Raw genomic sequence first — 56,628 nt, forward strand, 5'->3', positions numbered from 1 at the left:
AGGGCTCACGAAGCCGGATATATGTGTGTGGCTACTTTGTCAGAAAGAGACCTGCCGGTGCTTGCATCGGAGAGGTGTCCATATAAGCTATTTAGTCAAGGCTTGGCGAAACATCAAAAAGATATGGCTGTCCTGTATTCTGACACTCGAATTATGAGGGGATCCTCCAGCGCCTCGTTAAGAGGCAAATAATATGTTGGCTAAAATAAGCGACGCAGGAGCAAAAGCCAACTGTTATTTGTCCTACTTTAACGACTTGTTATGTGTAGATTTATTAAGGATTCTCAGCGTATGAAAACTTACAAACCAATTGAAGTTTATCGTTAGGTGACTCAAACTGTTTCGCCTCTGGAGTTACTATCATTTCACCAGTATACTTTGCAATGATGAAGCTCTCGCTCAAATGCTCTTTTTGTCCAAAAACCCAAGATTCGAGGGTTAAATATGTTGTGCTATTTAATTTAAACGAATTTAAATGAAAGGCTGCTTGAATACCGTAATGTCTGTAAGTGGAATTATGGCACCAACCAATTCCTTCTTTTGACCAAATATCCTGCTTGGTAATATTCAAGGAGCCGTCACTATTTATTTCGTTATCTTCTATAACCCTATAGTATGATTTATCTCCGCTACAGCCTATAAGTCCCTCGAGGACAACTTCAGGAGTACCGTTATTATCAATGTCAAATTTTGAATATTTTAAAAAATTATTTGTAAGGTTATAAGGACCTTTTACTTTGTTCCACTTCGTGAAGTCATAATCCCCCCCAGAAGCTTTAATCGCAGAGTGAAAGTTAGCCTCTTTATCACTAAGAAGGTTTTTATATACACTTGCACAAACTTTTTCATCGTTGTCTTCATTTAGTACAACATGTTGGGCATATGTGAATGTTGAAACTACCAATGTTATTGGTAGTAATATATTGCAATAAGACTTCATAATTTCTCTATAAAATTAGACCTAATTTAGAGCACTAGACTGCTGATACACATAACAGCTGTATAGTGCGCATGCGCGTTTTAGTCCTCGGAGGAGTGTAAACGCGCATCGCTATCTGTTTGCATTAGCTGGATATAATACCATTTAGTCCAAATATCCCTTGCAGCTAAACGCGCATGCGCGGTTTCCAAACCTATTATCTACCAGCTGTATTTTTTAACTTTATGAATTTAAAGCTATTTTCTAAAATGTTACAGAAATAACGCGCAAACTTATCTTCAAATTCGCAGGCTGTATCTGTGCTATATGCCCCCGGCAAAACCCATAGCTACCGCACGGCTCCAAACTCTGCTCTCCCTGCATTCCGCTGAAAACAGGAAAAATGCCACTGCCGCCGACTGTGTGCCGCTGAGCTTAAGGAAGTGCTAAAGCTAAGCGGTTGAATTAGTTATACAATACCCAGTACTGAATGTTAAAACAATTAGCCAAAGGTCAAGTTTTTGACAAAGGCCACAAAACCCTGATTTGGCTGATTTTTGCAACAGAATTGACTGACTTTGAAATCTAAAGCGATTTTCCCTGTTATTAAACCTGATTCAGTCGCACTGGCTGGTGTCGAGCAGACTGGTATGTGGCCTGGTACTTTAGCCTTTAAGCCCGATACGGGCGAAATAGATGGCGGTTTTGCCCTCATGGCTTGAGTAGTACACCAGCTTGAGTTCATCGCCGTCCAGCTCGATACCGGCGTAGCTGGTATCTCCGCCGGATGGCAAGGTTAAGAGCTCGGTGACCTGGGCTGTGGCGCTATCGATTTCCACCAGCGAGGTGCGCACCTTATTATCATAGAGGCGCACCACGGCCAGCAGGCGGTCGTTATAGAAAAAGGCGACCGGACCACCGATACGGCAACTGAGCTGCTGCCATTGCCAGGTTTTGAAAGGTGCCAAGGCGCTGCCGAGCAGCCCGGTTTCTTGTGCGTCCCACACAGGATCGCGCCTTAGTAGGCAAAGCGCTTCTGTGTTTGAAGAGGATTGAGCTGAGCGAGTATGCTCGCCGCCCCAAAACAGCAGTGATGATTCGTTGACATAGCCGTCATTTTGCAAAGGAGCGATCCAGGGCGTAAATTGCAGTTTACCAGTTTGTGATGCTTGCAGGCGCTCACTACGATAGAGCCTGACATCACCATCGGCGCCGGGGCGATAGCCCACGCCATAGAGGCCATCTTCGGCCTCGGTCACCCGCCAGAGCCAGTATCCGCTATCGGCGACTTTTTCGGGGGCCGACCAGTTGATGCCATCCAGCGAGTGCCACATCAAGGACTGTAGCGGCGCCTTGCCATGTTTGGAGGCTGCGCCAAAAAGCCATAAACGGCCAGCATGGGCGAGCAGTTTGCCGTCGCGCAGATCGCCAAGCTCGCTTTGAATAAGCGCCTCGGCCTGCCAACTTTGACCGTCGTCGGTGGATTTAAGCACTCTCAGCGCACCGTCATCAGACACATGAGCTTGGCCCTCCCGAAAGACGCAGTAGAGCGCCCCCTGCCAGCGGCATAGATCGCAAAAGGCATTGTGTTCGCCTTGGTCCCAAATTTTTGTGTGTGAGATCAGCTGCATGCCTTGGCTCCCTGAGTTGCTGTTCCTTTATCTTATACCATGACTGAACTGCGCCAAGGTAAGTGGACTTTTTACGGTAAAAAGTGATGGCAAAAAACTTTGGTAAAAAGCTATGGCAAAAACGACGACAAAAACTATGCAAAAGCAGCGAGAAACAGTGCAAAAAGCTTAGAAAAACAGCAACAAAAAAGGCCGCCGCGGCGACCTTTCATTGCATTGGAATCACATCTTTAGATGGGATTAGATAGGCTATCGACAAGCTATAACACACTGCCGATAAGGCCTTGGCAGCATCAGCTGCGCTGCCGGGTTGGCTTGGGCTTGCCCGCCGCCGTCTTGTATTTACGCACGGCGCGGCGCACTTTGGCACTGCGCACCTTGTTGCGGGCCACGCTGTGTTTGTCGGCACCCAGCATGGAGCGGGTTTCCGGATCCATGCCCGCCAATTGGCGCAGGTAGTTGACCTGCTCCAGCGGCAGTTCGACCCAGCCGCCACGAGGCAGGCTCTTGGGCAGTTCTATCATGCCGTAACGCACCCGAATAAGGCGGCTCACCTGCACTTCCTGGGATTCCCACAGACGACGCACTTCACGGTTACGCCCTTCACGCAGGGTAACGTGCCACCATTGGTTGATGCCTTCGCCACCGGCGGCCTTGATGTGATCAAACTGGGCCGGGCCATCTTCCAGCATAACGCCGCTGCGCAAACGCTGCAGCGCCGCTTCCGGCACTTCACCGAAGGTACGCACGGCGTACTCACGCTCCACTTCATTGGAGGGATGCATCAGGCGGTTGGCCAGTTCACCGTCTGAGGTGAACAGCAACAAACCCGAGGTGTTGATATCCAAACGTCCCACTGCAACCCAGCGGCTGTCGCGGGTGCGGGGCAGACGATCGAATACTGTGGGCCGGCCTTCGGGATCTTTGCGCGAGCAGATCTCCCCTTCCGGCTTGTGGTAGGCCAGTACCCGGCAGATCACATCATCGGCAGATTTCAGCGATACCGCACGGCCATCGATACGTACCTTGGCGTCGGCTTCGATGCGATCACCCAGTTTGGCGATTTCTCCGTCAATACTCACGCGACCTGCAGCAATCCATGCCTCCATCTCACGACGGGAGCCATGGCCTGCACGGGCCAAGACTTTCTGCAATTTTTCGCTCATTCAAGTTGACTCTTCTAAGGGTTCCGGCGGTGTTTTCATCCCCGAAAATACCGCCTCTAATGATTCGGCGTCAGACAGAGGCGGCAGATCCGCTATGCTGTCCAGACCGAAGTAAGCCAGAAACTCTGTAGTGGTGGCGTATAACGAAGGCCTTCCCGGCACCTCTTTGTGCCCCACAACGCGGATCCAGCGTCTGTCTGTTAAATTCTTGATAATCTGGCTGCCGACAGCCACCCCTCTGACCAGCTCAATTTCGCCGCGGGTCACAGGCTGACGGTAGGCGATAACCGCCAGGGTTTCCAATGTTGCCCTGGAATACTTGGGCGCCTGCTCCTGCCACAGAGGTTGCAGCAAGGGGCTGAGGCTGTCGCGGGTCTGAAACCGATAACCGCCGGCAACCTTGACCAGTTGTACTCCGCGCTCCTGGTAATCCAGGGTCAATTCATCCACCGCGGCGCGAATACGCTCGCGGGAGACACTGAAATCGGCCAGCACGGTTTCTCTCAGCGCCTTCAAGGTCATGGGCTTGGCCAGCACAAACAGACTGGCCTCGATCAGTTGTTTCAGCTGAAGGTCGTTAATCTTCGCCAAGTCGGCTCCCGTCAGTACGCCTTGAGATAAATTCGCGATAAAGGTTCGGCCTGGATCAGTTCCACCAGCAGTTCCTTTACCAATTCCATCAATGCCAGAAAGCTGACCACCACTCCGGCGCGCCCCTCTTCCACCTTGAACAGGGCTTCAAAAGGGGTGTAATGCTCACTGGAGAGCATGGCCAGAATTTGGCTCATCCGCTCCCGGGTAGAAAGCTGCTCGCGCTGCACCTGGTGAGAAGTGCCGGCTTCCACCCGCTTGAGTACCTCGCCAAAGGCCCGGGCCAGTTCGGCCAAAGACACATCCGGCGGCACCAGCAAGGGCTTGATATCCGGCGCCTTGCCCGCCTTAGCCTGGAATACGTCCCGCTCGAGCCGGGGCAGTTCATCCAACCTCACCGCCGCCTCTTTGATGGCTTCATAAGCCTTGAGTTGGCGGATCAGCACGGCTCTGGGGTCTTCCTCTTCCTCGGCTTCCAGCTCCGGCCTTGGCAACAGCAAGCGCGACTTGATTTCCGCCAATGTTGCCGCCATCACCAGATAGTCGGCCGCCAGCTCTACCCTGGCGCCCTGCAGCAGCTCGATATACTCAAGATACTGGGCGGTGATCCTGTGGATGGGCAGATCTACCACATCCATTTTTTGCTTGCGGATCAGGTAAAGTAGCAAGTCGAGCGGCCCTTCAAACGCCTCAAGAAACACCTCAAGCGCCTCGGGAGGAATAAAGAGATCGGCAGGCAGCTCTCTGAGCGCCTCACCCCGCACTACGGCAAGCGGCAGACTCTGTTGAACGCCTTCACTCAAGCCGTTTTCTCTCCTCTGGCAGCATCCTTAAGGCGGCATAGGCCGACCAAACGCGCGATTATACCTTTATTGAGCGGTTAAAGAAATGGGCTGATATCGCCACTGCCTTCACGGACTATGACCATTTCGCCTTCAGACATGTCTATCACTGTGGTGGGCTTTTCGCCCAGGTAACCGCCGTGGAGAATGGCATCTACCTGATGTTCGAGAATATCGCGGATATGCTCGGGATCCGACTCGGTAAAGTCGTTGCCGGGCAGAATAAGACTGGTGGACATCAAGGGTTCACCCAGAGCTTCCAGCAGCGCCAGGGCGATAACATTGTTCGGCACCCGAATGCCTATGGTGCGTTTCTTTTCGTTCTGCAGCCTTCTTGGCACCTCTTTGGTGGCCTTGAAGATGAAGGTGTAACAACCCGGTGTGTTGTTCTTCAGAATGCGAAACGCCTGGTTATCGACTCTGGCATAGGTCGACAGCTCAGATAAGTCGCGACACATCAGCGAAAAGTTATGATCATTGTCTATCTGGCGAATTCTGGCGATACGGCTCATGGCGTCTTTATCACCAATCATACAACCCAGCGCATAGCCGGAATCTGTGGGGTAAACTATGACCCCGCCGCTTTTCAGAATGCTCACCGCCTGGCTTATCAGACGGGTTTGAGGATTCACCTCATGTACGTAGAAAAATTGACTCATTTAGTTATTGTCCATTGCTTGCATTGCCAGACCCAGTTCAATCCCTGGGGCCGATACAGATTCTTGCCCAGTTCCAGCCAGCGGCCGGGAAAGTGGAAATCGGATCCCACCGAGGCGTAGAGGCCGTTGAGAGTGGCCAGCGCCCCTAAATTATTTCTGTCGTCTGTGGTTTGCTGCCCGAGCACCACCTCCATGGCATCGCCACCGGCGGCCTTGAATTCGCGCACCAGGCGTTTGAGCCACTTGGCCGACAGTTGATAGCCACTGGGGTGGGCCAACACGGCCACGCCACCTGCGTTGTGGATCACCTCAATGGCCGTCGCCATCTCGCCCCAGTTGTTGGGCACATAGCCCGTTTTGCCGCGGCCGAGAAACTTCTTGAACACGCTGGCGCTATCCGGCGCGTGCCCCTGCTCGGCCAGGAAACGGGCGTAATGGCCACGGCTCAGCGCCGCATCACCGGCGAGCGCCCTGGCGCCTTCGTAAGCCCCTGGAATACCGGCCTTTTCAAGCCTTGCGCCTATCTCGCGAGCCCGCTCTTCCCTGAGCTCACGTTGACGCTCGAGAAAGACAAGCAGGTTTTCGTCGTGGCGGTCAATATCCAGCGCCACAATATGAATATCATAGGCGTGCCAACGAGTAGAGATCTCAACCCCGTCCACCAAAGTCAAAGGCGCGCTCTGCCCGGCATTGAAAGCATGGGCCTCATCCAGCCCGGCGACTGTGTCATGATCGGTAATCGCCAGCAGCTCAACCCCCTTTTCCAGGGCGCGCTCGAGCAACTGAGACGGTGTCAGTTGGCCATCTGAGGCTGTGGTATGGCTGTGAAGATCGGCCAAAGTATTTTCAGTTATCATAACGCTATTGTACTTGGTTTTGTTGGCAAAATGCGATTTATCTCCGCTGAGCGACGGCAAATTGGCAGAAATTTATCTAAATTAAAAATATTCAATTGACATTGGCGGGCAGCTGGGTTTTTCTATAGGTCAAACGTCGAGAGGACAAATTTTCAATGACACACTTCAACGCTTCACTCAACATCATCTGGTGGTGGCACTTCCCTTAAAGCGGGTAGTGTGAAGCGCTGTGCACGATTGAAAATAACGCAGCCAAATTCAACAAAAAGCCCGCAAGAGATTGCGGGCTTTTTGTGCTTAACGGTCAGGAAAACCCCGCAGCCAGGCTAAACAGCGGAACAACAGGAAGGACAGATGAACAGAATCGAGCCAATCGCCAGAGTACACCGCCAGACGCGGTCACTGCCCTATTACGACGATCCCCTGAAACTGTATCAGCAACTGACGCGGGACAAGCCTCACAGCATGTTGCTGGAGTCGGCCGAAATCGACAGCAAGGATCACTTGAAAAGCATTATCCTCAGCCACGCGGCGTTGGCCATTCGCTGTGACGGGTCGACCTTGAGCTTTGAGGCTTTGACAGACAACGGCGCCGGACTGCTGCCCGCGATTCACGACTTCTTTAACTCGCGTGGAGAGGTCAGCCTGGAGCAGCAGAGCCTCAAGGTCGTGCTGCGCCCCATCATTGCCGAACTGGATGAAGATGCCAGACTCAAGGCAGGCTCGCCGCTCGATGGCCTGAGATTGCTGCAGCAGGGTCTGGTTGATGAAAACGAGAGCCAGTTTGAAACCGGATTTCTGGGCGGCGTTTTAGGGTACGACCTTATCGCCAGCACAGAGCCGCTGCCAAGCGTAAGCCAGGGCGCCAACCACTGCCCCGACTATCTGTTTTATCTGGCTGAAACCCTGATAACAGTAGATCACCAAAAGGGCTGCGCCGAAGCCGTGGTGATGGAGTTTAATGGCAACAACGAGGTGCAGGCCGAGCTTGGTGCCAGACTGGATGCCATAGAAACCAACTGCCAGCTGCTGGAAGATGTTGCCCCTTTAAGCGGCGTACATGCCGAGGCCAGCGTCAATATCAGCGACGCCGATTTTTGCCGCCAGGTGAGCCGCCTCAAGGAGCATATCTGCGCCGGTGATATCTTTCAGGTTGTGCCATCACGCTGTTTCAGCCTGCCCTGCCCCAATACTCTGGGCGCCTATCGGGCACTGAGACTGACCAACCCCAGCCCCTATATGTTTTACCTGCGCAGCGCCGACTTCACCCTGTTTGGCGCCTCTCCGGAAAGCGCCCTCAAGTATGAAGCCGAGGGCAATCAGGTTGAGGTTTACCCCATCGCCGGTACTCGCAAACGCGGCAAGACCCCAGATGGCGAGATAGATTTCGATCTCGACAGCCGCATAGAACTGGAGCTGAGACTGGACAAGAAAGAGTTGTCGGAGCACATCATGTTGGTGGACTTGGCCCGCAACGATATCGCCCGCATCAGCCAGAGTGGCAGTCGTAAAGTGGCCGAGCTGCTGAAGGTAGACAGATACTCCCATGTGATGCATCTGGTCAGCCGGGTAACCGGACAGCTTAGGGAAGATCTCGACGCCCTGCACGCCTATCAGGCCTGCATGAACATGGGCACCCTGGTGGGCGCCCCCAAGGTGCGCGCCGCCCAACTCATTCGTGAAACCGAGCAGCAGCGCCGCGGCAGCTATGGCGGCGCCGTAGGTTATCTCAACGCCCTCGGTGATATGGACACCTGCATAGTGATCCGCTCCGCCTTCGTCAGCGAAGGCATGGCGCACATCCAGGCCGGGGCCGGAGTGGTCTATGATTCAGATCCCCAGGCCGAGGCCGACGAAACCGCGCAAAAGGCGCAGGCAGTGATCAGTGCAATCAAGATGGGAGGTGGCCTGTGAAACTCTATCTATTGGATAACTTCGACTCCTTCACTTACAACCTGGTGGATCAGTTCCGCAGCCTGGGCTTTGAAGTGCTGGTGTACCGCAATAATGTCAGTGCCCAGTTGCTCGCCGAGCGGATGCTGGCGGAGCCGGGTCAGGCGGCACTTATTTTGTCTCCCGGCCCGGGCGCCCCCAGAGAAGCCGGTTGCATGATGGAGCTTATTGCGCTGCTGGCCGGCAAACTGCCGATTCTCGGTATCTGCCTTGGTCACCAGGCCCTGGTTGAACATTACGGCGGCAAGGTTGAACGCGCCCCCCAAGTGGTACACGGTAAGGCCAGCCCGGTCGAGCACAACTGCGACGGCCTGTTTGCCAACCTGCCATCCCCCTTGCCTGTGGCCCGCTATCATTCGCTGGTGGCAACCAAGGTGCCCGACTGCCTGGAGGTGATTGCCACCACAGAAGGCATGCCTATGGCCATCAGCCATCGCTGTGATGCCGCAGTCGGCTTCCAGTTCCACCCCGAATCGATTCTCACCACCCTTGGCAGCACCTTGCTGGTGCAAACACTGCAATATCTTACCATGAACCGCGAGGAAACCTGCCATGACTGAACTGCAACCTCTGTTCGACCGCCTGTACCGGGGCGAGTCTTTGAGCCGTAGCCAGGCCGCCAGCCTGTTTGCCGAGCTTATCGACGGCAAGCTCAGTGAAAGCCAGATGGCGGCCATGCTGATCGCGCTCAAGCTCAAGGGCGAAACCATAGACGAGATCAGCGGCGCCGCCGATGCCCTGCTGGCCGCCGCCAAGCCGTTTCCGCACCAATGCCAAAGAGTGGTGGATATCGTCGGCACCGGCGGTGACGGCCACAACACCATCAATATCTCCACCACGGCCGCCTTTGTTGCCGCCGCAGCCGGAGTCAATGTTGCCAAACACGGTAACCGCGGAGTATCCAGTAAGTCGGGCTCTTCCGATCTGCTGGCACAGTTCGGCATAGACTTGACCATGTCACCCGAGTGCGCCGCCAAACACCTTGCAGTCAACGGCCTGTGTTTTCTGTTTGCGCCCCATTATCACGGTGGAGTGCGGCACGCTGTGCCTGTGCGCCAGGCGCTCAAGACCCGCACCCTGTTCAATGTACTCGGCCCGCTGATTAATCCGGCTCGCCCCGACTATATGCTGCTCGGGGTCTACAGCCCGAGCTTGGTTCGCCCCATCGCCGAGGTGTTGCGGGCCCTTGGCGTCAAAGGCGCCATGGTCGTTCACGGCAGCGGCTTGGATGAAGTGGCGCTGCACGGCGAAACCCAGGTGGCCGAACTCAAGGGTGAAAAGATAGTGGAATATCGCCTCAGCCCGGCAGACTTTGGCGTGCCGCAGGCGACGCTGGCCGAGCTGGAAGGCGGCACCCCGGCAGAAAACGCCCTGATTACCCAAGCACTGTTCGCCGGTAAAGGCAGCGCCGCCCAGCGTCACGCCGTGGCTATCAATGCCGCCTGCGTGCTCTATCTCGCCGGCAAGGCTGACAATCTCAAGCAGGCCACCCAACTGGCACTGGCCACCCTGGATAATGGCCGCGCCTGCGCCAAACTCAACGCCCTGGCGGACAAGGCCCACCAAACCCAGACTGAAAACAATGACGCCAACTCACCACAACCCAGCAAGGCAGGAGCTATATCATGAGTAACGTGCTTGAGCGTATCGTCGCCACCAAGCAGCAGCATATTGAAGCCCTCAAGCTGCGTTTTCCCGAAGAGAGCCTGACGCCCAAGACGTCGGATCGCAGCCTGTATCAGGCACTCAGTGCAAAAGGCGCCGGCTTTATTCTGGAATGCAAGAAGGCCAGCCCCTCCAAAGGGCTTATCCGCAAAGACTTCGATCCGGTTGCCATTGCCGATGTTTACAGCCGCTACGCCTCCGCGGTGTCGGTACTGACAGACGAGGCCTTCTTTCAGGGTGACTTTCGCTATTTGCCCAAGGTGCGGGCCAGAATCAAACAGCCGGTATTGTGCAAAGACTTTTTTGTTTCGTCTTATCAGGTTAAGTTGGCGGCCCATCAGGGCGCCGATGCCATCTTGCTGATGCTGTCGGTACTCAGTGATGAGCAGTATAGATTGCTGGCGAGCGAAGCCGAGCAATATGCCCTCGACACCCTCACCGAAGTCTCCAACGAGGAAGAACTCAAGCGGGCGCTGGCTCTGGGCGCGCCGATTATTGGCATCAACAACCGCAACCTCAGGGATCTGAGTACAGATCTGGCGATGACAGAATACTTAGCCCCCAAGATCCCCGAGGGGACACTGATCATCAGCGAATCCGGGATCTACAGCCGTGAGGATGTACGCCGCCTCAGCCCGCTGGTCGACGGCTTTTTGGTGGGCAGCTCGCTGATGGCCGAGGCCGATTTGGATCTGGCCTGTCGCCGCCTTATCTATGGCAACAACAAGGTGTGTGGCCTGACTCGGGAGCAGGATCTGCTGGATGTGGCAAAATCCGGTGCCGTCTACGGCGGCCTCATCTTCGCCGCCAAGTCCCCCCGTTGTGTCAGCCGCGCCCACGCCGCCGAGCTGTGCCGTTACAACGCCGAGCAGCCGCGTAAACTGGCGATGGTGGGGGTATTTGTCAATGAATCACCGGTGCAGATGGCCGAGCTGGCCAATGAACTGAAACTGAGCGCGCTGCAGCTTCATGGCAGTGAATCAAGCGAAGATATTGCCAAGCTCAAGCAGCTGCTTGAGCAAAATGGGCACCAGGCCGAGATCTGGAAGGCAGTCCCGGTCAATGTCGACGGCGGCGAGCTGCCAGCCTTGCCGGAAGGCGCCGACCGCTATCTCTATGACAGTAAAAGCGGCGACAGCTTTGGTGGCACCGGCAAACATTTCGATTGGCAGCAAGGGCTTGCCCAGCGTGAACGCGCCATGCTTGCCGGTGGCCTGAGTCCGGACAACGCCGCTTTGGCTGCCACCCAAGGCTTTTTCGGGCTGGACTTTAACTCAGGGGTGGAAAGCGCCCCCGGCATCAAAGACAGAGCAGCACTGCAGGCGGTGTTTAAGCAGCTCAAAGCCTGACAAGAACAACAGCATTCGCCTGTCAGACAGGCGCAACAAGTATCCTAAGGAAAGCAGTATGAGCGAGTTAAAACTCAACCCTTATTTCGGGGAATACGGCGGCATGTATGTGCCGCAGATTTTGATGCCGGCGCTGAAGCAGTTGGAAAGTGCCTTTGTCGAGGCCCAGAATGATCCCGCCTTTCAGGCCGAGTTCACCGAGCTTTTGAAAAACTATGCCGGGCGTCCTACCGCCTTGACCCTGACCCGTAACCTGTCGCCCAATGACAAGGTAAAAATCTACCTCAAGCGGGAAGATCTGCTGCATGGCGGCGCCCACAAGACCAACCAGGTGCTGGGGCAGGCGCTACTGGCCAAGCGCATGGGTAAGAAAGAGATCATCGCCGAAACCGGCGCCGGTCAACACGGGGTGGCCACCGCCCTGGCCTGCGCCCTGCTGGGCCTTAAGTGTAAAATTTACATGGGCGCCAAAGATGTGGAGCGCCAAAGCCCTAATGTGTTCCGCATGCGTTTGATGGGCGCCGAGGTCATTCCTGTCACCTCAGGCTCTGCCACTCTCAAAGATGCCTGCAACGAGGCGATGCGCGACTGGTCCGGCAGCTATGACAAGGCGCACTACCTGTTGGGTACCGCCGCCGGACCTCACCCCTTCCCCACCATAGTCAGGGAGTTCCAGCGCATGATAGGCGCCGAAACCAAGGCGCAGCTCCTTGAGCGTGAAGGCCGACTGCCGGACGCCGTCATTGCCTGTGTTGGCGGCGGCTCCAACGCCATAGGTATGTTTGCCGACTTCATAGATGAAGCCTCGGTGCGCCTCATAGGCGTTGAGCCGGCCGGAAAAGGCATAGATACGCCGATGCACGGCGCGCCGCTGCGGCACGGCAAGACAGGCATCTTTTTTGGCATGAAGGCGCCCTTGATGCAGGACAGCAACGGCCAGATAGAAGAATCTTACTCCATCTCTGCCGGTTTGGATTTCCCCTCTGTGGGCCCGCAACACGCCCATCTCAATGCCACCGGACGCGCCACCTATGAGTCGGCCACCGATGAGGAGGCGCTGGCGGCCTTCCAGTTACTGGCCCGCTGCGAAGGGATTATTCCGGCGCTAGAGTCGGCCCACGCGCTGGCCTATGCCATCAGGCTGGCCAAAGAGTGCCGCGAAGAAACCATACTGGTGGTTAACCTCTCCGGCCGCGGCGATAAAGACATATTTACCGTTTCCGATATCCTGGCAGAGCGCCAGGCTGCATCTGCATCCAAATCTGAGCCGTCACATAAGCCACAGGAGTCACAGGCATGAGTACACGTTATCAAACCACTTTTGCCCGGCTGCAGGCCGAAGGCCGCGGCGCCTTTGTTCCCTTTGTGACACTGGGCGATCCCGGCCCTGAGCTGTCGCTGCAGATTATCGACACCCTGATTGCCCATGGTGCCGACGCCCTTGAGCTGGGCTTCCCCTTTTCCGATCCGTTGGCCGATGGCCCGGTGATCCAGGGCGCCAACTTACGGGCGCTGGCTGCCGGCACTACTCCAGCCAAGTGTTTCGAGCTTATCGCCGAGGTACGTAGCCGTTATCCCGAGTTGCCCATCGGCCTGCTGTTGTACGCCAATCTGGTATACGCCAACGGCATCGACAACTTCTATCGCCGCGCCGCCGAGGCCGGGGTGGATTCAGTGCTGATAGCCGACGTGCCGGTTGAGGAAGCCGCACCTTTTATAGAAGCCGCCAAGGCCCATGCCATAGCGCCTATCTTTATTGCGCCACCCAATGCCGATGATGATACCCTCAAGACGGTGAGTGAAGCCGCTGAAGGCTACACCTATCTGCTGTCCCGCGCCGGGGTAACAGGCGCCGACAATAAGGCAGGTATGCCGGTGGATGAGGTACTGGCCAAGCTCAAAGCCTTCGATGCGCCGCCTCCACTGTTGGGGTTCGGTATCGCCGAGCCGGCTCAGGTCAGTGCCGCAATTGCCGCCGGCGCCGCCGGTGCCATCTCGGGCTCTGCCGTGGTCAGGATCATTGAGCAACACCAAAATGCACCCGATATGCTATTGAGCACTCTGGCCGACTTTACCCGTGCAATGAAGGACGCCAGCTAAGAGAGGACTTATTCGCCCCTCCCTCTTTAACCCTCCAGCCAGGGTATTCCCTGGCTTTTTTATGCTTGTCTTACAATGACTTTGCGCTTGTTGCTTGTGTTGGCACAGGGTAACAAGATACCCTTGAATCATTCTCTATGCGGTTGCAAAGAGAAGCATGTAAAACCGAGATCCTTGTATCAAGCTAATCATCTCGGTTTCCGGGACGAAAGGGACTTTCGGCCGTGCGGTAGCTATTGTCTTAATGCACTATTTTCATGCACTGTTTTAAAGCTGTATTTAAGGCAATGGCTTGGGATAGAGCCACGCAGCACTCAGATACGCTTCAGGAGCCCAGTCTCAAACCGCGACTGACAACCAACTACACCAAGCGGAACTCAAGTATGAGAAGACTATTTTGCCTCCCGATTATTCTATTCTCGACTGCCGCTATGGCCTAAACACTGGAAACGGATGGTTATAAAATAGAGATAGAAATCAACTGTGAAAGTGAAATGTTATGTGACGATGTTTCCTATATAGGCCAGTCCAAAAAGTCGCGGAATCAAATAAGATTAACCGGCAGAACAGTACACACTGTGTGCAATGATGGTGTTCCCCCCTGCACCTTCCTGGGCTATGAGTTTCAAAACGGCTCAATCAATTACTTTGTTTCCGTCTTTGGCGAGCTTAGCGTCACCAATCAACATGGCGAGTTGATCCTGGAATAATCCGGGCAATGGCTCGATTAGCATGCTCATCAGCAAATCCAAATTCACTATCAGACTTAATTGTATAAAGGACAGGGAAAGAATAATGATAAAAAGGATGTTAGCTGTTTTTGGGATAAGCTTTTTTATTGTCGGTTGTGCCAATATTCCACTTGGCACCATGCTCAGTCTAAGCTCCTTCGATGAGCAGGATTTTGTTCAATTAAACCCGCAAGTCATCAGATCGCAGATCCTTATCGATGCGCCGGGCAAACTCGACCTTGATACCACTGAACTGACCCTGGAGCTGGATAGCAGTAAGGGAATATCCAGTTATCGCTTCCCGCTTAGACTGGAATCGACTGAGATTATCCCCCAAAACGAGGGACTGTTCAGCACCAGTCCCATGAAACACCATTACCAATTGGCACTCTCTGAAACGGCAATAAGCAGTTTCAGGCAAGTGCAGGCGTTGATAAATGCCGAGACACCCACAGAGTACAGCTTTTCCATCGACGCGGGCCTTGCTGATACAAGCGAACCGTTAAGGGAAGTCACCTTGTCGGTTTTGATCAAACTGACCGAAGAGCAGGGATATCTGACCTTGATAGATAACGCGACACTCAACCTTGAGCATTAGCCTTGAGCTTGGGCCTTGAGCATAAAACGACAGCAGCCTTAACCCCTGATTTGATTAAGACTGGATCCAAAACAACCAACAACAACTCAAGGAAATCGGTATGCAGATTGACCTTTTACAGCAAGTTGATGATGACCTGCAAAATGAGCTTATCGACAAGCTCAGAACCTATAATCACAGCTATATAAACGAAACTAGCCAACCTCTGGCCGCCATCGCCCGCGATTCCGAGGGACAACTCATTGGTGGCGTGAGTGGCCGTAGCATCTATCGCCAGTTGCTGATTGAGGTTGTTTGGGTCGCGAAGGAGCATAGAGGTTCAGGTCTTGGCAGCCGCTTAATGGCTCTGTACGAGCAAGAGGCAATCAAACGGGGGTGCCTGGCTGCGCTGCTCGACACTTTGTCGTTTCAGGCGCCGGCATTTTATGCCAAACAAGGGTTTGAAGTTGTCGGCTCGGTCAGCGGAATTCCCGGCAGTCCGGACAGGTATTTTATGTGTAAACGCTTCAATGGCTGAAGGCCAGGCTGCAATATGCCTTTTCTCCTGAGAGCGTATTTGCGCCTTGTTCAATATTAGAGACTTGTTCCATGCACGGACTCATGAGTAACACCAAGTGGCGCAAGGTATTGACTGTTCTGGCCAAGTACCCCGTCTATCTACAGCTCAAACGCCTGCAGGATGAAGACTTTCCACTGGATGTCGAACGCGCCGATCTGATTCTATCTGAGCTGGGTGCGACACACTTTACTTATGTCAGATGTTCAGTCAGCTACAACGAGATAGACAAGTTGAAAGTAAAACGTCCAGCCAGAATATCGGCTTGGGGAGCAAACGAGATGACAGATTTATTTTCAGAGCTGAGCACGGAACTGAAAACCCTAGGTCAGCTCCCTTGCCAATTTGGGACCGATACGCTTGTCCTGTTCGGTTATCAACAAAACGTCGACTGAAGCCGGTATTATTATACTCCCCCAAAATGACAGAGAACGCCATGACACTGACACAACTCAAGAAACTGTTACAGCAATGCCCCAACGCCACTGCCGACTATCCTTTTGGTCCTGAGGCCAGAGTCTATAAGGTGATGGGTAAGATGTTTGCTCTGCTGGCCGAGCAGGAAACGCCCCCTAGGGTGACACTCAAGGCCAAACCTGCCGACGTGCTGGCACTGATCGATAGCTTTGAGGCGATAGTGCCCGGCTATTACATGAATAAGCAGCATTGGTTCACGCTAACCTTGAATGGTGAGGTCAGCGAGGATATGCTCCGTGACCTGATTGAGGCATCCTACGCCCTGGTTGTCAGTAAACTGACCAAGGCGCAACAAGCTCAGTTGCAACAGCAAAACACCTAAAAATGACTTTTCAGATTGAGGGAACAATCGAGATGCGTGCCAGCCTGCGACAAAAAGTTATCCATGTCTGCCAGCAAAAAATCGCTCAGAAGGGCGAAAATGTTGGCGTCTCCTTCTATGCCTTCTTTGCCAACAAGAATGATGATCCCGAGTTGCTCATGGAGGCCGCTACCTGGTGGATCCAGACCCACAAACTGGATCACTTTGAGAAGGCCCGCAAAATTCTGCAAATGGTGCAAGCCGGGCAATAACCTCAGGGGCTGAGTAGCGCTAACCAGAGCCTAATTAAGCCCATGGATATAAACCATGCAACTGCAGGAAGCGCCGGGGAACGATGAGCGCATCCTGCTCGGCCTGGCTTTCAAAGAGCACCACAACCCGACCCAGGATTGGAAAACCACAAGATATGAACATTGAAACCCCATCCAGTGCCGACTTTGCTGAGCTGCTGCAAGTCTGGGAAGATTCAGTGCGCGCCACCCACGACTTTATCAGCGAAGCTGATATCGCCTTTTTCAAGCCGCTGATCCTCGATAAGGCCTTCCCGGCGGTGACGCTCAGATGTATACGAGATGAGGCCAAAGCCATTGTCGGCTTTCTGGGCGTAGCAGACAACAAGATAGAGATGCTGTTTGTTCACAGCCGGGCTCGCGGCCAAGGCGTAGGCAGTGCCCTGCTCAAGCATGCCATCGAAGACCTCGGCGCCAACTTGGTCGATGTCAATGAGCAAAACCCACAGGCGGTCGGATTCTACCGCCATCAAGGCTTTAAACAAATCTCCCGCTCGGCACTCGATGCCATGGGTAAGCCCTTCCCTATTTTGCATCTGGCGCTTGATACTTCAGCAAAAAGGATAACTGATTGATGTCCAAGGAAGATGAGTTAAACAAAAAATATCGCGCTCTGCCCCGCGGCGCTCGTTGGCACTTAAAGCTGGATGCCGATGGACGAGCCTACTTTATTGGCAGACAGCAAACCCTGGCTACAATCTGGGGCTTTATCATGCTGGTTCCCCTGTCGGCCTCAAGTTTAATGGCTGTGGTGCTGACAGGTAAATCACAGGTATTTCATGCCGTCTCGGCCTTGCTGTTGTTAACCCTGGCAATTGGCTGTTTGGGGGTGAGAAGGCGTTGGCTGTTTGACCCTAAAAGCGCTGAGATTAAAGAATACACTGGCTGGTGGCGTATAAAAGCCAAGCCCCGTAAAACCCTGCCCTACAGTCAACTCTCTATTCATATTACCCCACTGGCGCAAACGCCCAATGGGGTACAGCTGGTGCTGCTCGGACAGCGCCACACCCTGACAGATATGGCTGAAGCGCTGGCATTGATAGGCTTTTTGCGCGGCTGCGCCAGCCCGCTTGCAGTCTATGAACTTGAAGTTTATGAAAAAGTCACTGCCTGGCCCGAGTTGAAAGCCGTGCCCTTTGACGCAGCTCCAAGCGACTTGGCGCCGCCGGAGGCCGAGAGCCAGGCCGCAAAATCCCCCCATACCGAAACCAAGCCTCTGAAAGCCGCGACTCAAACTGGCCAATCCATCAGTCAGTACCGACCCATTTGGGAGCAACACCTGATGTGGAAACTGGCACTGCCGCTGCCGCTTTTTGCCCTGCTCGGACTGCTACTGACACGCTTAGGGAGCTGAGCCATGGCGCACTGGAACAAGTACTCCTCACAAAGGGCCGAGTTGGTGTTTGGCCGCTGGACCTGGTTAATCGGCCTGCCGCTGGCGGCGCTGACTCTGGCACAGGTGTATTTCGGGCTTAACCCTGAATTGCTGCTCGGTTGGGCCATGGGGGCAACACTCGGCTGGCACGCGTTGTTCTGTCGCCATAAAATCTTGATAGACAAAGATACCTGTGTGCTGGTGCACAGTATTCGCAGTATCTACCCCATAGGGCAACTCAAGGTGCCACTGGCCGAAATCAGCGGATTTTGCCTCTGCCCCCATTTCGGCGAACCCAGATACTGGGACTTGATCTTGATGCTCAAGGATGGTCAGAGAGTGACCCTGCTGAAACGTAAGGGCAAGGCCGCAATGCAGGAGCTGGGTAAAGAGCTGGCCGATGTCAGCGGCCTGGCCTATGACGAAGAGTTCAGAGACTGAATCCCGGCTTGCATTAGCATTGAATAACATTCCTGAAGAATCCAATTGTCAAACTGATACCAGACAAGGAGGCTGTATGTCTGTTTATACTTCACCAAACGCCCAAACTCCGAGCGCCAGCTATAGTGCGGCGGACAAGAAACCCACTATCGCCATAGTGGCTTTCGATGAATTTACCGATATCGATCTGTTTTTGATGTGGGACATAGTGGGCCGCATCCAGAATGATTGGCAGGTCAAGCTGCTCGGCAGCAACAAAAGTCACAAATCGGCATTGGGTCTTGAGATTGAGATGCAGGGCCATATTCGCGAAGCCAACCAGGCTGATGCCGTGCTGTTTATCAGCGGCAAACAGGGGATCCCGCTGGCGCTGCAAGACCCGGACTTTATCAATACTTTTGAGTTGGATCCCAACAAGCAACTGCTCGGCTCTATCTGCGCCGGTTCCTTTATCCTGCAAAGATTGGGGTTACTGGATTGCCGCGCGGCCACCACGCATCCGGATGCCAAAACGGCATTGCAAAAGACAGGTGCCGAAGTACTGGATGAACCTTTGGTGATAAGAGGCAACATAGCTACCGCCGGTGGCTGCCTGTCGGCCATGTATCTGTGTGCCTGGCTGGCCGAACGCCTGCTCGGCGAAGAGAAGCGCCGGGAAATGCTAAGGGAGCTGTTGCCCGCCGGACAACAGCCACAGTTTGAGGCCATTATTGATGCCAGCCTGCAAAGTGCTGCCGAGGCTGCAATCCAAACCGCATGCCAATAACTATTGAGAATAATCGCCTATAGAGGTTCTGTGGCAATAACAGCTTGAGAAATCCGTAGCGCTCCAGTAATTTGGGCCAAGTTTCATTGCTTGGTGCCGTTACCGAGCTTAAGGAGTCGAGATGCAATCTGCACTGGTAAGCAGCGAGTGGTTGGCCGCTCATCTTTCTGATCCCAAGTTGGTCATTTTGGATGCCAGCATGGACAAGGTGATAGGCCGCGAGCCGATAGTCTACGATGAGCCCTGCTTTATTGCCGGTGCCCGGCGGCTGGATCTGGAGCGGGAGTGCACAGATCTGCAGTCCAGTGAGTTACACGCCCTGCCGAGTCAGGCCCAGTTTACCGAGCTGGTGCAGCGGCTAGGCATCGACCAGGACTGCACTGTCGTCATCTATGACAATCAGGGCATCTACTCATCGCCCCGGGGCTGGTGGTGTTTCAAGGTCATGGGCTTTGAGCAGGTGTTTGTTCTCGACGGCGGTCTGCCAAAATGGCTCAAAGAGCAGCGCCCCTGCGCCGACAAACCGGCGACCGAGTTTCAGCGCGGTAACGCCTGTGGGCAATATCAAGCGGAAAAGGTCTGTAACGCCCTCCAGGTATTGGATACCCTGGCAGGCAAGCAGGCCATGATACTGGATGCCAGAGCCAGCTCACGCTTTCTCGGCCAGAGTCCCGAACCCAGAGAAGGGGTGCGCAGCGGCCATATTCCCGGCGCCGTGAATCTGCCGTTTGCCGAAGTGCTGGATGGCGACAGCCTGAAACCTCAGCCAGCACTGGAGCAGATTTTTCTGCATCTGGGTGCCATGGACGCCAGACGCAGCGGCAAACCTTTGATCTTCAGTTGCGGCTCAGGGATCACCGCCTGTATTTTGATCCTGGCGGCCTATCAGGTACGCCTCGATGCCCTGATACTCTACGATGGCTCCTGGGCCGACTGGGGCAGCAAGGCCCATCTGCCGCTGGCAACAAATTAGGGAAGGTGCGAACAAGTACTCGTGGCCTTCTCTTTTGTAGAAAGCGGCTTGCACAGCAATTGGCGTTCAAGGCATCTGACTGAAGGCATGCCGGGGCCTGTCGAAGTCGGATAACGCAGAAAGCCGGTTGCTGTGAAGCCCCGAAGGGCGTGGCTTACAGGCCTGCCTGCTGTGTTGTGCTTCTTGCAAAGGACTAGGCCATTTGCTACGAACCACGCCTTGCATCCAGGTCCGTAAGCCAACGCAGAGCACACATGGGACTTGCTTGCACCTTCCTTAAGCCTCGCTTGCCTTTGAACAAAAGCATTCTAAGCAAAACGGCTAAGACCCAAGCCGTCGTTATAAACCAAAGCTGTTATAAACCATCTCTCGCTTTCAGCCTAACTGAATACGAGCAGCAAACGGTTCTCTAGCTTCACCTTAACCCTCGAGCTCAGTCTCAAGCCTGCTTCCCCAAGCAGGCTTTTTAACATCATAGCCGCCCATCAGCTTGCCCCTGCAAAAGAGAGCCAAGGCTGCTTATGCTTGCCCAAAGAACTGCCTTAAACCCTTTTCTGACAACGCCACACTTTCTTAAGGCGCCGCAATCTTTCAACCAACATGCTTTTCTTTCACCGCCATAAAGTATACGATTCATATATGTTTTATATATAAAGTGTATTTTTAGCATATGGGAATTATCAAGATATCCGATGAACTCCATGAGGAGCTGCGTAAGGCCAGCGGCCTGATGGCGCGCTCCATCAACGCCCAGGCGGAATTTTGGATCAAGATGGGCATGCTGGCCGAGCTTAACCCCGACCGGAGTTTCAATGAGCTGATGGCCGAGCTGTATCAGCGGGAAGCCATCAAGGTACCTGGAGCGCAAAATGCTTGATCAAAAAAGAAAAATTCATTTAAAAACTGCGGCTGAAGCCGAGCTGATGCGCCGCTCAGGCGCCCTGCTTGCCAAGGTATTTGCCATGTTGGACGGCTTTGTTGTTCCCGGCATTTCGACCATGGCCATCAACGACAGAGTAGAAGACTTTATCGTCAACGAGCTTAAGGCGCGTCCGGCCAGCAAGGGCCAATACGGCTATGCCTATGTGCTCAACAGTTCGGTCAATGAAGTCGTGTGTCACGGGGTTCCGTCGGAGCAGCAGTTGCTGAAGGCCAACGATATTGTCAATCTGGATATTACCCTCGAAAAAGATGGTTTTATTGCCGACTCCAGCAAGATGTACCTGATGCCACAGGCATCGCCTTTGGCCAAACGCCTGGTACAAGCCACTTATGAAGCCATGTGGCGAGGAATCAAGATGGTCAGACCCGGTGCCCGCCTCGGGGATATTGGCCATGCGATTCAACAGTATGCCGAATCCCAGGGCTACAGTGTGGTCAGGGAATACTGTGGTCATGGCATAGGGCGCGAGATGCACGAAGAGCCCCAGGTGCTGCACTATGGCCGCGCTGCCAGCGGCCTGGAACTGCGAGCCGGTATGTGTTTTACCATAGAGCCGATGATCAACCAGGGCGGCGCCAAAATAAAGACCAAGAAAGATGGCTGGACAGTAATGACCCGGGATAAAAAACTCTCGGCCCAGTGGGAGCACACCATACTGGTGACAGATACCGGCTATGAAGTGCTGACCCTCAGAGATGAAGAGCGCTGAACCACAGCGCTCATCCCAAACGCTTGCGGAACCTCAATGAAGCGAGCAACACGCCTCCCAGGGTGAACGCCCCCAGCCAAAAGGCATCTTTAGCCAACATCAGGATATCGGCCTCACGCAGGACTATGGCGCGCACCATACGCATAAAGTGGGTCGCCGGCAGCGCTTCGGCTATCCACTGCGCCGCAATTGGCATAGCTTCGTAAGGAAACATAAAGCCTGACAACAGAATAGAGGGCAACAGGATAAATACCGTCAGTTGCATCGCCTGCAATTGGGTCTTGGCAATAGTGCTGATCACCAGGCCCAGGCTGAGGCTGGCAAAGATAAACAGCAAAGAGGCCAGCAACAAGCTGTCAAGACCGCCGCGCACAGGCACACCGAACAGGAAGTGGCCCACGCTGAGGATAATACTCACCTGAATAAGCCCCACCAGCACATAGGGGATGATTTTCCCCACCATCAGCTCCATGGGTTTGACCGGGGTGGTGATCAGAAACTCCATATTGCCCTGCTCTCTTTCCCTGACAATGGCGGCAGAGGTGAACATGATCATTGTCATGGTCAAAATCACCGCCAGCAAGCCGGGCACTATGTTAACCACAGTGCGCTGCTCCGGGTTGAAATACTGCACCACCTCAAAGCTTGGCACCCGGCTTTGGCTGCTGAAACCGGCCACTTCATCCAGCGGCATGCTTCTCAGGCTACGAATCGCGGCGGCGATAACCGTATCCGAGCCATCCACCAGCCACTGGGCCACGGGCCGGGTAAGCTGGCTGTCGCTTTGACGATGGTCGAAGGCTGGATGATTCACCAGACGGGCATTGAGATCTGCCGGCAAATAGAGCACGGCGCGCACTTCTCCCGAGGTGATGGCCGCCTCGGCCTGTTCGATAGAGGCGTATTTTGCCTTGAAGTCCACCACTTGGGTGGCCTTTACCGCCTGCACCAAGGCCCGGCTGTAGCTGCTGGCGGACATATCCACCAAGCCGGCGGGCAGATGCCTGGCATCGGTATTGATGGCGTAGCCAAACAGCAGCAGCTGCACCAGAGGGATCATCACTATCATGCCGAAGGTCATCCTATCCCGCGACAGCTGCCTGAGCTCCTTGAGCATGATTGCCAATATCCTAGCCCACATGTCGACCTCCGGTGCAGGATACAAACACATCTTCGAGACTGGGGCGCGCCATGGCGAGCTTGCGCCCATCACAATAGGGGCTGAGAAAGGCGATGGGATCTGTGGCATCACGCCGCACCAACACCCTGAGCCGGGTGCCTACCTGAGCGGCAGAAACAACCTCAGGTAAGGCCACCAGCTGCTGTTTGAGCGCCCTTAGCTGCTCACCGCTCACTTCCACCACGCTGGCGCCCATCTGCTGCATCAATTCGGCCGGGGAGCCATCGGCCCGCTTGGCGCCACGCTCCAGGATTGCCAATGCATGGCAGCGCTCCGCCTCGTCCATGTAGTGGGTTGAAACCAAAATAGTGGTCCCGGCGGCGCAGAGATCGAACAGCCGCTCCCAAAACTCGCGGCGGTTTTCCGGATCGACCGCCGAGGTGGGTTCATCGAGAAACAACAGCTCGGGGGAGTGCAGTGTGGCGCAGGCCAGTGCCAGACGCTGCTTCTGACCACCACTCATGGAGCCGGCCAACTGAGACTCCCTGCCCTCCAGGCTATACAGATGCAGTAGCTCTTCAATGCGCGCCTTGCCGCGGCGGCCGAACAGGCCATAAATACTGGCGACAAATCTGAGGTTCTCCAGCACAGACAGATTATCGTAGAGGGAAAACTTCTGGGTCATATAACCTATACGTTGCTTGAGCGCCTCTTCGTTACCGGCAAGCGGCTCTCCCAATACGGTCACCTCACCGGCATCCGGCAACAACAGGCCGGTAAGCAGCCGGATCGCAGTGGACTTGCCGCAACCGTTGGGACCGAGAAAGCCGTAAATACTCCCACGGGGAATAGCAAGACTTAGATTATCCACCGCGGTCAACTCACCAAAGCGCCGGGTCAGCCCATGAGCTTCAATGGCCAGGGGAGCTTCAATGGACAAGGTGGCTTGAGTGGCCGAAGAAGCACCGGCATCAGCTGACTGAGTCATGGCAGTCGTACCTCCAGCGCCAGCCCTGAGGGCAGAGACTCGGCGCCCTCGACATCGATATCCGTCAGATACATCAACCTGGCACGATCGCGCTCATTAAGGGCATAAAACGGGGTAAATGCCGGTTGGGAACGGATATTTCTGACAGTGCCTTTGAGCGGCTGTTCCACCCCATCGACCCAGACCTCCAGCTTGTCGCCGCGGGAAAGCTTACTGATGGCCGTTTGCGGCAAATAGACTCTGGCATAGGGTTTATCCAGTGCCAAAAGCGCGACAAGTTGAGTGCCCTGAGCCACTCGATCGCCCCTCTTCCAGGGCAATATGTCCACCTCTGATGCCAGCGGCGCCCTGAGACTGAGGTCGTCCAAGGCTTTCTCCTCGGCCTTGAGCGCCGCCGCTGCGGCTGCCACTCTGGCTTCGGCCTGGGCCAGTTGTTCGCTGCGGGTACCGTTTTCCAGTTGCAGCCATTGTTCATTGGCCTGCTCGACCAAGGCCTTGGTGTGATCCCGCTCGGCGATGGCCGCATCCAGCTCCGCCTGCCCCACCACTTTGGCGGCAAACAGCTCGCGGGTACGCTGATATCTGAGTCTGGCTTCGGTCGCGGCTGCCGTTGCCGCCTCTATGGCGGCTCTGGCCGCCCGCCGCTCTTCTACCCTGGCACCTTGTTGCAGCTCATCAAGCCTGGCGCCGGCCTCAGCCAGTTCGGCGCGGCGCTGTGCCACTCTGGCTGCCGCGCTGCGGCTGTCCAATTGCAGCAACAACTGCCCTGCCTCGACCTTGTCACCCTCGGCCACATGGATATCGGCTATCTGCTCGGCAACGGGGGCTGAAAGCTGGATACGATCCCGCTCCAGAGTGCCCATGGCGCGGCTTTCGCCGTTGTCGCCACAAGCTTGCAACAGCAATAGTGTCGCTGTCAGTATCAGGGATATCTTGTTCATTGGGGTTCCTCACTGCCCGGGTTGGCGGCAATATCCTGGCGCAATAAGCCTTGATGCAGGACTTTGGCATTGTGCTCTGCCAGCTGTTTGAGCCAGGTTTCGTTCAATTCGACGCCGAAGTCCCGCATCAGATGGGCCGGGGCGATCAGCGGAAACACCATCAGGCTGACAAAACTCAGCCGCGCCAAGGTAGGGTCCAGGTTGGGATTAAGGCCTTGATCTTGCCCGAGCTGGCGGATCCACAGCCTCGAGCGGCTGAGCATGTCACTGAATACGCTGGCAAGGGCATCGAAGGCTTCACTGCCTTCTCTGTGATTCAACACCTGGATGATAAGCCCGGGCAAGGCCGGGTTGGCAGCCATGGCGCGGTAATAGACCTGCATCAGCTCAAATGGCCCGCCAAAACCTGGCTCGGGTCTTTTCTTGCTCGAATCAAGACTCATCTTGCTGGGCTCAAGGCTGTTATTACCAAGCTCAAGGCGGCTATTGCTGGGCTCAGGGTTGTTTGCAGAGCCCTCACTGGCAGATTGATGACTTTGCGCGGCATTGTAATGTTTGAAAGCTTCCAGCACTGGAGCGATTGTGTCTCTGACCATGGCCTCAAACAGGCCTGCCTTGGAGCCGAAGTAATAACGGATCATCGCCGCATCCACTCCCGCCTTGCGCGCCAACTCTCGGGTGGAAACCCGCTCATACCCCTTCAGGGTAAAGCAACTGCGCGCGGCTTCTATCAAAGCATCCCTGGCCCCTGAATGGCCTTTAGGACGACCGGCTGTGGCTTTCATCCCCTGCTCCTCAAAAATTCCTCTTGTGATGAATATACTCAGTTTAGTGCTTATATGGCAGTGAGTTAATTCTCCATTCGTGCCTATGTTGGGGAATTTAGTCGGCCCAGTTAAGAGGCATTGAGCAAGCTTGATCCACCGTATTCGACTCCCGTCCTTTACCTCACCTCCGGCGGAGCCAATGGGAATTCCATCACTCTTGAGCAAATCGCTCTCAACTCAGCCACTCTCAAATCAGTCGCTCCCAATGCTGTAAATGCTGTCTTTGTCCGACCAATTTGTGGTTATCGGTACAGGCTTCTAATCAGACCAGTTACATCTTTACACAAATCAATTGAGAATCATTTGCATTTGTATTTGAGTGCATGCTAATTTGTCGCCGCTGTCGTCGAGAAATGGATGACAGCAAAAAAGGAATGGCCCAGGGAAAGGCCGAAGTAGTTCCTTATCCCTGGGTGACTTGTCATTGATGACTGACCTCATGTCAGTCGCAAAGGAGGCAAAAGTGACCCACCCCAGCATGGAGCCTGAACAGGCGAGCAATGACCCGAGCTATGATGCCGCCGGCCACCTGCCGTTCGCTCCCCACACTGAACTCTTTGGTATCGCACCCGAACACCACTACTCCCGCTTGATGCAACTGGGCATGGATACCCTGAAACACCGCCTTGAACGGCTGGATGGCCCCAGCAGTGGCATTCGCCCCGAAGAGCTGCAAAACGCATTTTCCGATATCAATCTCGACCGCCCCCTCGGGGACATGAAGCAAGTTCTGGCCGAGCTGGACACGCTCTATCTCAGCCACGCCATCTACTTCCAACACCCTGATTATCTGGCCCACCTCAACTGCCCTGTAATGCTCACATCCTTGTTGGCCGAGCAGTTGAGTTCAGCCATCAATACCGCGGTGGAAACCTGGGATCAGAGCGCCGGCGGGACTCTGATTGAACAGAAGGTTATCGACTGGGCCTGCGAGCGCGTGGGATATCAGGGATTTGCCGACGGTGTCTTCACTACCGGCGGCACCCAGTCCAACCTGATGGCGCTGCTGCTTGCCAGAGAGTTGGCCGGCAGCCTTGAGCCGGGTCACAGAGGCAATGTTCTGGCCGGCCTGGCTGCCAATGCCCGCCGCTACCGCATTCTCTGCTCTGAATTCAGCCATTTCAGCATTCAAAAGGCGGCCGCACTTTTAGGGTTGGGACACGAGGCGGTGGTGAGTGTCGGTTGTGATGCCAATCGGCGCATGGATCCCAAGGCTCTGGCGGGCAAACTCAGGCAGCTCAAAGCGGCAGGACTGATCCCCATCGCCGTGGTCGCTACCGCTGGGACCACTGACTTTGGCGCCATAGATCCCATAGCGCCCATCGCCGCCCTTTGCCGCGAGTTCGGCTGTTATCTGCATGTGGATGCGGCCTACGGCGGCGCCTTGTTGCTGTCACGCACTCAGCGCCAACGCCTCGAAGGCATAGAGTTGGCCGACTCTGTCAGCCTGGATTTCCATAAGTCCTTCTTCCAGCCCGTGTGCTGCTCGGCGCTGTTGGTCAAGGACAAAGGCGTGCTCGGTTACCTCACCTACCATGCCGATTACCTCAACCCTGAGTCCCAGGCCCAGGCCGGAGTGCCGGATCTGGTCAATAAGAGCCTGCAGACCACCCGCAGGTTTGATGCACTTAAGCTATGGCTGAGCCTGAGAGCCGCCGGGCCGGATGCCATAGGCGAAATGTTCGACACCCTGATTGCCACCACAGCCGAGCTTTATGAAAGCTTTAGCCGTTTCCCCGAGCTGCAGACGGCGCAGCGCCCGTCGCTGACTACCCTGGTGTTTCGCTTCAACGACCCGGCGCTCGGCAGCGCCGAATTGGATGAATGCAATCGCCATATCCGTGCCCGCCTGGCCCGCGAAGGCCGCGCCATGATTGCAGCAACCAAAGTGGCCGGCAGCCAATATCTCAAGTTTACCCTGCTCAACCCTCACACCCGTCTCGAGGATATCGAAGCCGTATTGACCGACATCTGCAAAATCGGTCGCGAGCAGGCCCGTCACTACAAGACCAGCGCGCTTTGCAGCGCCTGAGGAGGAACTGATGCAAACCAAAGTCTACGATATCCTGGGCATAGGGATAGGCCCCTTTAACCTGAGCCTGGCGGCCCTGGCCGAGCCGCTTGACGGTCTTGAGTGTCTGTTTGTCGATGCCGGCGCCGGTTTCGACTGGCATCCCGGCATGTTGCTGGAATCGTCCAGATTGCAGACCCCTGTCATGTCGGATCTGGTGACCATGGCCGATCCCACCAGCCGCTACAGCTATTTGAACTTCGCCAAACAAACCGGCCGACTCTACAGTTTCTATATTCGCGAAAGCTTCTTCCTGCCGCGGCAGGAATATAATCTCTACTGCCAATGGGTCTGCGCCGAGCTGAGTAACCTTAAATTCAATTTCAAGGTCACCCGGGTCAGTTTCGATGCCGAAACCAATACCTATCTGGTCAGGGGGCAGGACAGAGTCAGTGGCCAAGAGCAGAGCCTGCGCGCCCGTCACCTGGTGCTGGGGACCGGTACCCAGCCCTGGATGCCCCACTTCTGCCCCGGCGCCGACAAGCGAGTACTGCACTCGGCCAACTATTTGCACCGTAAACAGGCGCTGCAGAGCCAAAATGACATCACCATAGTCGGCAGTGGCCAGAGCGCGGCAGAGATCTTCGAAGATCTGCTGCTGGATATCGACAAATACGGTTATCGCCTGCGCTGGCTCACCCGCTCGCCAAGATTCTTCCCGCTTGAGTACACCAAGCTGACACTGGAAATGACCTCGCCGGAATATATCGACTATTTCCACGCCCTGCCCGAGGCGCAGCGCCGCGAACTTATCGGCTCACAGAAGAGCCTCTATAAGGGGATCAACGCCGATCTGATCAACAGCATCTATGATCTGCTTTACCAAAAACGCCTGCACTGTGATTTTGATGTACAGCTGCTGACCAACACGGCACTGCAAAGCGTTCACAGCGACGGACAGCAACTGCTGCTGGGTTGCAGACATACAGAACTTGAGCAGGAGTTTGAGCTGACCAGTTCGGCACTGGTGATGGCCACCGGCTACTGCTACCGACTGCCGGACTTCCTCGAGCCGCTCCACTCGCAGCTGCTGTTCGATCAAAAGGGCGAGCCAGATGTCCAGCGTCATTATCACATAGACAAAGCCGGACGAATTTTCGTTCAGAACCTGGGGCTGCACACCCACGGGCTGTGTTCGCCGGATCTGGGAATGGGCTGCTATCGCAACGCCACCATATTGCGGCAGATCCTGGGCAAAGCACCTTACGAGATAGAGCAGCAAATTGCCTTCCAAAGCTTTGGTATTCCCAAGCAAGACGCCAGTGCGCCCAAACGCCGGCAAAGCAGCAATCAAGCGTTGCAGCGGGAGGCCAGCTGATGGCCTCTCAAACAGCAGTTAATCCGGCTGCCGACACGGCCGGCTTCAGCGCCAGATACGGCTTTGCGCCGGGCAAGCGCCTTAAGGTCAACGACTTTGATTTTTGTGCCTATCGGGAAAGCGAACACTTTGACACCCTGAGCGACTGGCTCGGCCGCGACTATGCCGCCTTCTGGGGCATGCAATCCTTAACGCCCACCGAGCGCCGCGTTGAGCTCGCCCCCACTGCAGATAAGTTTGGCCTGATGGCCTATCGCGGCGCTGAGCCTGTGCTCTATACCGAGCTGTACGATCCCCGCTTTGATGAAGTGGGCCAACACTTTGATTGCCAACACGGCGATTGCGGCATGCATTTGCTGCTGGCTCCTCCCACTAAGCCGCAGCGCGGTTTCAGCCGCCAGGCCATCACGGCTGTGGTGTCTCTGATACTGCAGCATCTGGGCTTTGCCCGCCTGGTGGTAGAGCCGGATATCAACAACCAAAAGATTCACCCGCTGAACCGTGCGGTAGGCATCTGCTACAGCCACGCCATTCAACTCGAAAACAAACAAGCCATGCTGGGTTTTTGCACCCTGCCTGGGTTCAGTGCCGCACTGGCAACAGGAGCCACACAATGACAGCATCCATTATCGAACAGACCCGTCTCAGCCATCTGACGCCTGCTATCTGGAATCAGGCGAGCCGCCATCTGCTGGCGAAAATTCTCAGTGAATTCAGTCATGAAAAGCTAATAGCGCCAGAGCTGTTGTTGCCAGCAGAGGCAGAGCAAGAGGCCTGTTGGCAGCTCAAGCTGGATAGCCGGGATGGTCAGCTCTGCTACCGCTTCAGCGGTCACCATTATCAGCTGGATCACCTGCAGATAGCGCCGGATTCCATCGAGTGTTTCAAAGATGGCGAGCAGCAACAGCCGGACGCCATGCTGCTTATCATCGCCCTCAAGGAGAGACTCGGCATAAGCGATGCATTGCTGCCCACTTATCTTGAAGAGATCACCAGCACCCTCTACAGCAAGGCCTTCAAACTTCTGTGGCAGGCAAAGCCGGTGCAGGAGCTGGTGGATTGCGACTATCAGCAGATAGAAGCGGCCATGACCGAAGGCCATCCTGTGTTTGTCGCCAACAACGGCCGCATAGGTTTTGATGTCGATGACTGGCGGGCCTTTACGCCGGAGAGCGGCCAACCGTTGCAACTCGAGTGGCTGGCGGTCAGCAGTGAACATACCAGCCTGGCGCTGATAGCAGGGCTCGACTATCGCCAACTGCTGCAAGATGAGTTGGGCGATGCTTTGTTGCTCAGATTTGAGCAGAAGATCCGGCAACAGGGCAAAAACCCGGACGATTATTTTCTGATGCCCGTTCATCCATGGCAGTGGCGCGAAAAGATCAGCCGCATATTTGCCGCCGATCTGGCCCGCGATCGCCTCATTCACCTGGGACAAGGCCGTGATGAATATCAGGTGCAGCAATCCATCCGCACCTTCTTCAACCTGAGCCAACCCAAGCGCTGTTACGTGAAGACGGCGCTGTCGATTCTCAATATGGGCTTTATGCGGGGTTTATCGCCCTACTACATGAGCCGAACCCCGGAGATCAACGCCTTTGTCGCCGAGCTTATCGACAGCGACCCTTTCTTTGCCAATCAAAGATTTGTGCTGCTTAGGGAAATCGCCGCCATAGGCTATCACCACAGATACTATGAGCAGGCGCTGGAGAAAGACACCCCCTACAAGAAGATGCTCTCGGCACTGTGGCGTGAAAGCCCTTATGCTCTCAGCTTCCAGGGCGAGCCTTTAGTAAAACCCGGACAGCAACTGATGACCCTGGCGGCCCTGCTGCACCAGGACAATCAGCAGCAGAGCCTGCTGGCGGCGCTTATCGAGGCTTCCCCCCTGAGCGCCCACGACTGGATGAGCCGGCTGCTGGATCTCTACCTTACCCCCTTGCTGCACGCCTTCTTTGCCTACGATCTGGTGTTTATGCCCCATGGCGAGAACCTTATTCTGGTGCTGGATGACAAGGTGCCTGTCACCATATTGATGAAGGACATAGGCGAAGAAGTCGCAATTCTCAACGGCAGTGCGCCGCTGCCGGGACGAGTGGCGCAACTGGCGGTCTCACTCGAAGAGGAGATGAAGCTCAACTACATACTGCTGGATATTTTCGACTGTATCTTCCGCTTTATGGCGCCGCTGCTCGATAGCCACACCAGCCTAAGTGAACAGGGTTTCTGGAGCCTGGTGGCCGGAAAGGTACGTGATTATCAGGCCTCCCACCCCCAGTTTGCCGATAAGTATCACCGCTACGATCTGTTCCAGCCGACCTTTGTCCGCACCTGCCTGAACCGGATCCAGCTCAATAACAACCAGCAGATGATAGATCTCGAAGACAGGGAGAAGAACCTGCGCTTTGCCGGAGATATCGACAATCCACTGCACCCCTTTGCCGTCAGCCACAGTTTTGGCATGACATCAACCCAGGCCGAGCGTCTTGCTGACCCGGTCTTGTAAACCTTCCAGGAAGTAACAGGAAAATGGATATTAATATGCAAACCCTTAATGGCTTTAAGCCGACCCCCATCGCCCTTCTCTGCTCTGTGCTATTGAGCGCCCCGGCGTTCGCCGCCGACAAGAGCGAGACACAGGAGAAAGAGATGGAGGTACTGACAATCGTCGGTGCCAAAGACAAAACCGCAAGCTACAAGGCAAGTGACATGAGCACGGCCACAGGCATGAAGCTGTCGTTTCTCGAGACGCCGCAGTCTGTCACAGCCGTTACCGCCAAGGCCATTGAAGATCAGCAGCTCAACTCTGTCATAGATGTTATGACCAGTGTCGCCGGGATCAACGCCCGCCCCTCGGACAACGACAGATACTCCATCAGCGCCCGCGGGATCTCGGTCAGCAGCATTCTCTATGATGGCGTGGCAACCACCTATGACACCCGCTTCAACTATGGCGACAACCTGATGGACAGCGCCCTTTACGAGCGCATTGAAGTAGTGCGCGGCGCCACCGGCTTGATGCTGGGTGCCGGTAGCCCTTCCGCCGCCATCAATTTGGTGCGAAAACGGCCCACTGCCGAGTTTCAGGGCAGCGTTAGCCTGAGCAGCGGCTCCTGGGACATGCTGCGCGGCGTGGTCGACCTCTCCGGCGGCCTCAATCAGGATGCCAGCATCCGTGGCCGGGTGGTACTGGCCTATCAGGACAGGGAAAACTGGCAACACAGATATGAACAGCAGCGGCAAACCCTGTATGGCATCCTGGAAGCGGATCTGGGAGCCAATACTCTGCTGACCCTGGGCAGTGACTTCCAGCATACCAGGCCGGAAGGCACCATGTCCGGCGGCTTGCCGCTGTTTGACAGTGACGGCAACCGCACCAATTACGACCGCCATGTATCCACCGCCCCCAGTTGGGCCTCCGCCAAAACAGATGCGCTCAACGGCTTTGTGACTCTGGAGCATCATTTCAGTTCAGACTGGACCCTTAAAGGCAGCTATATCTATGGTGACAACAGCCTGGAGTTTGATGTGCTCTGGCCCATGAAAAATCCGGATCCCGTCACCAATGAGGGCATGGTCCCCGGCTCTTTGGCCTTTATCGACGGCAGCCGCACTCAGCACACCTTTGATCTCAAGCTGAGCGGCAACTTCAACGCCTTTGGCCGCAACCACCAACTGGTGGCCGGTGCCAATCAACAAAAACAGGATTTTGCCAATCCCTACTATGGCGCACTCGGCGCCAGGCCACCTTTGGGAGACTTCCGCCAACCCGGCTTTGATTACCCAAAACCGCAATGGAGCGATAAGGTGCTTTACGGCTCCTGGGGTGAAACCAAACAACAGTCTGTCTATGTCGCTTCCCAGCTTGAGCTGACCGATGCCCTGTCCATGGTACTCGGTGGCCGCCTGGATAACTGGGAGACAGATCAGGATAACTTTGGTGCCAAACATGACTATGAGGTCGATGGTGAGTTCACCGGTTACCTGGGACTGACCTATGCCCTGAGCGACGAATATGCCCTGTATGCCAACTACACGGACATTTTTACTCCGCAAAATAAGGTTCAGGCCGATGGCCGTTACCTGGACCCCATCAAGGGCAGCAACTATGAGGCCGGGATCAAGGCCAGCCTGTTCGATGAGGCGCTGGACTTGTCACTGGCCGCCTTTGAGATACGTCAGGACAATGTTGGTGAGCGAACCGGCGAAAGCCTACCCAACAGCACTATCCCCATCTACCGCAGTGTCGACGGCACCAAGACTCGCGGCTTTGAGTTTGAGGTCAACGGTTCCATCAATGACAACTGGGATCTTTACCTGGGCTACACCCAGTTTGATACCGAAAATCCCCAAGGGCAAAAAATCAACACCACCAACCCGGAGCGGCAGCTCAAACTCTTTACCACTTATGAATTTGATGGCTGGCTTCACGGATTGCAGCTGGGCGCCGGGGTCAACTGGCAGAGCCGCATCTATAGCCAAGTCTCAAAACCGGACGGGAAAAAGGTTGAAGTGGAGCAAGGCAGCTACACCCTGGTGAAGTTGATGGCGAGATACAAGTTCAATGAACAGTTGAGCCTGAGGGCCAATCTGGATAACGCCCTCGACAAGAGCTATTACAGCCAGCTCGGCTTCTATGACCAATTCCAGTATGGCGCGCCGCGTAACTTCAGTGTCACCCTGGACTACCGTTTCTGAGCCGCGTTATGCCGTGAAATTATCCATCATAAGGAGCGCCCCGCACAGCGGGGCGAATAACAAATATGTTGTGTGAAGCAAGGCGCCTATTGGCGCTTATCGTGTTTTTGAGCCTGGGGCTGACGGGCTGTTATGACCCTCAGCAAACCAAAGCCCAAACACCGCTGCAAAACGGTTATCCGGTTTGCATTACCACGGCCCACGGGACCAGCTGCATCGAGTCGCCGCCCAAGCGAGTGGTGACCCTGGGAGCCGGGGCCGAAGACTGGACCCTATCCTTAGGGGTTGTACCCATCGCCATTGAACCCCATTACTGGGGCGGCGATGCAGAGGGTTATCTGCCCTGGTTTCGCCAGGCATTGGAAGCGCAAGAGCTGCCGCTGCCCGCCATCATCAGCAGTTACCCCGAGCTGGATGTGGAGCGATTATTGGCGTTGAAACCGGATCTTATTCTGGCGCCCCAGTCCGGTATCACCCGCGAAAGCTTTTTGCAGCTGAGCGCTCTGGCCCCCGTCATCGCCTATCCGGACAAACCCTGGCTGACACCGGTTAAGCAGCAGGTGGAACTGATAGCCAAGGCACTCGGCAAAGAACTGCAGGCCGAAGCGCTTTTGAGACAGCAACAGGCCTATATCGCCCAAGTCGCCGCCGAAAACCCTGAGTTCAATGGCGTGCGCCTGGCCTATATCAATGCCGCCAGTCGAGTTGGCAATCTCTCGGTTTATGTCACAGGCGATCCCAGAGTGGATCTGCTGTTGGCGCTGGGTTTTGTATTGCCGCCACAACTTTTTGGGCTCAATGCCAGCCGAGGCCACTTCGCCGCCCACATAGGACTGGAGCACGCCGACATGCTGGACGATGCCGAGCTGCTGCTCAGTTGGTACAGCTCGGACAAGGCCAGAGCCGAGGTGGAAGCCATGGCGGTTATCCGTCGTCTGCCCGCCATGCGCCGCGGTCGGTATCTGGCAATAACCGACCCGGCGCTGGTGATGGCCAGCTCCTACGGCTCGCTGCTGAGCGTTAAATGGGCTATCCCCAAGCTGGTGCCGCAACTGCAACAAACCCTGGCAAAGCAAAAAGAAAACCCTCGCCAAAACAGGCCGTCTGACACACAGCCAGACGCGGATACAGGCGCGCCATCGAATAAAAACGGGAGGCCGGGATGACACACCCAAAAATCTTTCTGCAACCTGCAGCGACCCAGTCCCCGAGCCGTCTTGGACGTAACGCTTTAACCCTGCTTGGGCTGCTGACGATACTGGCGCTGCTGGTATTGGCCAACCTGCTGTTTGGCGCCCGCACTCTACCGCTGGCTATGCTGGGCAAGCTCTGGCAACCGGCCGCAGACGATCATCTGTCGCTGGTGTTACAGGCAAGGCTGCCAAGATTGCTGTGCGGCATGTTGGCCGGCATGGCATTGGCAATGGCCGGTTGCGTGATCCAGGCGCTGTGCCGCAACCCCTTGGCGGATCCCGGCCTGCTCGGCGTTAATGCCGGCGCCAGCGCTTCTCTGGTCACTCTGGGGCTGTGGAGCGCAACAGCGGGTTTGAGTCTCTTCTGGCAGGCCTTGCCCGGGGCGCTGCTGGCCAGTACCTTGGTGTATATGATGTCCAGGGCGCAGCAATCCCAGGGGCAATCCGCTGCGGTCAGGCTGATCCTGGCCGGCGCCGCCATCAGCGCCGTGCTCGGGGCCTATGTCCAGGCCAGAGTGTTGCTGAACCCGCAGCTATTCGATGGTTTCAGGTATTGGATGGCGGGCTCCCTGTCCGGGCTGGGCTGGCCGGAGTTTCATGCGCTCTGGCCCTATCTGCTGCCCGCCGCGGTACTCTTGTGGCTGCTGGCGCCGGCGCTGAATCTGATGCTGCTGGATAATCATACCGCCAAGGCGCTCGGTGCCTCACAAGGCTGGCAGGGGCTGCTCGCCTGGCTGGGTGCCACCTTGCTGTGCGCCGCAGCCACCGCCATTGTCGGCCCGCTGGCCTTTGTCGGCCTGGCCAGTGCCCATCTGGCCAGACGTTATCTGACGCTCAATTTCCGCCTGCTATTACCGGGAGCCGCTTTGATAGGCGGCGCCATGGTGTTACTGGCAGATCTGTTGGCGCGGGTATTGATGCCGCCGGCCGAGCTGCTGACCGGTATCATGGTCGCCCTGCTGGGAGCGCCGTTTCTGTACCTGATGGCCCGAGGTCAAAACCTGAAGGAGGCGTCATGAAACACACCCGTTTTCCCATCTGGCAATGGGGCCCGATAACCTTAAGAGCCCCCTCATCCGGCGCCATTAAAGGTGCCTTGCTGGCCGTAGTCCTGCTTGGCGCTGCACTGCTACTTAGCCTGATGCTGGGACATCAGGGCCTGGCTCCTGTGAGCCTTGCCAAGGCCTTGTTTGCCGAAGCCTCCGACTATGAAAACTGGCTTTTGTGGCAATCACGCCTGCCAAGGGCCCTGTGTGCCCTCGGCGCCGGCATGGCGCTGGGGCTCTCCGGCGCCGTGTTTCAAAGCCTGAGCCGTAACCCGCTGGGAAGCCCGGATATTCTCGGGGTCAATGCCGGAGCCAGTGCCGGCGCCGTCCTCTGGTTATTATGGCTGCCGGAACTGCCATTGCTGCCCGGCGCCCTCTTGGGCACTGGGGTTGTGTTCCTGCTGTTTTTCGCAGGGCTCGGACGCCAATGGCAGTTTTCCCGCAATCTGGTGTTGATGGGCATCGCCATCAACGCCTTTGCCATCGCCCTGGTGCAGTTTGTACTGACACTGGTGCAAAGAGAGCAGGCGCAGCAGATGCTGGGGTATCTGTCCGGCAGTCTGGCACACCGCACCTGGGGTGATGTGCTGCTGATAACCTCAGTGTTACTGCTGGCGCTGCCCGCTATGTTGCTGCTCTCCCGCCGTCTGTCACTGCTGGCGTTGGGCCAGGAACTGGCTCAGGCGCTTGGCAACCCGGTGCGCCAAAGCCAAACACTGGCGCTGCTGTTTGCCACCTTGCTGGCGCTGGGCGCCGTACTCTGCGCCGGCCCGGTAGCCTTCGTCGCCTTGGTGGCGCCGCATCTGGCCCGCTTTGGCAATCGTCAATTGGCACTGCTGCGCTCGGCGCTGATAGGCGCACTGTTGCTGCTCGGGGCCGACACTCTTACCTTATTGCTGCCGGGCAACCAAAGGCTGCCGGTGGGCGTATTGACCGCCCTCATCGGCGGCGCCTATCTGGCGCTGCTGTTGAGCCGCGAAATCCGGGGACAACCGCAACTGGCCAAGGGACTGAAAGGAGAAAGATCATGACCCAATACCCTGACTATGACATAGCCCTCAGTGGGCATGAGCTTTATCTCGAGTACGGCCAGCGGCCCATCATAAGCGCCATGAACCTGGCCATCCCCAAGGGTAAGCTGACGGTGATCCTTGGCCCCAATGGTTGTGGCAAGTCGACCCTGCTCAAGTGTTTGAGCCAGGTACTGCCGCCCACACGCGGCCAGGTCATGTTGGGTCACACCCCCTTGGCGCAGTTGAGCAACAAGGCCAGAGCCAGGGAGCTGGCACTACTGGTGCAAAAGCCTGAATTACCGGAAGGAATAGATGTGCAGGAGCTGGTCAGTCGCGGCCGCTACCCTCATCAGAGCCTGTGGCACCAATGGTCAGAGCAAGATGAACTGGCTGTTTCCCAAGCCCTGGCTGCCACAGGGTTAACCACACTGGCACAAAGGCCGGTGGCCGAGCTCTCAGGCGGCCAGCAACAGCGAGTCTGGCTGGCGATGGTATTGGCGCAGCAAACCGACTTGCTGCTGCTCGATGAACCCACCTCGTTTCTCGATATCCGCGCCCAGCTGGCAGTACTCGACTTTTGCCGGGCGTTGGTGGATCAGGGCCGCACCTTGGTATTGGTGCTGCACGACATCAACCAGGCTCTGCGCTACGGCGATCACTTGCTGTTGATGCGTGATGGCAAGTTGATTGCCGGCGGCGCGCCTGAGTCACTGTTGACCGAGGCCCTGCTGGAACAGGTGTTCGATATCAATGCCAGCATAATCACAGATCCCGAGGCCAACTGCCCGATGATTATCCCCAGACCCAGACCCAGAGTAAAGCCCAGAGCCGCCGGGCACCATGGCGGGGAAGATTCGAGCAACAATGCCACCGGAGGACTGCCGTCATGGGAATGAGTATTGCCAGCGAGCTCAACCAACTATTGGCACAAAAAGCCGCCTTCTATGGCGAGCACTTCAAAGCCATAGAGAGTCTGGAGCAGTTACCCCAAGAAGCCATCAGCTTGAACTCAGTCTTGAGCCAGGCACATTACCCGGCGCTGCTGCAACAATTTGCCCTGAGTTATCAAGCCAAGGTGTCCACAACTTGTGCCACAAAGCCCGAGATAGACGCCCGGGCACTGCACTCCATGTGGAGCCAGTGGTTTTTCGGCCTGCAACTGCCCCCCCTGCTGCTGTGGTTGTTTGCCAGTCAGCCCGGCAGCGCACTTAACCGCGCCATTGCGGCTGCAGCTTGCAGTGGCAACTGGTACCTTGAACCTTTTGATAACGGCCGGGCGGAAACCTTCTATCTGCTGCTTGATGCAGATGTCAGCCATCCGGCTCCCGCCGGGCAACTTGCCAGTTGGGAAAGCTTACTCGAGCAGTTGCTCATTCCCATTGTCGAGCGCCTGGCAGAACTGGGGCCAGTGCCATCAAAGCTGCATTTCAGCCATCAAGCCTATATTGTGCATTGGTATCTGGGTGAGTTGTCACTGCCCGTCAGTTGGCGACAACAATTGATAAGAGAGATGTTCGAGCAAGCTGAGTTGCAGCCACGTACCTATGTTGCGCCGATTGCTCATCCGTTTTGGCGAAAGCTAAGGCTCAAGCAGCAGCAAAGCCCGCGTATCGCCTGTTGCCTGCGGCACAAGCTTCCCTGCACCCAAATGTGCGCCGATTGCCCGCTGGATAAAGATGGTCGCAAAGGCAAAGGGCAAAAGGCCTGCGGTTAGGTTACGGCTCAATGCCTTTTGGTGGTTATCACCTGAGCCTTTCGATGGAGAAATAAAATGCTGGCCAAAAGAAAAGCAGCGACAAGTCGCTGCTTTTCTTATTGCAATCCTGGCTATTTAAAGGATTCAGGCCGGGAGTAGGCCCAGACGCTTAGAGGCTCAGGCTGACACCGACAAAGAAGGCACGGCCTTGCAGTATCATATCACTGTTGGTGTCTTCCTCGGCCGGTTGCTCGTCGGTAAAGTTGGTTACCCCGGCGCGTAGTTTCAGGTGATCGTTCACCCGATAACTGCTGCCGATATCGAAGCGGCTGTAGCCATCCTGACGCACGGCACTGCTATCCAAATATGAACCGAAATAGTTACCGGCAACATACAGCTGCCAATCGTCGGTGAGATACCAATCCAGTTGCACATTGGCACTCTGGCGAGGACGACCAGTGAGTTCATCACCGTCACCTGTCTCGGTATCGAGATAACTGTAGTTTGCCTTGAGACCGAGATCCGCCGTGATATCCACGCTGGCGGTCAGCTCTACCCCTTGCAAAGTCACCTTGGATTCGTTGTAGTAAGTACGGGTTGGGCTGGAGCCATCCCAAGCCGAAACAGTGATCAGATCTTCCACCTTGTTATGGAACAAGGTTGCAGACAGCTCATAGGAAGGCTGGCTCCACAAGGCTGCCAGCTCATAGTTGACACTGGTTTCGGGCTCAAGATCTGCATTGCCCACTACAGTACAAGCGCCGCGGCAACTGACTGAAGAGAAAGTCGGAGATGATTCAAACAGTGCCGGAGCCCTGAATGCCGTGCCGACACCACCTTTGAGCACCAGTGCATCCGAAGCACGGTAAACCAGATACGCCCTGGGGCTGAAATGGCTGCCGTACTTTTCGTTGTCTTCGTAGCGGCCGCCGAGGGTCAGGGTGAAATCATCCAGGAAATCGAACTGATCCTGAATAAACAGCGAGTATTGTTCAACACTGTCACCACCGGTAAGCGGATATTGCACAGGATCGTCGACTTCAGTTTCAAAGTACTCGGCGCCGACTGTCCAGTCCTGCTGCCACAGGTTAAAGAAGGCCGAGCCTCTGAAGGTAGTGTTTTTCTCTTCGATGTCGCGTCCCAAAGGGGGCTGCAGCGAATAGCGGCTGTTGTAGTCGTAGATATCCGACTTTTCCAGGTTGGCCAAAAGCTCGGTGCCACCCCAGCTCCACTCGCCTCTGTGAGTCAGAGCAAAGGTGTTGCGCTCTATCTTCTGCTCGCGTTTTGAATTGGCAGCAAAAGTGGTCAAGGGCACCTTGTCATTATCGTATTGATAATCCAAGTCCAGCGATTGATTGTCTGCCAACTGCCAGGTGAGCGAGCCATAGAGCTTGCGGGTCTTGCGCTCTTCTATGGTGTCCTGATTCGGGGTCAGTTCGGGCATCAGCCAGGCGTCCTGCTCGGCCACCTCTGCGGTGAACATCAGCCCCAGATTATCTGTGAGTTTGCCCGAGCCAAACAGGTTGGTACGACTGCGATCGCCGCCCTCGCCATCCTGCATCCAACTGTACTCGCTGTCGAGCACCAGTTGCCAGTCATCATCTGGCGCCTTGGTAATCACGTTGATGACCCCGCCGACCGCATCTGAACCATAGAGAGCCGACATGGGGCCGCGAACAATCTCCACCCGGGAGATAGAGTCGATGGGGATAGCAGTCAAGTCAAAGTTACCGCCGCGCCACAGACCATTGGAAGAAGAAACCCGCTTGCCGTTGATCAACATCAGTACATAGTCTTCATCCATACCACGGATATAGATGCTGTTTCGACCCGAGTCGTTGGTCACCACATTCACACCAACGCTGTTTCTCAGCACATCCCCCAGATCTTTGACCGGCATCAGCTTAATCGCTTCGGCATCGATCACCGAGATTGAGGCAGGTGCAGTGCTGAGTTGCTGATCCTTGGCACTGGCAGTAACGACCATATGCTCCATTTCACCTTCATCTGCCTGGGTATAACCACTGACAGCCATGGCGACCAGGCTCAAGGTAAGCAGTTTGCGGCACTTATCCAGTTTCATTCTATTCCCCCGATTATCGCGGCGACGATTGCGCCTTGTAAGTTATTGCTTTTGGGTAAATCCAGGTAAAGCCCCTGGTTCCATGGCGCGAAAAAGTAGCATAGTCTTTACAACATAGGAATGATATTGGTTATCATTTACAATGTAATGATGCGAATGTGAGCCAGGCCACTCAAAAGCCCATCAGGGCTGAATTTCAAGCTGAAAATGTCACCTTTACCGAGTAAAAATTTCCATGAAAAAATCACTGTTTATCTCTCTGACGCTATTGTTCGGTCTGCTGGTAGGCTGCAGCGCCCAAAGCCTGGATAAAGAAGGCGCCGGGAAACAACAGCGACTGACGCTGAACTCCAACATATTGGGAGAATCGCGGGAAGTATTACTGCGCCTTCCCAAACACTGGGACGCCAGGCACGGCGAGAGCTTTGCCCGTTATGTGATCCTGGATGCCGAGCAGCAGTTTGAGCATCTTGCACCCATGCTGGACTATCTGGCTTCGGGGGTTAATCCTGCGATACCTGAAGGCGTCATAGTCGGCATCATCAACCGTAACCGTATTCGGGACTTCACTCCGGTGAAACTGGAAACACTACCCGGTGGTAGACCCGCAGGGCCGCTTTATCAGCAATCGGGGAATGCCGGCGCTTTTCTCGACTTTCTCGACCAGGAACTTAACCCCTGGCTGAATACCAGGCTTGGGCAGCCCGGCCCTACTGTGCTTATCGGTCACTCTTTTGGAGGCTTGTTGGCACTGGAGGCGCTGCGCCGGCAACAGCCTATGTTCAATGCTTACCTGGTGCTGGATGCCAGTCTCTGGTACGACAGCCCGACTTATGCCGATGAGCTCGAGCAGGCACTCACTCAGGGCAAGCTAACAGGCAAGCCCCTGTACATGGCGATAAGTAACCAGGCCACCACCCCCGGACTTGGCCGCAATGACTACCACAAACAGCGAAATCTGGCGCTGGCCAAACATCTGTCGGCGCTGCCGTCTCAGCAACTTATATTTCAAAGCGAGTTCTTCAGTGACGAAGATCATCACTCCCTGCCTCACATAGGTGTCTATCAAGGTATTCGCTGGCTGATGCACTCGCAACAGTTGGATATATTCGCCGAGGATTTCAGCGTGACTGAAGTGGTCAGTCGCTTCACGCGCTTGAGCGAGAGCCAGGGTATTGAAATCAAGCCTCAGCATCATGCACTCAAAGGCTTGCAGCGCCAGGCACAAAGACAAAAGCTTGCTCAACAGCAGCGGATATTGACCCAGCTTATCGAGCATTATTACCCCGGCTCCGCCCTCGAATGACTCATCCGTAATTCAATGGCAACAAAAAAAGCGGCAACCCTGAGGTTGCCGCTTTTTCAAGATTTGAGCTGCCTGGCTGAGGCTTAATCCAAAAACGCTTCTTCGTCTTTCTCTACCGGAAGTGATTCAATCACTTCATCCTGCAGTTGGTAGTAAGCATCTTGGTACTCATGAATTTCCATAACAACTCCAGTCTATTCTGTAGGGTACAGGGCGTATCTTTTTCTTGGATTCCTGTTAAGTTCAGGTCCCGACGACACTTTATGCCCGATTCCGGCTTTTCGGAGCCCTGGGTGTTTCCCCTAAGGCGGCGCCAGTATAACAGGGCCCGAGAAAGAATTACAGAAAACTTTCACTTTCGTTACCCCAAACTGGTAAAACCACCTTCAAAAGCTCAAATATCCACCGGTTATGTAGGAAGTGCTGAAAGACTTTCAGTTTGATATGCCCCTGGGTTCTGAGGCGAAATTTTTTAAACACATTGGGTCTAGCGACGGGCGCTGCAACTGCTATTGCTTAAAGGAGGCCTCCCCGGCCCGTAAATCAGCAAGAGGACGACGCCATGAATCATATTGTCGACTTTGAAGCACGAACCCTCGCCACCCTGCTGGCCAGTGGCGATATATTGGGAATGCGCATGTTTATGGAAAGGATGCAGATGCCCTTGGATATCCAGGACAGGCTATTGCACCAGGCATCCGGCTTGAGCAGTTTTGATGTCGAAGGCATAGCCGCCCTGTTGGAAGAAGGCGGCCAATCCCTGATCTCTGAACGCCTCAGTTATTGAGTATCCGAGTCCGGTTCTCCCTCATAGCGATACAGCAACACCTTCAATGCCCTGTCAGGATCCCGGTCTGCAAAGGCCGGTGGGTTATCTAGCTGCTTAACAAACTCAAGTTCTGGTGCGGCGTCACTGACCTGGCTCTGCAAAAACGCTCTGTCCAGCTCAGGCGCATTGAGACAGAGCAACAGCTCGGCGCCCGGGTTCAAGAGTTGCGGCAGATGACGCAGCAATCGCAGATAGTCTTTGGTTGCCACAAAGCTGCCCTTTTGGTTGCTGGGCGGATCGACAATCAGCAAGTCATAGGGCCCGAGTTTTTTAAGTTTGCCCCAGGACTTGAAGATATCATGCCCCAGAAAGCGGGCGCCGGCAGTAAGCCCATTGAGCAAATGGTTTTGCTTGCCGATGCCGAGCGCCCCCTTACTCATATCCATATTGACCACCTCATCGGCGCCGCCCTTGAGGGCCGCCACCGAAAACGCACAGGTATAGGCAAACAGATTCAGCACCTTCCGCTGAGCACTGTTGGCCATCACCCACTCGCGGCCGTTTCGCATGTCCAGGAACAAACCATGATTCTGGCCCCGTAACAGATGCAATTGATAACGGCAGCCAAGCTCGCTGGCCAGATGTGGCTCGGGTATCTCGCCGGCAATGAGCTCGGTGCGGGTCTGCCCGGCGGCGCGGTATTGATAGACAAGATTCAGGGCCAGCCCCAAGGCTTGCCAGCGTAATTGCAGACGCTCGGTAACCAGCGCCAGCTCTTCCGGCGTCAGTGGTTTAAAGGCGGTCAGCAACACCACAGGTGCAAACCAATCCAAGCATAAGTGCTCGCTGCCTGGATAACGGCCACCGCGACCATGAAACAAACGGCCACACTCATCTCCTGGTATCAGGTCTGTGATGGCTTCCAAAAATAACTGCATGAAATCCTCAACCTCTTATTTCTGCCTTTATTCGGCATCGGATGCCGCTTCTTTATCGGCATTTTCCCGCACGGCAATACTGGCATCGTCTGAGAGCAAGATTGCCAGCCAACTGCCACTCTGGCTCGATTCCAGAGCTATCTTGACTATCATGGTGAGCGGCACGGACAGCAACATGCCGACCGAGCCCAAGAGCCAGCCCCAGAAGATCAACGACAGGAATACCACCAGGGTGGACAGCCCGAGGCCGCGCCCCATGAATCTGGGTTCTACCAAATTGCCCATCACCATGTTGGTTGCCAGATACAGGGCGGCAACGGCGCCGGCACCCGCTGTGCCCAGCTGCACAAAGGCCAGCAGTACGGCCGGGATGGCGGCGATGATAGAACCGATATTGGGAATATAATTAAACAAAAAAGCCACTACGCCCCAGAGCAGCGCATAATCCACCCCCATCAGCGCCAGACCGACACCGACAATAACACCGGTTGCCAGGCTGACCAGGGTCTTGATCACCATGTATTGGTTCACTGATTGCAAGAAGCGCTCAATCTGGGATAAACGCATCTCGGGGTCATCCAGCGCCAGATGCACCTTGCGCGGCAAAGATTGTGCCTCAAACAGCATAAAGACTATGGTCAGCACTATCAGAAATAGGTTGGCCATCACATTTCCGACACCGGAGAGCGTATTGGTGGTCAAAGACAAGGCCATGCCGGGATCCAGATAGGCCAGCACCTTGTCTTTGGAGATGTGGATATTCAGCTCCTTGAGCTTGTCCAATATCCAGGCAAATTGTTCCACCAGCTGCGCGCGATATTGCGGCAGTTGCTGGGAAAACTCGTTGATGGAACTGCCCACCACAGAGGCCAGCCAGAGCCCAAGCAACAAAATAATCGCCACCAGCACAAATACAGCCAGGGCGCGGGGCACGCGATAACGGCTCAAGGCATTGATGGCCGGACTGCAGATAACCGCAATAAAGGCCGATAACACAAAGGGCACCACTATGGCACTGGCGGCTTTAATTCCCGCCAGCACTATGACCAAGCAGGCCATGACAGCAAATCCTTTCAGCGCCATGGACGGACGATAGGCTGATGACATAATTGAAATTCCTTGTTGATTTCTGTCACAATCAGCCGTTGCATCAACAACAAAAAGTAGTGACATGATGAAACCCGAATTAGCTATTATACGCATTAAAAACCTACGCTTGCGCACTTTTATCGGTATCAAGGAAGAGGAAATCAACAATCGCCAGGATGTGATCATCAATGTCTGCATCCATTACTGTGCCGACAAGGCGCGTAGAAGTGATGACATGGAGCACGCGCTCAATTATCGCACCATCACCAAGGCGATCATTAACCTGGTGGAAGACAACCGCTTCTCCCTGCTTGAGCACCTCACAGGGAAAGTACTGGAACTGGCCAGCGAGCATGAATGGGTAGAGTACGCCAGCGTGGAAATCGACAAGCCCCATGCCTTGAGATATGCCGACTCGGTTTCACTGCAACTGAGCTACCGTAAGCCGGTGTAAGTCAGTCTATACTCTGGAGAAACCTTCAGTGATTCAGGGAGAAAGCATGAATATTTTGCTCACAGGTGCAACCGGGTTTGTCGGTTCAGAACTGGCGCAGCGGCTGGCAAAACGCCATAGGCTGACTATTTTGAGCCGCAACCCCGCGGCGGCCGAGCAAAAGCTGGCGCTGGCACAAACCCGTTACATAGATTCGCTGCAAACACCCGGACTGCTTGAGGAGATAGATGCCATCATCAACCTCGCCGGTGAACCCATAGTTGCCAAACGCTGGAGCGATGAGCAGAAACAGCGGATCTGCCACAGCCGCTGGGATATCACAGAGCAGTTGGCCACGCTTGTCCGCAACAGCCAAAAGAAACCCCAAGTCTTTCTCAGCGCCTCGGCGGTGGGTTTTTACGGGCGTCAGGGGCCGGAACCCATAGACGAAAACGCCACGCCCCATGATGAGTTCAGCCACAGGGTCTGTGCCCAATGGGAGCAAAAAGCCCTGGCGGTTGCCGATCTCACTCGGGTTTGTATCTTTCGTATCGGCATAGTGCTTGGCAAAGATGGCGGCGCCTTGGCCAAAATGCTGCCAGCCTTCAAACTGGGCCTTGGCGGCCCGATTGGCCATGGTCGTCAGGGAATGAGCTGGATAATGCGCGAAGACTTGCTGCGCCTTATTGAATTTCTGCTGGAAACTGAAGCCTGCCGCGGCATATACAATGCCACTGCGCCTCAGCCTGTCAGCAACCGCGACTTCAGCAAGGCCCTCGGCAAAGCGCTGCACCGCCCCGCTTGTCTGCCGGCACCGGCATTGGCCCTGCAACTGGCCATGGGTGAGATGTCGACCCTGCTAACCGAGGGTCAGTTTGTATTCCCGGTTCATGCCCAGGCCGACGGCTTTGAATTCAACTATCCGGAAATCAACCACGCCATGAGGACCTTATTCGATAAAGACTAAAAGGTGTGAATAAGTCCCCGTGGTACTCTGGCTGCAATCAATGGCGCTGACCAGGTTTATTGCCGGCATAAGCCTGCCATCCGGGGACCAGCGTCCTGTATCGACTTTCGGCGTGACATTGGCGTCATTTCAATCTCCTCTGACGCTCAAATTTGTTATCGAAGCATCCCAACTTAATGGCAATTCGGTTTATACTCTTGATCCTGCTAATCGTTCTTTCGGGAGAAAACCAATGAAAATCAGTGCACGTAATTGTCTTGGCGGCACCATCAAAGCCATCGAAGAAGGCTCTGTAAACAACGAAGTCACCATTGAACTGGCTCCGGGTGTCGAATTGACTTCCGTGGTCACCAAGGCCTCCTGTGAGCGTTTGGGGCTAAAAGTGGGTGACAGTGCATACGCACTGATCAAAGCCAGCAGCGTGATGCTGGGTGTGGACGAGTAATAGATGAGCAGCGCCTTGCGGCGCTGCTTTTTTAGTTATGCATAAGGACATCAGTTGGGCCGAAGTGCTGGGCCCGGAAAAACAACAAGCCTACTTTCGGGATACTCTGGCCTATATCGACGCCGAGCGCGCCCGGGGAAAGGCTATCTATCCTCCCAAAAACGATACCTTCAACGCCTTGCGTTATACACCACTATCGGCAGTCAAAGTGGTGATCCTGGGGCAAGACCCTTATCATGGTCCAGGGCAGGCCCACGGCCTGTGCTTCTCAGTGCCCAAAGGGGTGATGCCACCGCCATCATTGCAGAACATGTTTCAGGAGCTGGCCAATACAGTCCCAGGCTTCAGCTATCCAAGCCATGGCAATCTTTGCAGCTGGGCCAGTCAGGGTGTGTTGCTGCTCAATACTGTGCTCAGTGTCGAACGTGGTCAGGCACATTCCCACGCCCATCTCGGCTGGGAGCAGTTTACCGACAGAGTGATAGAGGCCATAGATAAATACACGGAAGGCGTGGTGTTTCTGCTTTGGGGTAAGCATGCCGGGCTCAAGGCCCAGCGGGTTGACGGCAACAAACACCTTATCTTAAAGGCCCCTCACCCATCACCGCTCTCGGCTCATAGAGGATTCTTTGGCTGCAATCATTTCAATCAGGCCAACGATTACCTCATAGCCAAAGGCAAGCCACCCATAGACTGGCGCTTGCCGGATTAACCCGTTTTATCCCCAAGTTCCAGCAACCTAGTTAACCGCTGGACATAAACGCTGGAGATAAAAAAACCGGTCACTTGGACCGGTTTTTTAACGTTAAATCAATGAGTCAAGTTACTCATCACCTTCTGGATAAATGATCTCGGCCTTGGCCTTCAGCATATCGATAACGGCACGATAGTCATTCTCACCAAACTGGCTGTTGAGACGTTGCTTGATGGCCGCGACCTGATCGGCAGGTGCGCTTTCAGTGTCATGGATTGCATCCAGTACCACTACCGCATAACCGGTTGCCAGCGACACGGTATCAACGCTCAAGCCTTCTTTAGCCTTGGCCATCTGGAATGCCTTGCTCACCAAAGCGGAATCTACATCCTGGGTGAAACGTCCCAGGTTGGCGCGGCTTTGCAGCGCAGTGTCGGCATTGCCTTCTTTGAGCTTGACCATGTATTCCTGTGCCTTGTCACGGGCAATCTCATTGGCTTTTTGCTGTTTAAGACGCGCTTCAATGGCAGGCTTAACCTCGGCGAATTCCAGCGTACCGGCTTGCTGATGCTCTTTAACGCGAACAACTACGACATGGTTGCGATCCACTTCAAGCAGCTCACTGTTCATGCCCCCCAGTACATCACTGGAGAAGGCAGCCTTAGACAGCTCAGGCTTATCGAAAGGTGCGGGCGCGTTGTCACGGCCGAACAGTCGGGTAGTCTTGATCTCTGCACCAACGGCCTTGGCCGCTTCCTGCAAGTTATCAGGAATTTCATAGCTGGTATCGGCCAGTTTCTGCTGCAGGCCATAGAACTGTTTTACAGCTTCTTCCTGCTTGATCTGCTCGACTATCTTGTCTTTCACTTCAGCGAAAGGCGCAGTTTGACCGCTCTGAATATCCAGCAGTTTGATGATATGGAAACCGAAAGGTGTCTTGACCACTTTAGAGATATCACCCTTGTTCAGTGCAAACAGGGCTTCATCGAAAGCGGGATCCATCACACCAGGCTCAAACCAACCCAATTCGCCACCCTTCTCACCGCTCAGGGTATCCTGGGAATCAGACTTGGCCAGCGCAGCAAAATCGGCGCCGTTTTCCAGTTGCTTATGGATATCCTCGGCCTTGGCTTCGGCATTGTCGGTCGAGGCGTCAATCAGAATATGGGCTGCCAAACGCTTTTCTGCGGTCTGGTATTGATTCTGATGCTCATCATAGTAAGTCTTGGCTAGCTCGTCACTGACCTCGATACCATCGACCAGATCTTTGGCGTTAAGCTCGACATATTCCAGGCTGACCATCTCCGGACGTTCAAATTGAGCCGGATTGGTGTTGTAGAATGACTTGGCTTCCTCTTCGGTCACTGTTGCTTGGCCCAGGAAAGGCTCGGCATCAACCAAGAGATAGCGAATATCACGGGTTTGTCCCTGCAGCTTGGCCAGAGATTCTGCTTCACCATTGAGAACAAACTCACTGCCAATCAAGGCGCTGATCAGCTGACGACGAGTCATGTCCACCCGCATGCTTTCACGGAAAGCAGCTTGCTGATAGCCCAATTGGCGCAGAATGGCCTCGAAGCGATCATTGTCGAACTTGCCTTCAGTCTGGAAAGCAGGCTCTTGTCTAATTGCTTCTATGATTTGGGCATTGGACACTCTCAAGCCCATTTCAGCGGCAGCTTGATCCAGCAACTTTTGCGCTACCAGACGTTCAAGCACGCCTTTTTTGATACTGGCCAGGTAAGCATCATTGGCCGCCAGGGCGTCAAACATCTCACCCAGCTGTTGTTCCAGACGGGCACGCTCGCTTTGATAGGCCTGGTCCAGTTCGGTTGTGGAAATCTCTTCACCATTGACTGTGGCGGCCGGAGCCACTGAGGAGGAACCCAGGTAACTGCTTACACCAGCAAATGCAAAGGAAAGTATCACCAGTACCAAAATACCTTTGGCAATTACGCCCTGTGACCCTTCGCGAATCTTCTCTAACATCAGACGTCTCGCTTATGCGATTAATAGTAAAAAAAAGGCGCATCTCTTGTGGGATGCGCCTATCTGTAACATGAATGGAGTCTGCAGACGCTACTTCAGCTTATCCTCACACTCCGAAACGTCGGTTAACCCGGCGCTTCCCAATCCGTAAAAAGCACTGCCAGGCAGTGCTTAGTCTTTACGAAAGCCCTACAAAGGCTGCGATGTTAATTAGTTAACAGCGTCTTTCAGAGCTTTACCTGCTTTGAATGCAGGGATCTTAGCTGCAGCGATTTTGATCTCTTTCCCGGTCTGTGGGTTACGACCAGTACGCTCAGCGCGCTCACGCACTTCAAAAGTACCGAAACCAACAAGAGAAATTTTGTCGCCTTCTTTCAGACCATCAGTCACAGCTGCGATGAAAGAATCCAGTGCACGGCCGGCAGCGGCTTTAGAAATGTCAGCACCAGAAGCGATTTTCTCGATTAGTTCAGATTTGTTCATGTCATCCCCTTGAATGTAGTTTTCGCGCCGCAACCAAATCCTTCTCTAGAGCGGTCTGCGGAGGCTTTTATAACAAGCTTGATACCAAAGTTCAAGCTCAGTTGGAAAACCAAAGAATTTAAATTGGATACAGCTCAAAGCCAGTTGCCCCAAGGGCTTGGCACAACTGGCTCTCCACAGACCTAGGCTACCACAGGTCTGGGTTTTGTTAAGCCCCTTTTTTCACTTTTTTTAGTGGCATAGGACATTTTCTTGCGTTAGCCCAAATTTTTAACCACTTCAAAGCCCTCGACTGGTCGCTCAAGCGCCAGTTGCAGTACTTCATCTATCCAGCGAACCGGACGAATATCCAAGTCTGCCACTACGTTAGCCGGAATTTCTTCCAGATCCCGTTCGTTCTCCTTGGGTATCAACACCAGTTTGATACCACCGCGGTGGGCCGCCAGCAGTTTTTCTTTCAGGCCACCGATTGGCAGCACCTCGCCTCTGAGGGTAATTTCGCCAGTCATGGCAACTTCACCCTTGACCGGGTTACCCGTCAGGCTGGAAACCAACGCGGTACACATGGCGGCACCGGCTGATGGACCATCTTTCGGGGTTGCCCCTTCGGGTACGTGCACATGGATATCACGCTTCTCGTAGAAGTCAGGGTTGATCCCCAACTGCTCGGCGCGCGCCCGAACCACAGTCATTGCGGCCTGGATAGACTCCTGCATCACATCACCCAAAGAACCTGTATAGGTGAGCTTGCCCTTACCGGCAACTGAGGTAGCTTCAATGGTCAGCAAGTCGCCGCCCACTTCGGTCCAGGCCAAACCTGTCACCTGACCAATCTGATTCTTGGACTCTGCCTTGCCATAGTCAAAGCGCTGTACCCCCAGGAAAGACTTGAGGTTGTCCTGATTGACATCCACGTGCTTGGTGTCTTTCTCCAGCATGATCTGCTTGACCACTTTACGGCAAATCTTCGACAGCTCACGCTCCAGCGCCCGCACCCCGGCTTCGCGGGTGTAATAACGGATCACCCCGAGAATGGCACTGTCATCAACAGTGATTTCATTCTTCTTCAGGCCGTTACGCTCAATCTGTTTCGGCAGCAAGTGCTGCTTGGCAATATTGAGTTTCTCATCTTCGGTGTAACCGCTAAGACGGATGACTTCCATCCGATCCAACAAGGGGCCCGGAATATTCATCGAGTTGGAGGTGGCCACAAACATCACATCGGACAGATCGTAATCCACTTCCAGGTAGTGATCGTTAAAGGTCGCGTTCTGCTCTGGATCCAACACCTCCAGCAGAGCCGAGGCCGGATCGCCGCGCATGTCCGAACTCATTTTGTCGATTTCATCGAGCAGGAACAGCGGGTTTTTCACCCCGACTTTGGCCATCTTCTGAATAATCTTGCCAGGCATAGAGCCTATATAGGTCCGGCGGTGACCACGGATTTCCGCTTCATCACGCACACCGCCCAACGCTACCCGCACATATTTACGGCCAGTCGCTTTGGCAATAGATTGTCCCAGGGATGTCTTACCTACCCCTGGCGGGCCAACCAGACACAGGATAGGCCCCTTGAGCTGTTTCACCCGGCTCTGTACCGCCAGATACTCGAGGATCCGTTCCTTAACCTTCTCCAGGCCATAGTGATCTGTATCCAGCACCTGTTCGGCCTTGGAGAGATCACGCTTAATCTTGGAGCGCTGTTTCCAGGGCACAGAGGTCATCCAGTCAACATAGCTGCGCACCACAGTGGCTTCGGCCGACATGGGTGACATCATTCTCAGCTTGTTGAGCTCGGCAGACGCCTTGTCTTTGGCCTCTTCCGGCATGCCGGCTTCTTCAATCTTACGGCTCAGACTTTCAAATTCGTCGTGGCCTTCATCGAGATCGCCAAGCTCCTTCTGGATAGCCTTCATCTGCTCGTTGAGATAGTACTCACGCTGGCTCTTTTCCATCTGCTTTTTGACCCGGGAGCGGATACGCTTTTCAACCTGCAGCAGGTCGATTTCCGCTTCCATCATGGCCATCAGATATTCAAGCCGCTCACCGACCTTGACCATCTCCAGCACAGACTGTTTGTCTGCCAGCTTGAGAGGCATATGGGCTGCCATGGTGTCGGCCAGCCGGTCGGCTTCTTCGATACCTGTGAGCGAAGTGAGCACCTCGGGAGGAATTTTCTTGTTCAGCTTGATATAGCCTTCAAACTGACTGATTGCGCTGCGAACCAGCACCTCTTCTTCCCTGTCATCCAGCGCTTCGGACTCCAGGTAGTGTGCGGTAGCAACAAAGAACTCTTCTTCCTGGGTATAGCGTTCGATGCGGGCGCGCTTGCCGCCTTCGACCAATACCTTGACTGTGCCATCGGGCAGCTTCAGCAGCTGCAAAATGGAAGCGACTGTACCTACGTCGAAAATATCGTCTATGCCAGGCTCGTCCAGATCCGCATCCCGCTGCGCCACAAGAATGATCTGTTTATCCTGCGCCATGGCAGTTTCCAAACAACGGATGGACTTTTCACGTCCTACGAATAACGGAATTACCATATGGGGATAGACCACCACGTCTCTCAGTGGCAGCACGGGCAATTCGATTCGCGCTTCACGCTCTAGGGTCATAGTTCGATTCCGTTTCAGTTAAAGATTACAGAGAGTATATTGGGACGCTTTCCCGGCTTTCAATGGTAAAGACAAAAAAAGGAGCCCTAGTGGACTCCTTAATTTTCAACTTGATAGCTTGTTGCTCAGTTATTGGTCACCGGCAGCAGCCTGGGAGTCATTATTCTCGTAAATAAGAATAGGCGCTGACTCACCTTTCACCACAGATTCATCAATAACCACCTTGACCACGTTATCCATGGACGGCAGGTCATACATGGTATCCAGCAGTATCGCTTCAACGATGGAGCGCAGACCACGGGCCCCTGTCTTACGGGACATGGCTTTTTGCGCTATCGCCTTGAGGGCGTCATCGCGAAACTCGAGTTCGACATTTTCCATCTCGAACAAAGTGGCAAACTGCTTGGTGATGGCGTTCTTGGGCTCGGACAGAATCTGCACCAGAGCTGCTTCGTCCAGTTCACCCAAGGTCGCAACCACAGGCAAACGCCCGATAAACTCAGGAATAAGGCCATATTTGACCAAGTCTTCCGGCTCAACCTGCAGCAGAGTATCGGTAATGGTGGCCTTTTCGGCCTGGCCTTTAACCTGGGCGCCGAAGCCTATACCGCTACCCACATGGGAGCGCTGCTCAATCACCTTCTCAAGGCCTGCAAAGGCACCGCCACAGATGAAGAGTATCTTGGAGGTATCAACCTGCAGGAACTCCTGCTGTGGGTGTTTACGGCCACCCTGAGGAGGTACGGCGGCAACAGTACCTTCAATCAGTTTCAGCAGTGCCTGCTGCACCCCTTCACCGGACACATCCCGGGTGATGGAAGGGTTATCTGACTTACGGCTGATTTTGTCAATCTCATCGATATAGACAATACCACGCTGCGCCTTGTCGACATCATAGTCGCACTTCTGCAACAGCTTCTGAATGATGTTTTCAACGTCTTCACCCACATAACCGGCTTCGGTCAATGTGGTGGCATCTGCCATGGTGAAAGGCACATTCAGGAACCGCGCCAGGGTCTCTGCCAGCAAGGTTTTACCACTACCGGTTGGACCGATAAGCAGAATATTACTCTTGCCCAGCTCCACACCATCTTTGGGAGTGCTGTTTTTCAGGCGTTTGTAGTGGTTATAAACCGCTACAGACAACACCTTCTTGGCCTGCTCCTGGCCGATAACATAATCATCCAGATGAGCACGCAGTTCGTGGGGAGTTGGCAGCTTGTCCTGATCCCGGTTGGGCGAAATCTCTTTTATCTCTTCGCGAATGATGTCATTACACAACTCGACACATTCATCACATACATACACAGATGGCCCGGCGATCAGCTTGCGAACTTCATGCTGGCTTTTTCCGCAGAAAGAGCAATACAGCAATTTGCCGCTATCACCGTTGCCTTTGTTGTCACCCATTACTCTACCTCTTTTGCAGTCTGCTCTACTGCCATACACTTAAGCGTCTTCAATCTGAGCATAGCCCAGCCAAAAGCAAAAATCAGCCTTAACGTTTGGTCAGAACCGAATCCACCAAACCGTATTCCATGGCCTGAGAAGCACTCATAAAGTTATCTCGGTCGGTATCCCGCTCGATGATTTCCAGCGGTTGACCAGTGTGATCGGCCAACATCTGGTTCAGCTTCTGTTTGATCCCCAGGATCTCTTGGGCGTGGATAGCGATATCCGATGCCTGTCCCTGGAAGCCCCCTAAAGGCTGATGGATCATCACCCGCGAGTTAGGCAGACAGTGACGCTTACCCTTGGCACCACCGGCCAACAGGAAGGCGCCCATACTGGCCGCTTGCCCGATACATACAGTGCTGACATCCGGCTTGATAAACTGCATGGTGTCATAAATAGCCATACCGGCAGTGACAGAGCCGCCTGGTGAGTTGATATAAAGAGAGATCTCTTTATCCGGGTTTTCTGATTCCAAAAACAGCAACTGTGCCACGATCAAATTGGCCATGTGTTCTTCAACCTGACCAACCAGGAAGATCACCCGCTCTTTCAACAGACGTGAATAGATATCGTAAGAGCGTTCTCCCTTGGCAGTTTGCTCAACCACCATAGGAACGAGTGCATTAAGTACTGATTCTGGCGCGTTATGCATCATTAACTTTCCCTAAATAAAAAAACGGCCCGCATGAGGGACCTCATACGAGCCATTATAAATGGCGAACAACCAAGCAAGTCAAGCTTAGGTTATGCGCGGCCGGTAGCCTTGTTCATAAATTCTTCAAAAGCGACATCTTTCTTAGTCACTTTGGCTGATTTCAGAACCGCTTCAACGGCTTGCTCTTCCAGAGCCAAGTTGCGCATGTTCTGCATCAACTCTTCGTTACCGTTGTAGTATTCGATCACTTCTTTTGGATCTTCGTAGGCAGAAGCCATAGAAGCGATCAACGCCTGTACGCGCTCTTCTTCAGCTTTCAGCTCGTTGGACTTGATCACTTCGCCCAGCAGCAGGCCGACTTTAACGCGGCGCTCGGCTTGTTCAGTGAACAGCTCGGCTGGCAGCTCAGGCATGTTGGCACCTTGGCCACCGAAACGCTGCATGGCCTGGCGACGTAGAACGTTAACTTCACCGTCGATCAGCGCTTTTGGCAGTTCGATTTCGTTGGCAGCCAGCAGGCCGTTCAGCACTTGTTCTTTCACATTGGCTTTCAGAGCTTGTTCCAGCTCACGGCTCATGTTCTTACTGATCTCAGCTTTCAGAGCATCGATGCCACCGTCAGTGATACCGAACAGCTTGGCGAACTCGTCGTTAACTTCAGGCAGGTTGGCACCCTTGACTTCTTTCACTGTGATAGCGAACTTGGCGGCTTTGCCTTTCAGGTTTTCGGCGTGGTATTCCTCAGGGAAAGTCACGTCGATGTCGAACTCTTCACCGGCTTTGTGGCCTTTAACGCCTTCTTCAAAACCAGGGATCATACGACCGCTGCCCAGTTGCAGTTCGAAGTCTTCGGCCTTGCCGCCTTCAAACTCTTCACCGTCAACACTACCCACAAAGTTGATAACGACTTTGTCACCGTCTTCGGCAGCGCGCTCAACTGCTTCGTAAGTCGCGTGTTGCTTGCGCAGGGTTTCGATCATGTTGTCAACGTCGGCTTGTTGTACTTCGGCAACAGGCTGCTCAACTTCGATACCGTCCAGGCCTTTGATTTCAACTTCTGGATAAATTTCAAAGGTCGCGGTGAACTCAAACTTTTCGGCGTCAGTGGCACCTGGGGTAAAGGTAGGAGCACCGGCAGGGTTCAACTTCTCGGCAATGATGGCCTCAATGAAGTTGCGCTGCATTACTTCACCGGTAATGTCTTGGCGAATCGCTTTGCCATAACGCTTTTCAATCACGCTTGCTGGGACTTTACCTGGACGGAAACCTGGAATACGGGCACGCTTGGCTTCGCGTTGCAGGCTGTCTTTAACCAGTTGTTCGATCTGCTCTGCAGGAACAGAGATGGTCAGGCGACGCTCCAGGCCTTGGGTTGTTTCAACAGAAACTTGCATTGTTTTACCTCGAAATGTGTCTAACGTCCTTTGCAATAGCCGATTGTTTCAACTATTCAGGTATTCGTTTCTTGATCTTTAACTTGACTGAAATGCCCATCAGAAGTGAATTCCGGCACCGGTCGCACATTGTTGATTGTTATCAAGACGCAGCATTATATCGACCGTTCTTAGTGGAGTCGAGCCTCAATGCCACAGAAAAGGGCATAAAAAAAGCGACCTAAGGTCGCTTTTTTTATAAAAGAGTGGGGTGACTGATGGGGCTCGAACCCACGACAACTGGAATCACAATCCAGGGCTCTACCAACTGAGCTACAATCACCACTGAAAGTGGTACGCCCGGCAGGATTCGAACCTGCGACCATCCGCTTAGAAGGCGGATGCTCTATCCAACTGAGCTACGGGCGCAGGATCTGCAAATTCGATTTGCATCCTAAGCGGTACTGACAATGCTATCCACACTGCCCTTGAAATCTGGTCGGTGATAGA

The 56,628-nt window shown here is 54.6% G+C and carries 54 protein-coding genes and 3 tRNA genes (1 of these 57 only partly in view); 34 read left to right on the plus strand and 23 right to left on the minus strand.

Features of this window, described 5'->3' with window-relative positions; translation table 11 throughout:
- Positions 1-274 precede the first annotated feature (274 nt).
- From ACMHXI_RS03605 to rnm, 7 genes are all read right to left on the minus strand, one after another.
- Positions 275-940, minus strand: a complete 666-nt coding sequence (locus ACMHXI_RS03605; protein WP_146508706.1) for a hypothetical protein — start codon at positions 938-940, stop codon at positions 275-277.
- Between the two features lie 644 nt (positions 941-1,584).
- On the minus strand, positions 1,585-2,550 hold the full coding sequence (locus tag ACMHXI_RS03610; RefSeq protein WP_146508709.1) for a sialidase family protein: 966 nt from the start codon (positions 2,548-2,550) through the stop codon (positions 1,585-1,587).
- A gap of 293 nt (positions 2,551-2,843) precedes the next feature.
- A complete protein-coding gene (gene rluB, locus ACMHXI_RS03615; protein WP_146508711.1) occupies positions 2,844-3,716 on the minus strand; it encodes a 23S rRNA pseudouridine(2605) synthase RluB in 873 nt (290 codons plus the stop codon).
- Entirely contained in the window at positions 3,717-4,307 is a 591-nt protein-coding gene (scpB, locus tag ACMHXI_RS03620; protein WP_025010666.1) for an SMC-Scp complex subunit ScpB, read from the minus strand.
- A gap of 11 nt (positions 4,308-4,318) precedes the next feature.
- Positions 4,319-5,110, minus strand: coding sequence for a segregation and condensation protein A (locus ACMHXI_RS03625; RefSeq protein WP_025010667.1), 792 nt, complete (start codon positions 5,108-5,110; stop codon positions 4,319-4,321).
- 77 nt (positions 5,111-5,187) lie between these two features.
- Positions 5,188-5,808, minus strand: coding sequence for an L-threonylcarbamoyladenylate synthase (locus ACMHXI_RS03630; protein WP_025010668.1), 621 nt, complete (start codon positions 5,806-5,808; stop codon positions 5,188-5,190).
- On the minus strand, positions 5,805-6,665 hold the full coding sequence (rnm, locus tag ACMHXI_RS03635) for an RNase RNM (RefSeq protein WP_144132114.1): 861 nt from the start codon (positions 6,663-6,665) through the stop codon (positions 5,805-5,807). Before rnm ends, ACMHXI_RS03630 begins: the two co-directional genes overlap by 4 nt.
- Positions 6,666-7,019: 354 nt before the next feature.
- Here rnm and ACMHXI_RS03640 point away from each other — a divergent pair, with 354 nt between their 5' ends.
- The 18 genes from ACMHXI_RS03640 (at position 7,020) to map (ending at position 21,913) form a co-directional block, all read left to right on the plus strand.
- A complete protein-coding gene (locus tag ACMHXI_RS03640; protein ID WP_146508713.1) occupies positions 7,020-8,579 on the plus strand; it encodes an anthranilate synthase component 1 in 1,560 nt (519 codons plus the stop codon).
- On the plus strand, positions 8,576-9,178 hold the full coding sequence (locus tag ACMHXI_RS03645; RefSeq protein WP_146508715.1) for an aminodeoxychorismate/anthranilate synthase component II: 603 nt from the start codon (positions 8,576-8,578) through the stop codon (positions 9,176-9,178). Before ACMHXI_RS03640 ends, ACMHXI_RS03645 begins: the two co-directional genes overlap by 4 nt.
- Positions 9,171-10,247, plus strand: coding sequence for an anthranilate phosphoribosyltransferase (trpD, locus tag ACMHXI_RS03650; RefSeq protein WP_345852762.1), 1,077 nt, complete (start codon positions 9,171-9,173; stop codon positions 10,245-10,247). The genes ACMHXI_RS03645 and trpD overlap by 8 nt, the downstream gene beginning before the upstream one ends.
- Positions 10,244-11,632, plus strand: a complete 1,389-nt coding sequence (gene trpCF, locus ACMHXI_RS03655; RefSeq protein WP_345860203.1) for a bifunctional indole-3-glycerol-phosphate synthase TrpC/phosphoribosylanthranilate isomerase TrpF — start codon at positions 10,244-10,246, stop codon at positions 11,630-11,632. Before trpD ends, trpCF begins: the two co-directional genes overlap by 4 nt.
- Before the next feature lie 58 nt (positions 11,633-11,690).
- The gene (gene trpB / locus ACMHXI_RS03660; RefSeq protein WP_413734034.1) at positions 11,691-12,932 is read left to right on the plus strand and encodes a tryptophan synthase subunit beta; all 1,242 of its coding nucleotides are present in this window, start codon (positions 11,691-11,693) and stop codon (positions 12,930-12,932) included.
- Complete coding sequence (gene trpA / locus ACMHXI_RS03665) at positions 12,929-13,732, plus strand: tryptophan synthase subunit alpha (RefSeq protein ID WP_261752725.1); 804 nt, start codon at positions 12,929-12,931, stop codon at positions 13,730-13,732. The genes trpB and trpA overlap by 4 nt, the downstream gene beginning before the upstream one ends.
- Before the next feature lie 807 nt (positions 13,733-14,539).
- Entirely contained in the window at positions 14,540-15,061 is a 522-nt protein-coding gene (locus tag ACMHXI_RS03670; RefSeq protein ID WP_146146508.1) for a hypothetical protein, read from the plus strand.
- Positions 15,062-15,161: 100 nt separating this feature from the next.
- Positions 15,162-15,578: a GNAT family N-acetyltransferase gene (locus ACMHXI_RS03675; RefSeq protein ID WP_413734037.1), complete on the plus strand. Its 417-nt coding sequence runs from the start codon at positions 15,162-15,164 to the stop codon at positions 15,576-15,578.
- 83 nt (positions 15,579-15,661) lie between these two features.
- Entirely contained in the window at positions 15,662-16,012 is a 351-nt protein-coding gene (locus tag ACMHXI_RS03680; RefSeq protein ID WP_044734257.1) for a hypothetical protein, read from the plus strand.
- A 41-nt stretch (positions 16,013-16,053) separates the two neighbouring features.
- Positions 16,054-16,416 carry an MmcQ/YjbR family DNA-binding protein gene (locus ACMHXI_RS03685; protein ID WP_107004626.1) on the plus strand — a complete coding sequence of 121 codons (363 nt, stop codon included), beginning with the start codon at positions 16,054-16,056 and terminating at the stop codon, positions 16,414-16,416.
- Positions 16,417-16,448: 32 nt separating this feature from the next.
- Positions 16,449-16,667 carry a DUF6500 family protein gene (locus tag ACMHXI_RS03690; protein ID WP_028780256.1) on the plus strand — a complete coding sequence of 73 codons (219 nt, stop codon included), beginning with the start codon at positions 16,449-16,451 and terminating at the stop codon, positions 16,665-16,667.
- Positions 16,668-16,822: 155 nt separating this feature from the next.
- A complete protein-coding gene (locus ACMHXI_RS03695; RefSeq protein WP_071238355.1) occupies positions 16,823-17,281 on the plus strand; it encodes a GNAT family N-acetyltransferase in 459 nt (152 codons plus the stop codon).
- Positions 17,281-18,060, plus strand: coding sequence for a hypothetical protein (locus tag ACMHXI_RS03700; RefSeq protein ID WP_413734040.1), 780 nt, complete (start codon positions 17,281-17,283; stop codon positions 18,058-18,060). Before ACMHXI_RS03695 ends, ACMHXI_RS03700 begins: the two co-directional genes overlap by 1 nt.
- Before the next feature lie 3 nt (positions 18,061-18,063).
- Positions 18,064-18,522, plus strand: coding sequence for a hypothetical protein (locus ACMHXI_RS03705; protein ID WP_028780258.1), 459 nt, complete (start codon positions 18,064-18,066; stop codon positions 18,520-18,522).
- A gap of 76 nt (positions 18,523-18,598) precedes the next feature.
- Complete coding sequence (locus ACMHXI_RS03710) at positions 18,599-19,288, plus strand: DJ-1/PfpI family protein (RefSeq protein ID WP_109247624.1); 690 nt, start codon at positions 18,599-18,601, stop codon at positions 19,286-19,288.
- Positions 19,289-19,409: 121 nt separating this feature from the next.
- The gene (locus ACMHXI_RS03715; RefSeq protein ID WP_208160819.1) at positions 19,410-20,261 is read left to right on the plus strand and encodes a sulfurtransferase; all 852 of its coding nucleotides are present in this window, start codon (positions 19,410-19,412) and stop codon (positions 20,259-20,261) included.
- A 670-nt stretch (positions 20,262-20,931) separates the two neighbouring features.
- Entirely contained in the window at positions 20,932-21,138 is a 207-nt protein-coding gene (locus ACMHXI_RS03720; RefSeq protein WP_025010681.1) for a ParD-like family protein, read from the plus strand.
- Positions 21,131-21,913 (plus strand): type I methionyl aminopeptidase, encoded by a 783-nt coding sequence (gene map, locus ACMHXI_RS03725; protein WP_413734043.1) that lies wholly within the window; start codon positions 21,131-21,133, stop codon positions 21,911-21,913. The genes ACMHXI_RS03720 and map overlap by 8 nt, the downstream gene beginning before the upstream one ends.
- Positions 21,914-21,923: 10 nt before the next feature.
- On the opposite strand, the gene ACMHXI_RS03730 is transcribed toward map, so the two are convergent.
- The 4 genes from ACMHXI_RS03730 to ACMHXI_RS03745 are packed head-to-tail and all read right to left on the minus strand — an operon-like array spanning position 21,924 to position 25,747.
- Positions 21,924-23,054, minus strand: a complete 1,131-nt coding sequence (locus ACMHXI_RS03730; protein WP_144160473.1) for an ABC transporter permease — start codon at positions 23,052-23,054, stop codon at positions 21,924-21,926.
- On the minus strand, positions 23,044-24,021 hold the full coding sequence (locus ACMHXI_RS03735) for an ABC transporter ATP-binding protein (protein WP_345869750.1): 978 nt from the start codon (positions 24,019-24,021) through the stop codon (positions 23,044-23,046). Before ACMHXI_RS03735 ends, ACMHXI_RS03730 begins: the two co-directional genes overlap by 11 nt.
- Positions 24,018-24,962, minus strand: coding sequence for an HlyD family secretion protein (locus ACMHXI_RS03740; protein WP_062793542.1), 945 nt, complete (start codon positions 24,960-24,962; stop codon positions 24,018-24,020). The genes ACMHXI_RS03735 and ACMHXI_RS03740 overlap by 4 nt, the downstream gene beginning before the upstream one ends.
- The gene (locus ACMHXI_RS03745) at positions 24,959-25,747 is read right to left on the minus strand and encodes a TetR/AcrR family transcriptional regulator (protein ID WP_345869751.1); all 789 of its coding nucleotides are present in this window, start codon (positions 25,745-25,747) and stop codon (positions 24,959-24,961) included. Before ACMHXI_RS03745 ends, ACMHXI_RS03740 begins: the two co-directional genes overlap by 4 nt.
- A gap of 505 nt (positions 25,748-26,252) precedes the next feature.
- Here ACMHXI_RS03745 and ACMHXI_RS03750 point away from each other — a divergent pair.
- The 10 genes from ACMHXI_RS03750 (at position 26,253) to fhuF (ending at position 38,842) form a co-directional block, all read left to right on the plus strand.
- Entirely contained in the window at positions 26,253-27,821 is a 1,569-nt protein-coding gene (locus ACMHXI_RS03750; RefSeq protein WP_198556947.1) for a pyridoxal phosphate-dependent decarboxylase family protein, read from the plus strand.
- A gap of 10 nt (positions 27,822-27,831) precedes the next feature.
- Positions 27,832-29,178, plus strand: coding sequence for a lysine N(6)-hydroxylase/L-ornithine N(5)-oxygenase family protein (locus ACMHXI_RS03755; protein WP_345869752.1), 1,347 nt, complete (start codon positions 27,832-27,834; stop codon positions 29,176-29,178).
- Complete coding sequence (locus ACMHXI_RS03760) at positions 29,178-29,795, plus strand: GNAT family N-acetyltransferase (RefSeq protein ID WP_144224558.1); 618 nt, start codon at positions 29,178-29,180, stop codon at positions 29,793-29,795. The genes ACMHXI_RS03755 and ACMHXI_RS03760 overlap by 1 nt, the downstream gene beginning before the upstream one ends.
- Positions 29,792-31,684, plus strand: coding sequence for an IucA/IucC family protein (locus tag ACMHXI_RS03765; RefSeq protein WP_413734047.1), 1,893 nt, complete (start codon positions 29,792-29,794; stop codon positions 31,682-31,684). The genes ACMHXI_RS03760 and ACMHXI_RS03765 overlap by 4 nt, the downstream gene beginning before the upstream one ends.
- Before the next feature lie 35 nt (positions 31,685-31,719).
- On the plus strand, positions 31,720-33,876 hold the full coding sequence (locus ACMHXI_RS03770) for a TonB-dependent siderophore receptor (protein WP_413734049.1): 2,157 nt from the start codon (positions 31,720-31,722) through the stop codon (positions 33,874-33,876).
- Between the two features lie 65 nt (positions 33,877-33,941).
- Entirely contained in the window at positions 33,942-35,042 is a 1,101-nt protein-coding gene (locus tag ACMHXI_RS03775) for an iron-siderophore ABC transporter substrate-binding protein (RefSeq protein ID WP_413734051.1), read from the plus strand.
- On the plus strand, positions 35,039-36,088 hold the full coding sequence (locus ACMHXI_RS03780; protein ID WP_413734053.1) for a FecCD family ABC transporter permease: 1,050 nt from the start codon (positions 35,039-35,041) through the stop codon (positions 36,086-36,088). Before ACMHXI_RS03775 ends, ACMHXI_RS03780 begins: the two co-directional genes overlap by 4 nt.
- On the plus strand, positions 36,085-37,146 hold the full coding sequence (locus tag ACMHXI_RS03785; RefSeq protein ID WP_186265540.1) for a FecCD family ABC transporter permease: 1,062 nt from the start codon (positions 36,085-36,087) through the stop codon (positions 37,144-37,146). The genes ACMHXI_RS03780 and ACMHXI_RS03785 overlap by 4 nt, the downstream gene beginning before the upstream one ends.
- On the plus strand, positions 37,143-38,024 hold the full coding sequence (locus ACMHXI_RS03790) for an ABC transporter ATP-binding protein (RefSeq protein WP_342197638.1): 882 nt from the start codon (positions 37,143-37,145) through the stop codon (positions 38,022-38,024). Before ACMHXI_RS03785 ends, ACMHXI_RS03790 begins: the two co-directional genes overlap by 4 nt.
- The gene (fhuF, locus tag ACMHXI_RS03795; RefSeq protein ID WP_107004610.1) at positions 38,015-38,842 is read left to right on the plus strand and encodes a siderophore-iron reductase FhuF; all 828 of its coding nucleotides are present in this window, start codon (positions 38,015-38,017) and stop codon (positions 38,840-38,842) included. The genes ACMHXI_RS03790 and fhuF overlap by 10 nt, the downstream gene beginning before the upstream one ends.
- Before the next feature lie 151 nt (positions 38,843-38,993).
- On the opposite strand, the gene ACMHXI_RS03800 is transcribed toward fhuF, so the two are convergent.
- Complete coding sequence (locus tag ACMHXI_RS03800) at positions 38,994-40,907, minus strand: TonB-dependent receptor domain-containing protein (protein ID WP_208184642.1); 1,914 nt, start codon at positions 40,905-40,907, stop codon at positions 38,994-38,996.
- A gap of 235 nt (positions 40,908-41,142) precedes the next feature.
- Between ACMHXI_RS03800 and ACMHXI_RS03805 the strand changes: the two genes are divergently transcribed.
- Positions 41,143-42,213 carry an alpha/beta hydrolase gene (locus ACMHXI_RS03805; RefSeq protein ID WP_413734056.1) on the plus strand — a complete coding sequence of 357 codons (1,071 nt, stop codon included), beginning with the start codon at positions 41,143-41,145 and terminating at the stop codon, positions 42,211-42,213.
- 562 nt (positions 42,214-42,775) lie between these two features.
- Positions 42,776-43,000, plus strand: a complete 225-nt coding sequence (locus ACMHXI_RS03810) for a hypothetical protein (RefSeq protein WP_144190888.1) — start codon at positions 42,776-42,778, stop codon at positions 42,998-43,000.
- On the opposite strand, the gene ACMHXI_RS03815 is transcribed toward ACMHXI_RS03810, so the two are convergent.
- Both ACMHXI_RS03815 and ACMHXI_RS03820 read right to left on the minus strand, forming a co-directional pair.
- On the minus strand, positions 42,994-43,920 hold the full coding sequence (locus tag ACMHXI_RS03815; protein WP_101059144.1) for a class I SAM-dependent methyltransferase: 927 nt from the start codon (positions 43,918-43,920) through the stop codon (positions 42,994-42,996). The two genes, ACMHXI_RS03810 and ACMHXI_RS03815, sit on opposite strands and share 7 nt — an antisense overlap.
- A 27-nt stretch (positions 43,921-43,947) precedes the next feature.
- A complete protein-coding gene (locus ACMHXI_RS03820; protein ID WP_144132149.1) occupies positions 43,948-45,027 on the minus strand; it encodes an AI-2E family transporter in 1,080 nt (359 codons plus the stop codon).
- Between the two features lie 67 nt (positions 45,028-45,094).
- On the opposite strand from ACMHXI_RS03820, the gene folX reads away from it, so the two are divergent.
- From folX to ung, 4 genes are all read left to right on the plus strand, one after another.
- Complete coding sequence (folX, locus tag ACMHXI_RS03825) at positions 45,095-45,463, plus strand: dihydroneopterin triphosphate 2'-epimerase (protein WP_025010699.1); 369 nt, start codon at positions 45,095-45,097, stop codon at positions 45,461-45,463.
- 46 nt (positions 45,464-45,509) lie between these two features.
- Complete coding sequence (locus ACMHXI_RS03830) at positions 45,510-46,409, plus strand: TIGR01777 family oxidoreductase (protein WP_144190889.1); 900 nt, start codon at positions 45,510-45,512, stop codon at positions 46,407-46,409.
- A gap of 232 nt (positions 46,410-46,641) precedes the next feature.
- Positions 46,642-46,854, plus strand: a complete 213-nt coding sequence (locus ACMHXI_RS03835; RefSeq protein WP_025010701.1) for a TOBE domain-containing protein — start codon at positions 46,642-46,644, stop codon at positions 46,852-46,854.
- Between the two features lie 37 nt (positions 46,855-46,891).
- Positions 46,892-47,566 carry a uracil-DNA glycosylase gene (ung, locus tag ACMHXI_RS03840; RefSeq protein ID WP_028780273.1) on the plus strand — a complete coding sequence of 225 codons (675 nt, stop codon included), beginning with the start codon at positions 46,892-46,894 and terminating at the stop codon, positions 47,564-47,566.
- A 111-nt stretch (positions 47,567-47,677) separates the two neighbouring features.
- Here ung and ACMHXI_RS03845 read toward each other — a convergent pair whose 3' ends face one another.
- The 9 genes from ACMHXI_RS03845 to ACMHXI_RS03885 all read right to left on the minus strand — a co-directional run.
- Entirely contained in the window at positions 47,678-49,537 is a 1,860-nt protein-coding gene (locus ACMHXI_RS03845; RefSeq protein WP_208184625.1) for a SurA N-terminal domain-containing protein, read from the minus strand.
- A 210-nt stretch (positions 49,538-49,747) separates the two neighbouring features.
- Positions 49,748-50,020 carry a nucleoid-associated protein HU-beta gene (gene hupB, locus ACMHXI_RS03850; RefSeq protein ID WP_025010704.1) on the minus strand — a complete coding sequence of 91 codons (273 nt, stop codon included), beginning with the start codon at positions 50,018-50,020 and terminating at the stop codon, positions 49,748-49,750.
- Positions 50,021-50,277: 257 nt separating this feature from the next.
- On the minus strand, positions 50,278-52,635 hold the full coding sequence (gene lon, locus ACMHXI_RS03855) for an endopeptidase La (RefSeq protein ID WP_025886755.1): 2,358 nt from the start codon (positions 52,633-52,635) through the stop codon (positions 50,278-50,280).
- Between the two features lie 129 nt (positions 52,636-52,764).
- Entirely contained in the window at positions 52,765-54,045 is a 1,281-nt protein-coding gene (gene clpX / locus ACMHXI_RS03860; RefSeq protein ID WP_025886754.1) for an ATP-dependent protease ATP-binding subunit ClpX, read from the minus strand.
- Positions 54,046-54,133: 88 nt separating this feature from the next.
- On the minus strand, positions 54,134-54,742 hold the full coding sequence (clpP, locus tag ACMHXI_RS03865; RefSeq protein ID WP_025010706.1) for an ATP-dependent Clp endopeptidase proteolytic subunit ClpP: 609 nt from the start codon (positions 54,740-54,742) through the stop codon (positions 54,134-54,136).
- A 92-nt stretch (positions 54,743-54,834) separates the two neighbouring features.
- A complete protein-coding gene (tig, locus tag ACMHXI_RS03870) occupies positions 54,835-56,139 on the minus strand; it encodes a trigger factor (RefSeq protein WP_025010707.1) in 1,305 nt (434 codons plus the stop codon).
- Between the two features lie 246 nt (positions 56,140-56,385).
- Positions 56,386-56,461, minus strand: a tRNA-His gene (locus tag ACMHXI_RS03875).
- A gap of 9 nt (positions 56,462-56,470) precedes the next feature.
- Positions 56,471-56,547, minus strand: a tRNA-Arg gene (locus tag ACMHXI_RS03880).
- A 67-nt stretch (positions 56,548-56,614) separates the two neighbouring features.
- A tRNA-Pro gene (locus ACMHXI_RS03885) sits at positions 56,615-56,628 on the minus strand; it runs 63 nt beyond the window's last position.

The organism is Shewanella sp. BJSY2023SW005 (genome assembly GCF_047314585.1).
Taxonomy (GTDB): Bacteria; Pseudomonadota; Gammaproteobacteria; order Enterobacterales; family Shewanellaceae; genus Shewanella; species Shewanella algae.

What these genes read in the sequence shown, in the direction of transcription:
- ACMHXI_RS03605 (WP_146508706.1), bottom strand. Translation starts at nt 940, where the DNA reads ATGAAGTCTTATTGCAATATATTACTACCAATAACATTGGTAGTTTCA.
- ACMHXI_RS03610 (WP_146508709.1), bottom strand. Translation starts at nt 2,550, where the DNA reads ATGCAGCTGATCTCACACACAAAAATTTGGGACCAAGGCGAACACAAT.
- rluB (WP_146508711.1), bottom strand. Translation starts at nt 3,716, where the DNA reads ATGAGCGAAAAATTGCAGAAAGTCTTGGCCCGTGCAGGCCATGGCTCC.
- ACMHXI_RS03630 (WP_025010668.1), bottom strand. Translation starts at nt 5,808, where the DNA reads ATGAGTCAATTTTTCTACGTACATGAGGTGAATCCTCAAACCCGTCTG.
- rnm (WP_144132114.1), bottom strand. Translation starts at nt 6,665, where the DNA reads ATGATAACTGAAAATACTTTGGCCGATCTTCACAGCCATACCACAGCC.
- ACMHXI_RS03640 (WP_146508713.1), top strand. Translation starts at nt 7,020, where the DNA reads ATGAACAGAATCGAGCCAATCGCCAGAGTACACCGCCAGACGCGGTCA.
- trpD (WP_345852762.1), top strand. Translation starts at nt 9,171, where the DNA reads ATGACTGAACTGCAACCTCTGTTCGACCGCCTGTACCGGGGCGAGTCT.
- trpCF (WP_345860203.1), top strand. Translation starts at nt 10,244, where the DNA reads ATGAGTAACGTGCTTGAGCGTATCGTCGCCACCAAGCAGCAGCATATT.
- trpB (WP_413734034.1), top strand. Translation starts at nt 11,691, where the DNA reads ATGAGCGAGTTAAAACTCAACCCTTATTTCGGGGAATACGGCGGCATG.
- trpA (WP_261752725.1), top strand. Translation starts at nt 12,929, where the DNA reads ATGAGTACACGTTATCAAACCACTTTTGCCCGGCTGCAGGCCGAAGGC.
- ACMHXI_RS03670 (WP_146146508.1), top strand. Translation starts at nt 14,540, where the DNA reads ATGTTAGCTGTTTTTGGGATAAGCTTTTTTATTGTCGGTTGTGCCAAT.
- ACMHXI_RS03675 (WP_413734037.1), top strand. Translation starts at nt 15,162, where the DNA reads ATGCAGATTGACCTTTTACAGCAAGTTGATGATGACCTGCAAAATGAG.
- ACMHXI_RS03680 (WP_044734257.1), top strand. Translation starts at nt 15,662, where the DNA reads ATGAGTAACACCAAGTGGCGCAAGGTATTGACTGTTCTGGCCAAGTAC.
- ACMHXI_RS03685 (WP_107004626.1), top strand. Translation starts at nt 16,054, where the DNA reads ATGACACTGACACAACTCAAGAAACTGTTACAGCAATGCCCCAACGCC.
- ACMHXI_RS03690 (WP_028780256.1), top strand. Translation starts at nt 16,449, where the DNA reads ATGCGTGCCAGCCTGCGACAAAAAGTTATCCATGTCTGCCAGCAAAAA.
- ACMHXI_RS03695 (WP_071238355.1), top strand. Translation starts at nt 16,823, where the DNA reads ATGAACATTGAAACCCCATCCAGTGCCGACTTTGCTGAGCTGCTGCAA.
- ACMHXI_RS03700 (WP_413734040.1), top strand. Translation starts at nt 17,281, where the DNA reads ATGTCCAAGGAAGATGAGTTAAACAAAAAATATCGCGCTCTGCCCCGC.
- ACMHXI_RS03705 (WP_028780258.1), top strand. Translation starts at nt 18,064, where the DNA reads ATGGCGCACTGGAACAAGTACTCCTCACAAAGGGCCGAGTTGGTGTTT.
- ACMHXI_RS03710 (WP_109247624.1), top strand. Translation starts at nt 18,599, where the DNA reads ATGTCTGTTTATACTTCACCAAACGCCCAAACTCCGAGCGCCAGCTAT.
- ACMHXI_RS03715 (WP_208160819.1), top strand. Translation starts at nt 19,410, where the DNA reads ATGCAATCTGCACTGGTAAGCAGCGAGTGGTTGGCCGCTCATCTTTCT.
- ACMHXI_RS03720 (WP_025010681.1), top strand. Translation starts at nt 20,932, where the DNA reads ATGGGAATTATCAAGATATCCGATGAACTCCATGAGGAGCTGCGTAAG.
- map (WP_413734043.1), top strand. Translation starts at nt 21,131, where the DNA reads ATGCTTGATCAAAAAAGAAAAATTCATTTAAAAACTGCGGCTGAAGCC.
- ACMHXI_RS03730 (WP_144160473.1), bottom strand. Translation starts at nt 23,054, where the DNA reads ATGTGGGCTAGGATATTGGCAATCATGCTCAAGGAGCTCAGGCAGCTG.
- ACMHXI_RS03735 (WP_345869750.1), bottom strand. Translation starts at nt 24,021, where the DNA reads ATGACTCAGTCAGCTGATGCCGGTGCTTCTTCGGCCACTCAAGCCACC.
- ACMHXI_RS03740 (WP_062793542.1), bottom strand. Translation starts at nt 24,962, where the DNA reads ATGAACAAGATATCCCTGATACTGACAGCGACACTATTGCTGTTGCAA.
- ACMHXI_RS03745 (WP_345869751.1), bottom strand. Translation starts at nt 25,747, where the DNA reads ATGAAAGCCACAGCCGGTCGTCCTAAAGGCCATTCAGGGGCCAGGGAT.
- ACMHXI_RS03755 (WP_345869752.1), top strand. Translation starts at nt 27,832, where the DNA reads ATGCAAACCAAAGTCTACGATATCCTGGGCATAGGGATAGGCCCCTTT.
- ACMHXI_RS03760 (WP_144224558.1), top strand. Translation starts at nt 29,178, where the DNA reads ATGGCCTCTCAAACAGCAGTTAATCCGGCTGCCGACACGGCCGGCTTC.
- ACMHXI_RS03765 (WP_413734047.1), top strand. Translation starts at nt 29,792, where the DNA reads ATGACAGCATCCATTATCGAACAGACCCGTCTCAGCCATCTGACGCCT.
- ACMHXI_RS03770 (WP_413734049.1), top strand. Translation starts at nt 31,720, where the DNA reads ATGCAAACCCTTAATGGCTTTAAGCCGACCCCCATCGCCCTTCTCTGC.
- ACMHXI_RS03775 (WP_413734051.1), top strand. Translation starts at nt 33,942, where the DNA reads ATGTTGTGTGAAGCAAGGCGCCTATTGGCGCTTATCGTGTTTTTGAGC.
- ACMHXI_RS03780 (WP_413734053.1), top strand. Translation starts at nt 35,039, where the DNA reads ATGACACACCCAAAAATCTTTCTGCAACCTGCAGCGACCCAGTCCCCG.
- ACMHXI_RS03785 (WP_186265540.1), top strand. Translation starts at nt 36,085, where the DNA reads ATGAAACACACCCGTTTTCCCATCTGGCAATGGGGCCCGATAACCTTA.
- ACMHXI_RS03790 (WP_342197638.1), top strand. Translation starts at nt 37,143, where the DNA reads ATGACCCAATACCCTGACTATGACATAGCCCTCAGTGGGCATGAGCTT.
- fhuF (WP_107004610.1), top strand. Translation starts at nt 38,015, where the DNA reads ATGGGAATGAGTATTGCCAGCGAGCTCAACCAACTATTGGCACAAAAA.
- ACMHXI_RS03800 (WP_208184642.1), bottom strand. Translation starts at nt 40,907, where the DNA reads ATGAAACTGGATAAGTGCCGCAAACTGCTTACCTTGAGCCTGGTCGCC.
- ACMHXI_RS03805 (WP_413734056.1), top strand. Translation starts at nt 41,143, where the DNA reads ATGAAAAAATCACTGTTTATCTCTCTGACGCTATTGTTCGGTCTGCTG.
- ACMHXI_RS03810 (WP_144190888.1), top strand. Translation starts at nt 42,776, where the DNA reads ATGAATCATATTGTCGACTTTGAAGCACGAACCCTCGCCACCCTGCTG.
- ACMHXI_RS03815 (WP_101059144.1), bottom strand. Translation starts at nt 43,920, where the DNA reads ATGCAGTTATTTTTGGAAGCCATCACAGACCTGATACCAGGAGATGAG.
- ACMHXI_RS03820 (WP_144132149.1), bottom strand. Translation starts at nt 45,027, where the DNA reads ATGTCATCAGCCTATCGTCCGTCCATGGCGCTGAAAGGATTTGCTGTC.
- folX (WP_025010699.1), top strand. Translation starts at nt 45,095, where the DNA reads ATGAAACCCGAATTAGCTATTATACGCATTAAAAACCTACGCTTGCGC.
- ACMHXI_RS03830 (WP_144190889.1), top strand. Translation starts at nt 45,510, where the DNA reads ATGAATATTTTGCTCACAGGTGCAACCGGGTTTGTCGGTTCAGAACTG.
- ACMHXI_RS03835 (WP_025010701.1), top strand. Translation starts at nt 46,642, where the DNA reads ATGAAAATCAGTGCACGTAATTGTCTTGGCGGCACCATCAAAGCCATC.
- ung (WP_028780273.1), top strand. Translation starts at nt 46,892, where the DNA reads ATGCATAAGGACATCAGTTGGGCCGAAGTGCTGGGCCCGGAAAAACAA.
- ACMHXI_RS03845 (WP_208184625.1), bottom strand. Translation starts at nt 49,537, where the DNA reads ATGTTAGAGAAGATTCGCGAAGGGTCACAGGGCGTAATTGCCAAAGGT.
- hupB (WP_025010704.1), bottom strand. Translation starts at nt 50,020, where the DNA reads ATGAACAAATCTGAACTAATCGAGAAAATCGCTTCTGGTGCTGACATT.
- lon (WP_025886755.1), bottom strand. Translation starts at nt 52,635, where the DNA reads ATGACCCTAGAGCGTGAAGCGCGAATCGAATTGCCCGTGCTGCCACTG.
- clpX (WP_025886754.1), bottom strand. Translation starts at nt 54,045, where the DNA reads ATGGGTGACAACAAAGGCAACGGTGATAGCGGCAAATTGCTGTATTGC.
- clpP (WP_025010706.1), bottom strand. Translation starts at nt 54,742, where the DNA reads ATGCATAACGCGCCAGAATCAGTACTTAATGCACTCGTTCCTATGGTG.
- tig (WP_025010707.1), bottom strand. Translation starts at nt 56,139, where the DNA reads ATGCAAGTTTCTGTTGAAACAACCCAAGGCCTGGAGCGTCGCCTGACC.